We start from the raw sequence: 55,881 nt of genomic DNA, 5'->3' as shown, positions 1-55,881 counted from the left end.
CCATCCCGGACAACCCGCTCGGCCACACCCTCGTCCACCTCCTCGACACCGACCGCGGGCCCGTCCTCGTCGACACCGGCTGGGACGACCCGGATTCCTGGGACGCCCTGGCCGCCGGCCTCGTGGCCTGCGGCACGGCGGTCGAGGACCTGCTCGGCGTGCTCGTCACCCATCACCACCCCGACCACCACGGGCTCTCCGGGCGCGTACGCGAAGTCTCCGGCGCGTGGATCGCGATGCACGCCGCCGACGCCCATGTCGTACGCCGCACCCGCGAGCAGGTGCCCGCCCGCTGGCTCGACTACCTCACCGGGAAGCTCGCCGCGGCCGGGGCGCCGGACGAGCACCTCGCCCCGCTGCGCGCCGCCCGCTCCTCCGGCCGGATGCGCACACTGCCCGGCCTGAACGCCGCCCTGCCCGACCGCGAGATCGTCCCCGGCGAACTCCTCGACCTCGCCGGCCGCCGCCTGCGCGCGATCTGGACGCCGGGCCACACCCCCGGCCACGTCTGTCTGCACCTCGACGAGGAGCACCCGACCGGCAGGCCCGGCCGCGGCCGGCTCTTCTCCGGCGACCACCTGCTGCCCGGCATCACTCCGCACATCGGCCTGTACGAGGACCCGGACGACGCCGACGCCGGCGCGGGCGACCCGCTCGGCGACTACCTGGACTCCCTGGAGCGGATCGGCCGGCTCGGCGCGGCCGAGGTGCTGCCCGCGCACCAGCACGCCTTCACCGAGTCCCGGGCCCGCGTCGACGAGCTGCTCGCCCACCACGAGGCCCGCCTGCGCGACCTGCGCGCACTCCTCTCCGGGCCGCTCACGCCCTGGCAGATCGCCGAGCGGATGGAGTGGAACCGGCCCTGGGAGCAGATCCCGCACGGCTCCCGCACCATCGCCGTCTCCGAGGCCGAGGCCCATCTGCGGCGCCTGGTGAAGCTGGGCCTCGCGGAGGCCGTGCCGGGCAGCGAGCCGGTGACGTACCAGGCCGTATGAGGGCGCCGGAGCCGTCCCGGCGGGCGGTGCCTGGCCCGTCGACCGCAGGTGACCGACCGGTACAGTGGGCGGGTCATCACATGCCCGTACGGGGGGAAGCCGGTGGAAATCCGGCGCTGACCCGCAGCCGTGAACCGACCCCGCGTCGGCGAGCCGGAATGCTCCGCCCGGGTGTGCGCTCCCGTCGCCGCACGGCGATCCGTCGAGGTATACGGAGCCGGAGCTCGGTCCCCGCGCGGGCCCGCGCCCCTGCTCCCCGCAGGAGAGGCTCCCGCCCCGTCATGAACATTCGCCGCAGCGCGGCCGCCGCCGCTGCCACCGCAATGCTCCTCGCGGCCGCCGTGCCCGCCGCCCACGCCGCCGAGACGCCCTCGCCGGACTCCTCGGCGGGGCTGCCCTCCGGCCTCTACGGCGACAAGGACCCGAAGTACGACGGCGTCTTCCGGCAGTCGTACGCGCTGCTCGCACAGCACACCGTCGGCGTGCAGCCCGCGCAGAAGGCCGTGGACTGGCTGACCGGCCAGCAGTGCGACAGCGGCGGCTTCGCCGCCTACCGCGCCGACCCGAGCGAGGCCTGCGCCGCGAAGACGCCGGTCGACTCCAACTCCACGGCCGCCGCCGTGCAGGCGCTCAGCGCGCTCGGCGGGCAGGACGCCACCGTCAAGAAGGCCGTCGACTGGCTGAAGTCCGTGCAGAACCAGGACGGCGGCTGGGGCTACAACCCGGGCCTGCCCAGCGACGCCAACTCCACCGGCATCGTCGTCGGCGCGCTCGTCGCCGCCGGGGAGAAGCCGGCCGACGTCAAGTCGCAGCAGGGCAAGTCCGCGCACGACGCGCTGCCGAAGCTCGCGCTGCCCTGCGGCAAGGGCGAGGACGGCGCGTTCGGGCTCGCCGACATGAAGACCGGCAAGCTCGCCGCCAACGCCGACGCCACCGCCGCGGGCGTCCTCGGCTCCCTCGACAAGGGCCTCGTCGTGAAGCCCGCCGCCAAGTCGGCCGAGCCCGCGAAGTGCGCCGAGCCGAAGGACGTGGCGCAGGCGGCGAAGAACGGCGCCGCGTACCTGGCGGCCGAGCTCGCCGCGAACGACCACCTCACGTCCGCGCTGCCCGGCGCGGAGGACCAGCCGGACTACGGCAACACGGCCGACGCCGTCGTCGCCCTGTCCGCGGCCGGTCTTCAGGACCAGGCGAAGCAGTCCACCGAGTGGCTGCGCAAGCACTCCGCGAAGTGGGCCAAGGACAACGGCCCCGCCGCGTACGCCCAGTTGATCTTCGCCGCGCACGCGAGCGGCGCGAACCCGAAGGACTTCGGCGCGACCGACCTGGTCCGCTCCCTCAACGCCACCGGCCCCGCCCCGCAGGAGGAGGACGCGGCCGCCGAGAAGAAGAAGGACGACGACAGCGGCCTCAACCCGCTGTGGATCGTGGGCGTCTTCTTCATCGCGAGCGTCGGGTTCGGGTTCCTGCTGAGCGGGCGCAACAAGAAGAATCAGCTGTGAGCGTCCGCCGCCGGGCGGGCTGGGTCATGGTCGTCGCTCTGCTTCTGGCAGGGGCCTCCCCCGCCCACGCCGCCACCGGATACCGGTACTGGTCCTTCTGGTACCAGGAGAACGGCAGTTGGCAGTACGCGACGCAGGGCCCGTCGTCCGCCGAGCCCGCCGACGGGGACGTCGAGGGCTTCCGGTTCTCCGTGAGCGCCGACTCGAAGGACGCCGAAAAGCCGCGCGGGACTGCCGAGTTCGCGGAGATCTGCGCGGACACCCCGGCGCAGGACGACGCCAAGCGGGTCGCGCTCGTCCTCGACTTCGGCACCGCTGCGGACGCCCCGAAGGGCGAGACCCCGCCGAAGGCGCGCACCGCCTGTGCGCGGATCCCCGAGGACGGCACGTCGGCGGAGGCCCTCGCGGCCGTCGCTAAGCCGCTGCGGTACGGCAGTGACGCGCTGCTCTGCGCCATCGCCGGGTACCCGGCGGCCGGCTGCGGCGAGCAGGTCACGGACGGCGGCGACCCGAAGCCCGAGCCGCTCGTCGCGCAGGACGACGGACCGTCCGTCGGCCTGCTCGCGGGCGGTGCCGCGGTACTGGTACTCGGCGGCGCAGCCCTGTGGCAGGCCCGCCGGCGCCGCGGCCCAGGCGTGTGATGCTCACGTCGAGCGTGCGTACCGGCCTGCGCGCCCCCGAGGCCGGCCGCAGCAACGCCCTGCACCCCGGGGCCTGGTGGGTGTGGGCGCTCGGCCTCGGCACGGCCGCGTCCCGGACCACCAACCCGCTGCTGCTCGGGCTGCTCGTGGCCGTCGCCGGGTACGTGGTGGCGGCCCGCCGCAGCGAGGCGCCCTGGGCGCGCAGTTACGGCGCGTTCGTGAAGCTCGGGCTCTTCGTGCTCGGCATGCGCCTGGTGTTCGCGGTCTTCCTGGGCTCGCCGATCCCGGGCTCGCACACCCTGTTCACGCTCCCCGACGTCGACCTGCCCGAGTGGGCCGAGGGCGTCCGGATCGGCGGCCGGGTCACCGCCGAGACACTGGTCTTCGCCCTGTACGACGGCCTGAAGCTGGCCACGCTGCTGATCTGCGTGGGCGCCGCGAACGCGCTCGCCAACCCGGCGCGGCTGCTCAAGTCCCTTCCCGGCGCGCTGTACGAGGCGGGCGTCGCCGTCGTCGTGGCCCTGACGTTCGCCCCGCAGCTGATCGCCGACCTGCAGCGGCTGCGCGCCGCCCGCCGCCTCCGCGGCCGCCCCGACCGCGGCGTACGCGGGCTGCTCCAGGTCGGACTACCGGTCCTGGAGGGCGCGTTGGAGCGTTCGGTGGCGCTCGCGGCGGCGATGGACGCGCGCGGCTACGGCCGTACCGCCGCCGTACCGCCCCTCGTCCGGCACACCACGTCCGTGCTCACGCTCGGCGGTCTGCTCGGCGTGTGCGCGGGCACGTACGGACTGCTCGCAGCGGAGGGCGCGGGCTTCGGTCTGCCGGTGCTGCTCCTCGGGGTCGTCGCCGCGCTCGGCGGGCTCCGGCTCGGCGGCCGGCGCAGCGTGCGCACCCGCTACCGGCCGGACGTGTGGGGCGTGCGCGCCTGGCTGGTGTCCGGGTCCGGGGTCGCGGTGGCGGCCCTGATGATCTGGTTCGCCGCCACCGACCCGGCGGCGCTGCAGCCCGGCGTGGTCCCCCTGGTCGCGCCGACACTGCCGCTGTGGCCCGCGGCCTGCGTCCTGCTCGGCCTGCTCCCGGCGTTCGCGGCCCCGGCGCCGGCCCCCTCTTCGCGTACACCTCGGAAGGAAGCCGGATGATCCGTTTCGAGGACGTCTCCGTCACCTACGACGGGGCCGTCGAGCCGACCGTCGCCGGAGTCGATCTCACCGTGCCCGAGGGCGAGTTGGTGCTGCTCGTCGGCCCGTCGGGGGTCGGCAAGTCGACGCTGCTCGGCACGGTCAGCGGGCTCGTGCCGCACTTCACGGGCGGCACGTTGCACGGCCGCGTCACCGTCGACGGCCGGGACACCCGTACGCACAAGCCGCGTGAACTGGCCGACGTGGTGGGCACGGTGGGCCAGGACCCGCTCTCGCACTTCGTCACGGACACCGTCGAGGACGAACTCGCCTACGGCATGGAGTCGTTGGGCCTCGCCCCGGACGTGATGCGGCGCCGCGTCGAGGAGACCCTGGACCTGCTCGGCCTCGCCGACCTGCGCGACCGGCCGATCGCCACGCTCTCCGGCGGCCAGCAGCAGCGCGTCGCCATCGGCTCGGTCCTCACCCCGCACCCACGCGTCCTGGTCCTGGACGAGCCGACCTCGGCCCTCGACCCGGCGGCCGCCGAGGAGGTCCTCGCGGTGCTCCAGCGCCTGGTGCACGACCTGGGCACGACGGTCCTGATGGCCGAACACCGCCTGGAACGGGTCGTGCAGTACGCGGACCAGGTCCTCCTGCTCCCCGCTCCGGGAGCCGCCCCCGTCCTCGGCACCCCGGCGGACATCATGGCCCTCTCCCCGGTCCACCCCCCGGTGGTGGGCCTCGGCCGCCTGGCGGGCTGGGAACCGCTGCCTCTTACGGTTCGCGATGCGCGGCGCAGGTCGGGGGCACTGAGGGGGCAACTCTCCGATTCCGCCCCACCGTTGTGGGCAGCTGGTCCGCCAGGGGCGGAACGGGTGGGCACAACCCCGGTCGCCGGGCACGCTTCGCAACGGGCCTCCAGGTGGCCAACCTGGCTGAGCAAACGCCGACCCGCACCGAGTCCGACCGAACAAACCCCCGCCGAAACGGAAAACCTCGCCGTACGCCGAGCCCACGTACAAGCCCTCCACAAGGTGGACCTGAAGCTCACCCCCGGCGAAACCCTCGCCCTCATGGGCCGCAACGGCGCCGGAAAGTCCACCCTCCTCAACACCCTCGTAGGCATGCTCGAACCGTCCGCGGGCTCGGTGCGGGTAGGCGGGGCCACCCCGCACAGAACGGCCCCGCAGGACCTCATCCGCCACGTAGGCCTCGTACCGCAGGAACCCCGCGACCTCCTGTACGCCGACACCGTCGCCGCCGAGTGCGCCGCCGCCGACCAGGACGCGGGCGCCGCACCCGGCGCGTGCCGGGCCCTGGTCGGCGAGCTGCTCCCCGGCATCGCGGACGACACGCACCCCCGCGACCTCTCCGAGGGCCAGCGCCTCACGCTCGCCCTGGCCGTCGTCCTGACCGCGAAGCCCCCGCTGCTGCTGCTCGACGAGCCGACGCGCGGCCTCGACTACGCGGCCAAGGCCCGCCTCGTCGCACACCTCCGGGGCCTCGCCGAGGCGGGGCACGCCATCGTCCTCGCCACGCACGACGTGGAGCTCGCGGCCGAACTCGCCCACCGCGTGGTGATCCTGGCCGACGGCGAGGTCGTCGCGGACGGCCCGACCGCCGACGTCGTCGTGTCCTCGCCCTCGTTCGCCCCGCAGGTCACGAAGATCCTCGCGCCGCAGAAGTGGCTGACGGTCACGCAGGTCGAGGCGGCCCTCGCGGAGACCGAGGGCGCGAAGTGAGCACTCCCGTGAGCCGGACCGCCCGCGCCGTCCGGCTCGGCCCCAAGTCGGTGTGCGTCCTCGCCCTGGTGAGCGCGATCGGCGTCGCCGCCTTCGGCTGGCCGCTGCTCGCCGACGGCGCCTCGGGCGTGACCGCGCACGCACAGGACGCACCGTGGCTGTTCGCCGCGCTCCTTCCGCTGCTCGTGGGCGTGGTCGCCGCGAGCATCGCGGAGTCGGGGCTCGGCGCGAAGGCCGTCGCGATGCTCGGCGTGCTCGCCGCCGTGGGCGCGGCGCTGCGCCCGCTCGGCGCGGGCACGGCGGGCCTGGAGCCGATGTTCTTCCTGATGGTCCTCGCGGGCCGGGTGCTCGGGCCGGGCTTCGGTTTCGTGCTCGGCTCGGTCACGATGTTCGCGTCCGCGCTCCTGACCGGCGGCGTCGGCCCCTGGATGCCGTTCCAGATGCTGACGATGGGCTGGGTGTCGATGGGCGCCGGTCTGCTGCCGTCCCCCGGACTGCTGCGCGGCCGCGCCGAGTTGGCGCTGCTCGCGCTCTACGGGGCGCTGGCGTCGTTCGGCTACGGGCTCGTGATGAACCTGTACGGCTGGACCATCGTGCCGGGCCTCGCCTCCGGCATCTCCTTCCAGCCGGGCGATCCGCTGCACGAGAACCTGGTCCGCTATCTCGCGTACTGCCTGGCCACCTCGCTCGGCTGGGACCTGGGCCGGGCCGTGATGACGGTCGCGCTGACCCTCGCGATCGGCTCGACGGTCCTCAAGGCGCTGCGCCGGGCGACTCGGAGGGCCGCTTTCGAGACACCGGTCACTTTCACGGGCCCGGACGGCGAGGCGCAGGTCACAACGGCCGAACCGCGTCCGTAGGCGAACCCTTCCGGTACGTAACGGAAACCGCTCGGCGAGGGTGAGCCCCCGCACAGGACCTTGGTCCCCTACTAGCCACCCCCGTAGGCGCGACCCCGGCTCCGGACGACTACTGACCTGCGCTGACGGCCCGGCCACAGAGCCAGGAACATCGGGGCATTTCACCCACATGCGATCAGCTCTAGTAAAAGGGGGGCATTGCGGCGACGTAACAGCCCTGCTTCTCTGGATCACGTCGCAGGGCGCCACGACCGCATCCGGTCGCGGCGCCTGTGCATTGCCCCCGCCGCTCCCCTGTGCGGCACCGGCATGCCTCGCGGCTCCCATGTCCCCGTTGGAAGGCTCTCCGTGACCGTCTCCGCTCTGCGCCGCATCGCCACTCCGAAGAAGACCCTCGCCGGTGCCGCCGTGGCACTCACCGCCGCCGGCCTGGCCCTCTCCTCGACCCCGGCCCACGCCGCCGCTCCCGCGGCCGCCCCGGCCGTCGTGGCTCCTGCTGCCGCCGGGTCGCCCCAGGAGATCGCGAAGAAGATGATCCCGGACCCGGCCCAGTACGCCGCGTTCAGCAAGATCGTCTCGCACGAGAGCGGCTGGGACGCCACCGCGACCAACTCCTCGTCCGGCGCGTACGGCCTGGTCCAGGCCCTGCCCGGCTCGAAGATGGCCTCCGCGGGCTCCGACTGGAAGACCAACCCGGCCACCCAGATCGAGTGGGGCCTGGACTACATGAACGACCGCTACGGCAGCCCGGTCGAGGCCTGGAACTTCTGGCAGGCCAACGGCTGGTACTGAGCCGCTAGCCGCTCATAGGCAGTGATGAGGCCGCACCCCGGCGAGGGGTGCGGCCTCCTGCTTTTCCCTCCGGGCTCACCCTCGGTGGCCGCCGGAGGGGCTGCTTTTAGGGGCGCGGGGAACTGCGCACCCTTAGGGGCGCGGGGCCGTGACATTGGCGGCTGCGCCGCGTGGGCGCGACCAGCCACGACGGAGCAGCACCCGACCGACGACCAAGGAAAGCCCCTCCGGCGCCTGAGGAGCGGGGGACCGGGGGCGGAGCCCCCTGGGGGTCACCGGGTCGACGGTGCGGCTCAGAGCCGCTGAAGAATCGTCGCCGTAGCCAACGCCCCACCCGCACACATGGTCACCAGGGCGAACTCCTTGTCCCTGCGCTCCAGTTCATGCAGGGCCGTAGTAATGAGCCGCGCCCCGGTCGCGCCGACCGGATGCCCGAGAGCGATCGCGCCGCCGTTGACGTTGACCTTCTCCAGGTCCTGCCCGAAGACCTGCGCCCAGCTCAACACCACCGAAGCAAACGCCTCGTTGATCTCGACCAGGTCGATGTCCTTCAGGGACATACCGGCCTTGCCGAGCACCGCGCGCGTCGCGTCGATCGGGCCGTCGAGGTGGAAGTGCGGGTCCGAGCCGACCAGGGCCTGCGCCACGATCCGCGCCCGCGGCTTCAGCTTCAGGGCGCGCGCCATCCGCTTGGACGACCACATGATCGCCGCCGCGCCGTCGGAGATCTGCGAGGCGTTGCCCGCCGTGTGCACGGCCGTCGGCATCACCGACTTGAGCCCGGCGAGCCCCTCCATCGCGGTGTCCCGCAGCCCCTCGTCGCGGTCGACGAGCCGCCACATGCCCTGCCCCGCGGCCTGTTCCTCCTCCGTCGTCGGCACCTGCACGGCGAAGGTCTCGCGTTTGAAGCGCTCCTCCGCCCAGGCGGTCGCCGCCCGTTCCTGCGAGATCAGGCCGAGCGAGTCGACGTTCTCCCGCGTCAACCCCCTTTTGCGGGCGATGCGTTCGGCGGCCTCGAACTGGTTCGGCAGGTCCACGTTCCACTCGTCGGGGAACGGCTTGCCGGGGCCGTGCTTGGACGCGGCCCCCAACGGCACCCGCGACATGGCCTCCACACCGCAGCTGATCCCGACGTCCATCACCCCGGACGAGATCATGTTCGCGACCATGTGGCTGGCCTGCTGCGACGACCCGCACTGACAGTTGACCGTCGTCGCGGCCGTCTCGTACGGCAGGCCCATGGTGAGCCACGCCGTGCGCGTCGGGTTGGCGGACTGCTCCCCCGCCTGCGTGACGGCGCCGCCGACGATCTGCTCGACACAGTCGGGCTGGATGCCGGTGCGGGCGAGGAGTTCGCGGTACGTCTCGCCGAGCAGATAGGCCGGATGAAGGTTGGCGAGCGCTCCTCCGCGCTTGCCGATGGGGGTGCGTACGGCTTCGACGATGACGGGTTCCGCGGCCATGAGCCAGTCCTCTCCTCGCACAACTCGCCCGTCCCAGGGGCGATCCCGGCACCCCGCCATGCTCGGACAGACAGAACTAGTACGCGTTCTAGTTCTGAGTGCAGTCTTATGAGTGCCCCCCGCCCACCGCAAGGGTCTTGCATCGACCGCATCCACAACGGATGCCGCCGGAGGCCTTGCCACTTGTAGAACCGGTTATTACCTTTCCCAGAGCTTCTGATGGTCCGTCAGACGTTCGCCACCCGCTCGTCGTACGACACTGGAGTTGCCGATGCCCTGCCCCGCGCTGCCCGACGGGTTCGACGCGACCGACCCCGACCTCCTGCAGAGCCGCATCCCGCACCCCGAGTTCGCCGAGCTGCGGCAGACCGCGCCGGTGTGGTGGTGCCCGCAGCCGCGCGGCATCACGGGCTTCGACGACGAGGGCTACTGGGCCGTGACGCGGCACGCCGACGTCAAGTACGTGTCGACGCACCCCGAGTTGTTCTCGTCGAACACCAACACCGCCGTCATCCGGTTCAACGAGCACATCGACCGGGGCCAGATAGACGCCCAGAAACTGATCATGCTCAACATGGACCCGCCCGAGCACACCCGGGTCCGCCAGATCGTGCAGCGCGGCTTCACCCCGCGCTCCGTGCGCACCCTCTCCGACGCGCTGCGGGTACGCGCCCGCGCCATCGCCGACGAGGCCAAGGCGAGCCTGGACGCGGACGGCTCCTTCGACTTCGTCACCCGCGTCGCCGTGGAACTCCCGCTGCAGGCCATCGCCGAACTCATCGGCGTCCCCCAGGAGGACCGGGCCCGCATCTTCGACTGGTCGAACAAGATGATCGCGTACGACGACCCCGAGTACGCCATCACCGAAGAGGTCGGCGCCGAGGCCGCCATGGAACTCATCGGCTACGCGATGAACATGGCCGCCGACCGCAAGCAGTGCCCCGCCAAGGACATCGTGTCGCAGCTGGTCGCCGCCGAGGACCAGGGAAATCTGCAGGCCGACGAGTTCGGCTTCTTCGTCCTCCTGCTCGCCGTCGCCGGCAACGAGACCACCCGCAACGCCATCAGCCACGGCATGCACGCCTTCCTCACCCACCCCGAACAGTGGGAGCTCTACAAACGGGAGCGGCCCTCGACCGCCGCCGAGGAGATCGTCCGCTGGGCCACCCCCGTCACCGCGTTCCAGCGGACCGCCACCCAGGACACCGAGATCGGCGGCGTGCCCGTCAAGGCGGGCGACCGCGTCGGGCTCTTCTACTCGTCCGCCAACAACGACACCGAGGTCTTCGACCACCCCGAGCGGTTCGACATCACCCGCGACCCCAACCCGCACCTCGGCTTCGGCGGCGGCGGACCGCACTTCTGCCTCGGCAAGTCCCTCGCCATCCAGGAGATCGACCTGATCTTCAACGCCCTCGCGGACGTCCTCCCCGATCTCCGCCTGGCCGGCGACCCGCGCCGCCTGCGCGCCTCGTGGCTCAACGGGATCAAGGAGCTCCAGGTGACCGCCGGTTGAGATCCCAAGGACCGGGCGGGACCGCCTGAGGTCCACCTGAGGCCGCCCCAGCTGTGCCTCAAGCCACAGGAGTTACCGCCCGGTTCCCTTCTCTTCGCGCGACAAAGGTCACAAGACGGTCGAGCCGCAGGGCCCTCGCCGGGCCGCCACAGCACTGGTGAGACGGGGTTTTCGCAGGTCAAGCAACGAACCGGCCACGGTACGTAACGCGGCGACTGCCCCTATCGTCGGAACACATGTCTTCAGCCACTCTCAGTCCGGCCGCGACCGATTCCGCTTCCGCGAGCCCCTCCGAGGTCACCGTCACCGACCCCGCGATGGTCAAGCGCGCGGTGAAGGCCGCAGCACTCGGCAACGCCATGGAGTGGTTCGACTTCGGCGTCTACAGCTACATCGCCGTCACCCTCGGCAAGGTCTTCTTCCCGTCCGGCAACCCCACGGCACAACTCCTCTCCACCTTCGGCGCGTTCGCCGCCGCCTTCCTCGTACGCCCCCTCGGCGGCCTTGTCTTCGGCCCGCTCGGCGACCGCATCGGCCGCCAGAAGGTGCTCGCCCTCACCATGATCATGATGGCGGCGGGCACGTTCGCCATCGGCCTGATCCCGTCGCACGCCTCCATCGGCCTGTGGGCCCCGGCGCTGCTGCTCCTCGCGCGCCTGGTGCAGGGCTTCTCCACCGGCGGTGAGTACGCGGGCGCCTCCACGTTCATCGCCGAGTACGCGCCCGACAAGAAGCGCGGATTCCTCGGCAGCTGGCTGGAGTTCGGCACCCTCGCCGGCTACATCGGCGGCGCCGGTCTCGTCACCCTGATGACCGCGCTGCTCTCCACCGACGACCTGCTCTCCTGGGGCTGGCGCATCCCGTTCATGATCGCCGGTCCGATGGGCCTCATCGGGCTGTATCTGCGGATGCGCCTGGAAGAGACGCCGGCCTTCGCCGCCGAGCTGGACAAGGCGGAGGAAGCCCGCCCGAAGGTGAAGCTGCGCGAGATGGTCACCGGGCAGTGGCGTGCGCTGCTGCTCTGCGTCGGCCTGGTCCTGGTCTTCAACGTCACGGACTACATGCTCCTTTCGTACATGCCGAGCTACCTGACCAGCGAGCTCAACTACGACTCCACGCACGGGCTGCTCGTCGTCCTCGGCGTGATGGCGCTGATGATGGTGGTCCAGCCGTTCGCCGGCCGGCTCACCGACCGCGTCGGCCGCCGCCCCGTCATCGCCTTCGGCTGCGCCGGCTTCCTGCTCCTGTCCGTGCCCGCGCTGCTGCTCATCCGGCAGGGCTCGCTCCTCGCGATCGCCCTCGGCATGGGCGCGCTCGGCCTGCTCCTGGTCTGCTTCACGGCCACGATGCCGTCGGCCCTGCCCGCGCTCTTCCCGACCCGGGTGCGCTACGGCTCCCTGTCCATCGGGTTCAACGTCTCCGTCTCGATCTTCGGCGGTACGACCCCGCTGGTCGTGACCGCCCTGATCGGCGCCACCGGCGACGTGATGATGCCCGCCTACTACATGATGGCCGCGGCCGTCGTCGGCGGTGTCGCCGTCTGGTTCATGACGGAGAGCGCCCGCCGCCCGCTGCCGGGCTCACCGCCCGCCGTGGAGACCGAGGCGGAGGCCCGGACCCTCATGACGGCCGCGGCTTAACGGCAGCAGCTCAGCAGTACGGCTCACGGATCGGGCTCGGGCCCCGGCGTGCGGCGGCTCAGCCGTCGGCCGCCGGGGCCTCGGCCTGCCAGGCGGTGAACAGCGGGACCGTACCGCTGCCGTCGAGGACGACTATGCCGAACGGCCGGTCGTACTCGATGATCTCGATCTTCTCCGGCGGGCGGTAGGCGCTGCCGTACCGCATCGCCACCACCGTCGCCGCGGCCGCCTCCACGCCCTGCTCGGCGACCTTGACGACCGTCTCCTGCACGACCTGCGAGACGGCGAGCCGCTCCGGTGAGAGGGCGGAGAAGTCGGCGGAGTCCTGGAAGGCCTGCCGCACGCCGAGGGCCTGCAGATGCCGCACGGCCTCGACGGTGCTGCGCAGCGACAGCTTCGGCAGGGCGATCCGGACCGTGTCCGCGTCGATCCGGCGGCGCCGCTCGACGGGCGCCCAGGCCAGCGGCAGGACCTCCGCGGGCTCCGCGCCCGGCGCGCCGAGGACGAACCTCACCTTGGCCGAAGCCCCGGGCCCCGGCGACGCGCAGGCCAGCTCCACCACGCGTGCCTCGCCGCCGCCCGTACCCGTCACGTCGTAGGCGGAGCCCGGCTGCACCGGGCCGTGCATCGTGGCGACCTCGTACTGTCGCCCCGATGCGTCGGTGAACGGCTTCGGCCGCGTCGCCGAGGCCTGGAACGGGACATCCCAACGCGCCTTGAGCGCGAGGGCGTTGACGAGGACGAGCTGCACCTCCTCGGTGAGCTGCACCGGGAGCCGGGGGACGAGCCCGCCGGTCGCGCGGTCCACCCACGCGTCGATCGCGCCCGGGTCCATCGGCCCGAAGCCGACGTCCGGCAGGGCCTCGCGGAAGGCGCGGTAGACCGGCAGCCTGCTCCACACGCCCGTGGCCACCGCGAGGGCGTCCGTGCCGGCGAGCGCCCGGCTGCCCTCGGTCACCGCAGCGGCCGCCTCCTCGCCCGCGACGCCGAGCAGGGCGCGCAACTCGGCCGCCGTGTCACCCCTCGCCCCCGCCGCGACCGACGCGAGCGCCAGCCACAGGCCTGTGGGCGAGCACGCGAAGTCCGCTTCCCCTCGGCCCAGGTGCGGCAGCCAGCGCTCGGCGAGGCGGCGCACCTCCGCACCCGGCAGCACCTTCTCGATCTGCTCAGCCATGAGTCATCCCCCGTTCGCCGTCGACGACTTGTGCGACCAAGTATGCGAGCGACCACTGACAATCACCGTCGGCCCGGCCGGAGTTGGGTCGCAGCGCCCTACGCCTCGTGGTGGAACCCCACGTTCACGCTGCGCGGGCTCGTCCGGTCCTCGATGATCACTTCGCCGGACCCGCCCGCGGGCAGCGGCTCGGTCCCGCCGTACGGCAGGTCGAGCGTGCCGCCGTCGGTGACGAGGCGGACCCGCGAGGACGGGTCCGGGTGCGAGCCCTTCAGCCACGTCACGCCCCACGCCAGGTCCGGGCCGCAGCGGAACTCCAAGTGGGCGCGGGACACGAACAGCCAGTCCTCGGGCGGTACGAGCCGGCAGACGGCGCCGTCGCGGCCGACCCGCAGCACAGCGCCCGGAGCGCTGTCCTCGTCGGCCATGAGCATGCCGGCCGTCGCGCCGGTGTCCTCCGCCGAGACCGAGGCCATGGTGAGTTCGAGCACGTACGCTCCTTCAAGTCGCGGTGTCCGCCCGGGAGTCGGGAGGCTCGTCCGGTCAGGCGCGGTGAGGCGCGCCGCCGCATGATAGGTCGCGGCCGGGCCCCGCGTACGTGACTCGGCGCACACACGCGCGTGCGCGCGCCCGAACCCCGTGCGGCAGGATGGGCCCATGAGCATCGTGAAGATCAACGCCCTGACCGTGCCGCAGGAGCAGCGCGAGGTCCTGGAGAAGCGCTTCGCCTCCCGCGCGGGCACCGTCGAGAGCGCCGACGGCTTCGAGTGGTTCGAGCTCCTGAAGCCGCTGGAGGGCACCGACCAGTACCTCGTGTACACGCGCTGGCGCGACGAGGCCGCGTTCCAGGCCTGGATGGAGGGCCCGATGAAGGCCGCCCACCAGGGTGGCGGCGGCGAGGGCGGCGAGCGCCCGAAGCCCGCGGCGACCGGCTCCACGGTGTGGACGTTCGAGGTCGTCCAGCAGGCCCCGCCGAAGAAGGCCTGAACAGACGGGTTCCGGGGCGCTCCCTGCACCCCGGAACCCGTGCCCCGGAAACCCGTTGCACGCGCGCGGGCCGCCGGTCGAGCATCGGGCCATGACTTCCTGGACCGTCCGGCCCGAGCCGTACGACTCCGCCACCGCGGCGGCGCTCTGGCGCGCGTACTACACCGAGGTGAGCGACCGCTGGTACGTGCGCGAGACCGGGCGCCGCACCCCGCCCGACGCGTTGGAGCGCGGCGTCGCCTCCGAGACCGGCGCCGACCTCGCGCCGCCGAGCGGCACGCTCCTCGTCGGCTGGTACGGCGAGGTCCCGGCCGCCAGCGCCGGGCTGCGCCTCCTCGGCTCCGGCAGGGCCGAGCTGACCCGGGTGTACGTGGACGGCTCGCTGCGCGGCAGCGGCGGCGGCTCGGCCCTGATGGCGGCCGTCGAGCGGACCGCGCGTGAGTCCGGCGCGCGCGAGCTGGTGCTCGACACCCGCCTCGACCTGGTGGAGGCCCGCGCCCTGTACGCCCGGCACGGCTTCCGGGAGATCCCGGCGTACAGCGAGGGCCCGTACAGCGAGATCTGGTACGGCAAGAAGCTCTGAGCCCGCCTCGCGCAGCACTCGCCGCTCAAATCCCGTACTGCGCAGGCGAATCCAGCACTACGCGCGCGTGCGGCCGCCGTCCCGCGCGAAGAGCCGGGCCGGAACCGGTGCGTTCACCGCCCCGCCCGCTGCCGCTCGGCGCCCCTCATCGCCCCGTCGTGCGGGCGCTCGCTGTCGGAGCCGCACAGTTCCGCGTTGAGCTCCTCGATGAGGACGGCCAGGTCGGTGGGGCGGTCCCGGCCCCACCAGTCGCCGAGCAGCTCGGCCAGGGACGCCTCGCGGGCCTTGGCGAGACGGCCCGCGACCTCGCGCCCGGAGTCGGTCAGGACCAGGGCGACGCCTTCCCGGCGGGCCAGGCGCCGCTCCTCCACCTGCCGGGCGGCGGCCTGCACCACGGGCAGCGGTACGACGCTGTGCTCGGCGAGCCTGGCCGGCTCCACGAACCCGTGCCGCTGGATGCGCAGGAGCAGCCAGCTCGCCGCCGGGAGCAGGTCGTACCCGGCACGCGCGGTGATCTTCTCGTAGACCTCCTTGCGGCCCTCGCGGGTGCCGAGGACCGAGAGGGCGCGCGCCACCTCGTCGTGCGAGGACCGCTCGACGGGGTTGCTGGCCAGGGTCTCGGTGATCTCCGGCGCGGTGACCGAGCCGCGCAGCCGGTCCTCCTTGAGCAGCCAGGAGAGGCAGAACGCGACGAGGGCGACCGGCGCGGCGTACAGGAAGACGTCGGTGATCGCCGACGAGTAGGCGTTCAGGGCCAACGGGCGGACGTCGGGCGGCAGTTGCTGCATCACGCGCGGGTCGGCCTCCAGCGCCCCGGCCGTTCCGGGCGGCACGTTCTGGCCCGCGAAGGCGGTGGTGAGCTTGGACTGGAGGCGGTTCGCGAAGATCGTGCCGAAGATCGCGACGCCGAAGGAGGCGCCGATGGAGCGGAAGAAGGTGGCGCCCGAGGTGGCGACGCCCAGGTCCTCGTACGAGACAGCGTTCTGCACGATCAGGACGAGGACCTGCATGACCAGGCCGAGGCCGAGGCCGAAGACGAAGAAGTAGGCGCTCATCTCGAAGGTCGAGCTGGTCTCCTTGAGCTGGTGCAGGAGCAGCAGGCCGAGCGCGGTGACGGCGGTGCCGAGGACCGGGAAGACCTTCCAGCGCCCGGTGCGGCTGACGATCTGGCCGGAGGCCGTGGACGAGAGCAGCAGGCCGAGCACCATCGGCAGCATGTGGACGCCCGACATGGTCGGCGAGACCCCGTGCACGACCTGCAGGAACGTCGGCAGGTAGGTCATCGCGCCGAACATCGCGAAGCCGACGACGAAGCTGATCACGGCGGAGAGCGTGAACGTGCGGATCCGGAACAGCTTCAGCGGAAGCACCGGCTCCGCCGCCCTGCGCTCGGCCGCGACGAACGCGACGAGCAGCACTGCGGCGAGCACCGCGAGACCGATGATCTGCGCCGAGCCCCAGGCCCAGGTGGTACCGCCGAGGGAGGCGACGAGGACCAGGCAGGTGGCGGCGGAGGCGATCAGGAACGTGCCCAGGTAGTCGATGACGTGCGGCTGCGAGCGCACCGGGATGTGCAGTGCGGCGGCGATCACGAGGAGCGCGACGACGCCGATGGGCAGGTTGACGTAGAACACCCAGCGCCAGGAGAGGTGGTCGACGAAGAGCCCGCCGAGCAGCGGTCCGAGCACGCTCGTCGCGCCGAAGACGGCCCCGAACAGGCCCTGGTACTTGCCGCGTTCGCGCGGCGGGACGAGGTCGCCGACGATTGCCATGGACAGCACCATCAGTCCGCCGCCGCCGAGGCCCTGCAGGGCGCGGAAGCCGATGAGCTGCGGCATGTTCTGCGCCATGCCGCACAGCGCGGAGCCGATCAGGAAGATCACGATCGCGGTCTGGAAGAGCTTCTTCCGCCCGAACTGGTCGCCGAGCTTGCCCCAGAGCGGGGTGGCGGCGGTCGAGGCCAGCATGTACGCGGTGACGACCCAGGACAGGTGCTTCATGCCGCCGAGTTCGCTGACGATGGTCGGCAGCGCGGTGGACACGATGGTCTGGTCGAGCGCGGCGAGCAGCATGCCGAGCAGCAGCGCACCGATGGACACGAGCACGCTCCCCTGGCCCTGCTTGCCGGGTGCCGCCGGGAGGGCGCCGCCCCCTTGGTCCGTCGTCGTCATCGACGCCTCCTCAGGCCGCCCTGAGGCAGGCCGCCGCCGGGGGCGAGCCCCCGTCCGGGCCCCGCCGCACCCTCCCATCGTGGTCGGTTCGGCCGGTTATGGCCTGTCGAGTGGCCGGAACGCCATGGGCCGCACGGCCGGAGCCCTGCATAATCGCCCCCGGCTCCCCAAGCACGGGGGCTCCAGGGGAGGGGACCCTACGGTGAGCGCTCGCACCTGCCCGCAGTGCGGTACGCCGCGGACCGCGGACGGCGGCCCGGCCTGCGGCTGCACTCAACGCGCGGCCGACGCGCTGCGCGAGGCCCGCAGCGCGGACGCGGCCGCCGCCGAGGACTTCGACCTGCTGCGGCTGCGGCCCTACGTGTCCCTGCCGGACGCGCCGGACGCTCCGGGCACCGCCGAGGACGCCCCTGCGGACCCGTCGTACGCGCCCCGCCCCTCGCCCCACCCCGCACCGCGCCCCGCGCCCGTACCCCGCCCGGCGGACGAGACCCTGGTGCGAGAGGCCGCAGCGGGCGAGGTCCCGGCGACCGTGCAGCGGCGCCGCCCCCGCCGTGCCGCGCTGCTCGCCGCCGGGGGCGCGGCCGTGGCCGTGGTGCTCGTGACGGCCGTGGCGACGGGCCTGTTCTCCGGCGAGCCCGACCAGGAGCACGCGCTCCCCGACCACCCCGTCACGACCCCGGCCACGCCCCGTACGACGACAGAGGCTCCAGCGCTTACGGGCACCCCGTCCGATGCGCCGAAGGCCGCGGCCACCGCCTCGCGGTCCGCGGCACAGCGGCCGACGCGCTCGGGGACGCCCACGCGGACCGCGCCCGTCACGTCGGCCCCGCCCACCGTCACCGCGAGCGGCTCGATCGGCACGCCCAGGTCGCCCGCGCCGCCGGTCCTGCGGGCGGGCGACGAGGGCCCGGAGGTGCGCGAGCTGCAGGACCGGCTCAGGCAGCGGTACGTCTACGCGGGCCCGGAGCACGGGAGTTACGACGCGCTCGTCGAGGAGGCGGTGGCGCGCTACCAGTACGCGGAGGGGGTCGAGGGCGACCCGCAGGGCGTGTACGGCCCGGCTACGCGCAGGGCGCTGGAGGCGGAGACGGAGGAGCCACCGGAACCGACGGAGTCGACGGATTCAGAGACAGGGACTCCCCGCTGACGGACCGGGATCACGGACCGGGGATCGGGGTTCCCTTCCCGCGTACGGCCCCGGATCGGGCTCGGCTTCAGGCCGCGTACACGCTGACCCGCAGCGCCCCCGACCCGTCCTCGGCCGACTCCACCGCGATCTGGCGCAGGTCCATGACGTGCGCGTCGGGGCCGTAGGCGGCGGCGCGCGGGCCGACGCCGACGACGCGCATGCCGGCCGCGCGGCCTGCGGCGATTCCGGCCTCGGAGTCCTCGAAGACGAGGCAGTCGGCGGGGTCGACGCCCAGTTCGGCGGCGCCCTTCAGGAAGCCCTCGGGGTCCGGCTTGCTCGCGCCCACGGACTCGGCGGTGACCTGGACCAGGGGCATGCCGAGTCCGGCCGCGCCCATGCGGGCCTCGGCGAGCGCGCTGTCGGCCGAGGTGACCAGGGCGTGCGGCAGGGCGGCGAGGGAGGCCATGAACGCGGGGGCGCCGCCGATCGGGACGACGCCTTCGACGTCGGCGGTCTCCGCGGCGAGCATCTCGCGGTTCTCCGCGTGGTTCTCGGCCATCGGGCGGTCGGGCAGGAGCACGGCCATGGAGGCGTAGCCCTGGCGGCCGTGGACGACCTTGATGACCTCGTCGAAGTCCAGGCCGTGCCGCTCGGACCAGCGCCGCCAGCAGCGCTCCACCACGGCGTCGGAGTTGACCAGCGTGCCGTCCATGTCGAGCAGCAGCGCGCGGGCGGTCAGAACGGCGGTGGGGGTGGCGGGCATCAGCATGCTCCTGAGCGGGGCGATGGAAGCCCCTAAGGCTAGGAAGCCCCAAAGGGGAGGAAAGAGATCCAAAGGGCCCCGCCCGCCGGTCAGGGAGAACAGGCGGGAACCACTTTGTTCCTACACGATACAAAACGAGGGACGCAGTACGCCACCGGCCTGCCTGATTCCGGCCCGCACCCACCTCTCACCCGCCTCCGCAACCCTGCCGAGGCTGGCGTCGGCGCAGGTCAGGGCGCTACGGCCTCGTACAGACTGATTCCGGCGAGGACCAGCATCACGATCGCGGCGACCTTGGTGACGAGCTGCAACGGTACGCGTTTCATCAGCGCCTGGCCGCCGAGGATGCTGAGCCCCGCCACCGTCCAGAGCGCGAGCACCGCGCCGAGGCCGACCGAGAGCGGATCGTCGTAGCGGGCGGCGAGGTTGGCCGTCATGATCTGCGTGAGATCGCCGAACTCGGCGACCAGGACGATCATGAAGCCGGCGCGCGAGACCTTCCAGAAGCCCTGGTTCTCGGGCTGCCTGAGGCGCTGCTCGTCCTCGTCCTTCTTCATCAGGAGGATCAGCGCGCCGCCGAGGAAGAGCACGCCGGTGAGCGCCTGGACGATCCGGTTGGGCAGCAGCGTGAGGACGCTGCCGGCCGCGATGGCGAGCGCGACGTGCACCAGGAACGCGGCGGCGACCCCGGCGAAGACGTACGAGGCGCGGTAGCGGGTGCCGAGGACGAGCCCGGCGAGCGCCGTCTTGTCGGGGAGTTCGGCGAGGAGGACGACGCCGAACACGAGCGCCGTGACGCTGAAGCTGATCAAGGTTCCTCAATCGGTCGGGCACGAAGGTCTCGCCCACGGCCGTCACGCCGGGCCGTTCCCCTTGCGCCCCTCCAGCCTACGGGACCCCTCCCCTCCCGGCCTCGGCTCCGAGCCCGTCCGTCATCCGATGAAACGTCCCGTGATGCCCCAACTCCCGTACGGGCACGCCTCGGTGACGATCCGGCGGAACTCTTGATGTGTGCGCGCCATTGACGGGACCCTGTCACTCGGCGCTCACCCCACGGCAACCCCGGAGCGCTGCCATGGATTGGCCCGAACCGGCCAACATCCCCCCACCTCAAGGGAGTTCGCATGTCAGGTGTCTACGCGCGTCGACGCACCGCCGCGCACCGCAGCCCTCTCCTCAGCCCCCGCCGGATCGCCGTGCTCGCCTCGGCCGCGGGCCTCGTCACGGCCACCGCGCTGCTGACCGGCACGCCCGCGCAGGCCGCCCCGCCCACCCCGGTCGACGCGGCCACGGCCCGTACGTACCTGGGCGAGCTGACCGAGGAGGCCGAGGGGTCGTCGGACGGCTACAGCCGGGAGAAGTTCCCGCACTGGAGCACCCAGGAGGGCGCCTGCAACACCCGCGAGGTCGTCCTGAAGCGCGACGGCGAGAACGTCGAGCAGGACTCCAGCTGCGCGGCCACGTCCGGGAGTTGGTTCTCCGAGTACGACGGCGAGACCTGGACCGCCGCGTCCGACGTCGACATCGACCATGTCGTCCCGCTCTCCGAGGCCTGGAAGTCCGGCGCGAGCTCCTGGACCACGGACGCGCGCGAGGGCTTCGCCAACGACCTGACCCGGCCGCAGCTGATCGCCGTCACCGACAACGTCAACCAGTCCAAGGGCGACCAGGACCCCGCGGAGTGGCTGCCGCCCACGTCCTCGTACCACTGCATGTACGCCCGGATGTGGGTGGACGTGAAGCACCACTACGACATGACCGTGGACTCCGCCGAGAAGCAGGCCCTGGAGGGCATCCTCAACGGCTGCTGAAACGGCCACCGAAACGGCCGCGGACCCGCCTGCTCGAACGGTTGCTGAGCTGCAACAGGCGGAACCTCGCCACTCCCCTCCGTCGTTCCGTACCGTACGGGGCGACGGAGGAGAGTGATCACACATGGCCGAGCTGCGCCTGGGGCCGCTGCTGCGGTACGTGGACGGGTCGACGGCGACCGTCTGGGTCGAGTCGGACCGCCCGAGCACGGCCGAGGTGCGCTGTGCCGACGGCGCGAAGGGCTCGACGCACACGTTCCGGATCGCCGGGCACCACTACGCGCTGATCCCGGTCGAGGGCCTCGCCCCCGGCACGGAGACCGCGTACGAGGTGCTGCTCGACGGCCACCGCGTCTGGCCCCTGGAGGACTCGCCCTTCCCGCCGTCCACGATCCGCACGCCTGCCGAGGCCGACGGCTCGGCGGAGGTCCGGGTCTCCTTCGGCTCCTGCCGCTGGGCGATCTCCCCGACCGGCGAGAAGGACCCGATGGGCCCGGACGCCCTGGACACCCTCGCCGTGCGCCTCGCCGCCGACCCGCGGACGCCGCGCCCCGACGTCCTGGTACTGCTCGGCGACCAGGTGTACGCGGACATGGTGTCCCCGGCGACCAAGCAGTGGCTCGCCGAGCGCCGCGACCTGAGCGACCCTCCCCCAAGCTCTCAACTTCGTTCGAGCAGGGCGGTACCCCCACGCGAGGAGGTCGCGGACTACGAGGAGTACGCCCACCTCTACGACGAGTCCTGGCTCGACCCCGAGGTGCGCTGGCTGCTCTCCACCGTGCCCAGCTGCATGATCTTCGACGACCACGACGTGATCGACGACTGGAACACCAGCGCCGCCTGGCTCACCGAGATGCGGGCCACCCCGTGGTGGAACGAGCGCGTCCTCAGCGGCCTGATGTCGTACTGGGTCTACCAGCACCTCGGCAACCTCCCGCCGGCCGAGCTCGCCGCCGACCCGGTGTACGCCGCGGTGCGCGCGAGCGCCGACGGCACGGACGCGCTGCGCGCCTTCGCCGCCCGCGCGGACGCCGACCCCGCGAGCGCCCGCTGGAGCTACCGGCGCGACTTCGGCCGCGTACGCCTGCTGATGGTGGACACCAGGGCCGCGCGGGTCCTCGACGAGTCGCACCGCGCGATGCTCGACGCGGACGAGGCCCGCTGGCTGCGCGAACAGGCCCTGGACGCCCCCGGCTCCTACGACCACCTCCTCATCGGCACCTCGCTGCCCTGGCTCCTGCCGCATCTCGTGCACGACGCGGAGGGCTGGAACGCCGCCCTCGCACGCGGCGAACGCGGCCCGCGCTGGGCGAGGTTCGCGGAGGACCTGCGCCGCCGCAGCGACCTGGAGCACTGGCCGGCGTTCCCGGAGTCGTTCGCCCAGCTGACCGACCTGATCGCCGAGGCGGGCAGCGGCCCCGACGCCCCGGCCTCGGTCTGCGTCCTCTCCGGCGACGTGCACCACGCGTACGTGGCGGAGCCGACCTGGCCGCGCGGCGAGGGGCCACAGCCGGACGTGCGGGTCCTGCAGCTGACCTGCTCGCCGATGCACAACTCCATCCACCCGGCGATACGGCTCGGCTTCCGCTTCGGCTGGAGCCGCGCCGGGCGCGCCCTCGGCCGCCGCTTCGCCCGGCACGGCCGCACGGCCCCCGCGAAGGTCGACTGGCGCAGGACCGGCGGCCCGTGGTTCGGCAACCACCTCATGACGCTGACGCTGCGCGGGCGTTCGGGAGAGCTGGCCCTCGACCGCGCCCGCGCGACCGGGGGCGGCACCGCCGCCCGGCTCGAACGGGTCCAGGACTCGGTCATCTCGACGTAACCGCCCCGACCGTCTGGGCACGCCCGCCCGGGGCCATCTCGACCTGAGGGGGCTGGGGTTGGCTGTCCGGGGTTCGGGTCCTGGGGTTCTGGTTCCGGGGTTCTGGTTCCGGGGTTCGGGTTCCGGGGTTCGGGTTCCGGGTTCGGGTCCTGGGGGTTGGCCGGCTCGCAGCGCGCCCTCGCGTCCGCGTTCGCGGCCCGTGATGCTGCCGTGCCCAGGTGTGACGTGAGGGGCGTGATCCGGCCCACAACAGCGGGGGTTGGCTCGTCCAGGGGTTCGACTGAGCCGGATCCAGCGGCATGATGAGCCGGACCATCCGCTTCCAGCACACCGGTCACGCCGGTGACACCGGCAACGGTGAGCGCAGGAGCCTCATATCGACCGTCCGCCCCGGGGGTTGCACCATTGTCCGCGACTGCACATCTCTCCGTCGCCGTGGTCGGCGCGGGGCCGCGTGGCACCAGCGTCCTGGAACGGCTGTGCGCGTCGGCCCCGGAACTCCTGCCTCCGGGCGCCCGGCTCACGGTGCACATGGTGGATCCGGCGCCGCCCGGCGCGGGTCTGGTGTGGCGGACCGCGCAGTCCGACGAGCTCCTGATGAACACCGTCGCCTCCCAGGTCACCCTCTTCACCGACGCGAGCGTCAGCTGCGAGGGCCCGATACGCCGGGGGCCGAGCCTGCACGAGTGGGCGTCCGCTCACCCCGAGGCGCTCGACGGGCCGCCGCTCGGCCCTGACGCCTACCCGACCCGCGCCCAGTACGGCCGCTACCTGGAGTGGGTCTTCGCCGAGATGCTGCGCCGGGCCCCCGAGCAGGTCCGGGTCGAGGTCCACCGGGCCCGCGCGGTCCGCCTGACGGACGAGGGCGACCCCGCCGACGGCCCGCTCCTCCCCCGCCAGCGGCACGACTCGGGCCCGCCGCCCCGCCCCGCCGGACAGCGCCTCGCCCTGTCCGACGGCACCGAACTCACCGGCCTGCACGCCGTCGTCCTCGCCCAGGGCCACCTCCCGGCGGTCGGCGGCCCGGAGCAGCGGCGGCTCGCGGACCACGCCGACCGGCACGGCCTGCGCTACGTCGAGCCCGCCAACCCGGCCGACCTGGACCTGTCGTCCGTCGCGCCCGGCGCCCCGGTGCTGCTGCGCGGGCTCGGCCTCAACTTCTTCGACCACATGGCGCTGCTGACCTCGGGCCGCGGCGGCCGCTTCGTGCCCGGCCCGGACGGCCTCGGCTATCTGCCCTCGGGCCGGGAGCCGCGGCTCTACGCGGGCTCGCGGCGCGGGGTTCCGTACCAGGCGCGCGGCGACAACGAGAAGGGCGCGTACGGGCGGCACGAACCGCTGGTACTCACCGGCACCGTGATCGAGGGCTTCCGCAAGCGCGCCGCCGACGGCGATCCGCCGGACTTCCTGAGCGAGATCTGGCCACTGGTCGCGAAGGAGGTCGAGACCGTCTTCTACGAGGCGCGGCTGCGCGCCGACGGCCGGCCCGCCGAGCCCTTCCGCGAGCGCTTCCTCAGCGCGTCGCACGGCTCCGACCAGGAGGCGGACGTACTCGAAGCGTTCGGCTTCGCGGCCGCCGACCGCTGGTCCTGGGCGCGCATCGCCAGGCCGTACGAGGGGATGGAGTTCGCGGGTCCCGACGCCTTCCGCGGCTGGCTCCTCGGGCTGCTGCGCGAGGACGCCGCGCAGGCCGCGCTCGGCAATGTGTCCGGTCCGGTCAAGGCGGCGCTCGACGTGCTGCGGGACCTGCGCAACGAGCTGCGCCTGGTCGTGGACCACCGGGGCATCGGCGGCCGCTCGCGGCGCGAGCACCTGGACCGCTGGTACACGCCCCTGAACGCGTTCCTGTCGATCGGGCCGCCGCGCCGCCGGATCGAGGAGATGACCGCGCTGATCGAAGCGGGCGTGCTCACCGTGATCGGCCCGCGTATGGAGGTGCGCGCCGAGGCGGACGGGTTCACGGCGCACTCCCCCGACGTGCCGGATTCCACAGTGCGCGCGGCCACGCTGGTCGAGGCACGCCTCCCGGAAGCGGATCTTCGGCGTACGGGCGACGTGCTGCTCGCGGAGCTGCTCGCGGCGGGCGGCTGCCGGCCGCACGTCGTCGACGGGTACGAGACCGGCGGCCTGGACGTGACGCCCCGCCCGTACCGGGTGGTGGACCGCGAAGGCAGGCCGCACGCACGGCGGTTCGCGGTGGGCGTGCCGACGGAGGGCGTGCACTGGGTGACGGCGGCGGGAGCGCGGCCGGGCGTCGACTCGGTGACCCTCTCGGACGCGGACGCGGTGGCCCGCGCGGTACTGGGAACCGCGTCTCCATACGCAGGACGGCTAAATGTTGAACTTGCAAGCATTGATTAGGTCTGCCTAACCTGTGGCCTCCGATCGGTTGCCGTCCCCGACCGACGAAGGAGTCCCCCCATATGAACTACCGCCTCAACAGCGCACAGCCGTACGCCCTGGGGCTTTTCCGCATCGTGACCGGCCTGCTCTTCACCTGCCACGGCGTCTCGAAGCTGTTCGGCGTCCTCGGTGGCGAGACGACCGACCCGATCAGCTGGCCCGGTGGTATCGCCTCGCTGATCGAGCTCGTCTGCGGCGTCCTGGTGATGATCGGCCTCGGCACCCGCGCGGCCTCGTTCCTCGCCTCCGGCTCCATGGCCTACGCCTACTTCTCGGTGCACCAGTCCATGGGGCTGTGGCCGATCGAGAACAGCGGTGAGAGCGCGGCCATGTACTGCTGGGCCTTCCTGCTCCTCACCTTCACCGGCTCCGGGGCCTTCGGTCTCGACCGGCTCATCGGCCGCGGCGACTCCACCGCCGCCGCCGACAAGTCCGACCGGACCGAGGCCGACCTCACGCCCGCGTAGGCGCGAACGGCACGCTGAAGCACGCCAACCGGTCTCCTGCGCCGCCCTGTTCGCGGTGCAGGACGACCGAGGCGGCCTCTCCGGGGCGGAAGTTCCACCCGTGCCGGGAGGCCGCCACCCCCTCGCCCTTCCCGTCGGTGGTGAAGTCCAGCCACACCTCGTTGCTCGGGTTCACATACGCCGGGTCCTTCGACGGCTGCACCGGATCCACCCGGTTCTGGTAGTGGCCGCCCGCGTCGTCCGGCTGCGTACCGCACGGCTTCTGGTGCACATGCACGCCGTACGCCCGATTCGCCTTGAGGCCGTCGACCTGCAGCGTCACGACGTTGCCCGAATCCCCCGCCGCCTGCGTCACCTTGATGTGCGCACCCGCCGGCACCAGGTCCAGGTCGTACGTCTTCGCATCGGACACGACGAACGCGCTCGGCGGCGCGAAGTCCGCCTCCGCGCGCACCACCTGGACGTCGCCCGGAACCGGGCCGCCCCCCGTCATCAGCATTGCTGCCGCGCTCACCGCGGCGACCATCCCTGCCGGCATCGCCCTGTCCTCACCCTCGCCTTGTGTGCCGTCCGCGCCTCTCGGCCCCGCACGTCTCGTCCGTACGGGAATCCGGCACCTCTCGTTCGTACGGGAACCCGGCTCCGGGTGTCGCACCGGAAGCGGCACGCGGGTGAACGCTCGCCGAGGCGTGCGAACCGTGCGCCCGCGACGGGAGGGACACCCGCCGGAATCCTCCCGAACTGCCAGGCGTACGCTGTACAGCTGTCTGACCTGCCGCCCCTGCCGCTCCCCGCGACACCGCGGCGCTGTGTGCAAGGAATCCGGGGAGTCAGGGAGTTCGGGTGCTGGAGAGTGTGGGGGCGCTGACCGGCAGCCCCTGGATCTACGCCGTCGTCGCGGCCTCCATCGTCTTCGACGTCTTCCTCCCGCTGCTGCCCAGCGGGCTCCTGGTGATCATGGCCGCCACCGCCGCGGCCGCCGGCTCCGGCGCGACGGACGCCGCCGCCGACCGCATGGCGCACCAGGTTCCGGACCTGTTGGTGCTCGGCGCCTGCGCGGCCCTGGCCTCGGTGCTCGGCGACCTCGCCGCGTACCGCGTCGCCTGGCGCGGCGGTGAGCGTCTGGACCGGGCCATCGCACGCTCGCGCCGCCTCAGCAGCGCGCAGGAACGGCTCGGCGCGGCGCTCGCCAAGGGCGGCGGCGCGCTCGTCGTCATCGCGCGCTTCGCGCCCGCCGGGCGCTCCGTGGTCTCGCTCGGCGCAGGCGCCACGCATCGCGCGATCCGCGAGTTCCTGCCCTGGTCCCTTGTGGCCGGGGTCGCCTGGGCCGCGTACAGCGTCGGGCTCGGCTACTTCGGCGGGCACTGGCTCGGCGCGGGCTGGCTCGCCACGGGCGTCTCGCTGCTTGCGCTGTTCGCGGCGGGGACGGGCGCGGCGTATCTGGTGCGCCGGCCGCGCACGCCCTGAACCCGGCAGGGCGGGGCCGGGCCTATCTGTGGCCGCGCACGACCAGGTCGTCCAGGAGCTCCTGGGTCGCGCGGGCCACCGCGTCCACAGCGCGGTCGAACACCTCGCGGTTGTGGGCCGCGGGCGCACGGAAGCCGGAGACCTTGCGGACGTACTGCAAGGCGGCGGCGCGCACCTCGTCCTCGGTGGCCTCCTCGGGGATGGCCGGCGGGCGGAGGGTCTTGATGCTTCGGCACATACGAACAGTCTGCAGCACCGGGGATCAATACAGGAACACACGTTCGGGTGAGTTCGGGGCGGCGAACCTCGCCTCCGTAATTCGAACAGGCGTAGCATTGCGGTCGTGGCTGAGACCTTTGAATTCCCCGAAGACCTCCTCGCAGGTCAGGAGGAGCTGCATCAGGTCCGGGCCGAGCTTCTGGCTCTGCTCAAGCGGCTCCCCTGGTCGGTCACGCCCCTCGACGGCTTCAGCGACATAGCCGGTTGGCGCAAGGTGGAGCGTCCCGCCTCCCCGGGCTGGAGCGCCGACGAGCAGGCGGAGGTGGAGAAACTCCGGCAGCGGGAGCGGGAGTTGGCGGTGTTCGTGACCTGCCATCGGTACTGGGCGGCGTTCACGGGGCCCGAGCTCGTGGACGGCCGGATGCACCTCAAGCACATACAGGACGAGCCGGGCGAGGCCGCGGCGGCGGGCGCGGGAGCCTGAGCGTTCAGTCGCCCGCGGGGCTCTTGGGCAGCTGTTCCATGGTGTCGAGCGCCTCGGTGATCCAGCCGATCCAGAACGTCTCAAGCTCGATACCGCCGCGCAGCACGAGATGCCGCATGCGGTCCTGCGCCCCGTCCCGCCCGGCCGGGAAGTCCCGCTCCTCGATCTGCTCGTACTCCGCCAACTGCTCCTGGTGCAGGGCGAGATGGCGGCGCAGCTCGGCCTGCAGTCCCTGCGGGCCGACCACGGCGGCGGCGCGCATGCGCAGCAGCAGCGCGGAGCGGATCGGCTTCGGGTCCTCCTCCTTGCCCACCCATGCGGTGAGCTCGGCCCGGCCCGCGGGCAGCACCTCGTACGCCTTGCGCTGCCCACGGGTCGGCTGCGGTGAGGGCAGGGCCCGGATCAGTCCGGCGTCCTCCAGCTTGCCGAGCTCCCGGTAGATCTGCTGATGCGTCGCGGACCAGAAGTACCCGATGGACTTGTCGAAACGACGGGTCAGTTCGAGGCCTGACGAGGGCTTCTCCAGAAGGGCGGTGAGGATGGCGTGCGGCAGGGACATGGTTTGCATCCTATGGACGGGCCGGGCGACGAAATCCAGCCCGTCCTGGGGGCACCTCCCAGCGGTAGCTGGGGGAGATCGAGGACGAGCCCGCAGGGCGACCGAGGGTGCCGCAGTCGACGGTGCGGGCCGTCCTACCCAAGCCGAGCCGCCCCCCTACAGCGCCGCCGCCAACTCCGTCCCCTGCTTGATGGCCCGCTTCGCGTCCAGTTCGGCGGCCACGTCGGCGCCGCCGATGACGTGCACGGACTGCCCGGCGGCGAGCAGCGCGTCGTACAGCTCGCGGCGCGGCTCCTGGCCGGCGCAGAGGACGACGGTGTCCACGTCGAGGACCTGCGTGGCGCCGTCGACGCCGATGTGCAGGCCCGCGTCGTCGATCCGCTCGTAGGAGACTCCGGCGACCATCGTGACGCCGCGGTGGCGCAGTTCGGTGCGGTGGATCCAGCCGGTGGTCTTGCCGAGCCCGGCGCCGACCTTGCTGGCCTTGCGCTGCAGCAGGTGCACCTGGCGCGGCGGCGCGGGCCGCTGGGGCGCGCGCAGGCCGCCGCGGTCGCGGTAGTCCATGTCGACGCCCCACTGCGCGAAGTACGTCGCCGGGTTCAGGCTGGCCTCGTCGCCGCCGTCGGTGAGGAACTCGGCGACGTCGAAGCCGATGCCGCCCGCCCCGACGATCGCGACCTTCTCGCCGACCGCGGCCCCGTCCCGCAGGACGTCCAGATAGCTGAGGACGCGCGGGTGGTCGACGCCCGGGATCTCGGGGGTGCGCGGGCTGACGCCGGTGGCGATCACGACCTCGTCGTACGTGGTGCCGTACGCGCCGGAGGTCAGCTCCTCGGCGGTGACGCGGGTGTTCAACCGGACGTCCACGCCCCGGAGTTCGAGCTGGGTGCGGAAGTAGCGGATCGTCTCGTCGAACTCCTCCTTGCCCGGGACCTTGCGGGCCAGGTTGAGCTGGCCGCCGATCTGGTCCGCGGCGTCGAAGAGGGTGACCTCGTGGCCGCGCTCGGCGGCGGACACGGCGAAGGCGAGCCCGGCGGGGCCCGCGCCGACGACGGCGATGCGCTTGCGGCGCGGGATCTCGGTGATCGGTTCGAGGACCAGCTCGGTTTCGTGGCAGGCCCGCGGGTTCACCAGGCAGGAGGTGATCTGCAGGCTGAAGGTGTGGTCCAGGCAGGCCTGGTTGCAGCCGATGCAGGTGTTGATGGCCTCGGCGCGGTCCTCGCGGGCCTTCGCCACGAACTCCGGGTCGGCGAGGAACGGCCGGGCGAGCGAGACCAGGTCGGCGTGCCCGTCGGCGAGCAACTGCTCGGCGACTTCAGGGGTGTTGATGCGGTTGCTGGTGACCAGGGGCACGGACACGGCGCCCATGACCTTCTTCGTCACCCAGGCGTACGCACCGCGCGGCACCGAGGTCGCGATGGTCGGGATGCGCGCCTCGTGCCAGCCGATGCCGGTGTTGATGAGGGTGGCGCCCGCGGCCTCGATCTCCTTGGCGAGGGCGACGACCTCGTCGAACGTCGAGCCGCCCGGCACCAGGTCGAGCATGGAGAGCCGGTAGATCAGGATGAAGTCCGGCCCGACCCGTTCCCTGGTCCGCCGCACGATCTCGACGGGGAACCGGATCCGGTTCTCGTACGAGCCGCCCCAGCGGTCGGTGCGGCGGTTGGTCGCGGCGACGATGAACTCGTTGAGGAGATAGCCCTCCGAGCCCATGATCTCGACGCCGTCGTACCCGGCCTCCTTGGCGAGCTCCGCGGCCCGCACGAAGTCCTCGACGGTCTGCTCGACCTCGTCCTCGGTCAGCTCGTTCGGCACGAAGGGGCTGATCGGCGCCTGGAGCGGGCTCGGCGCGACCAGGTCCTCGTGGTAGGCGTACCGCCCGAAGTGCAGGATCTGCATGGCGATCCGGCCGCCCGCCTCGTGCACGGCCTCGGTGACGACGGCGTGCTGCGCGACCTCCTCGGCCGTGGTCAGCTTGGCGCCGCCCGCCCACGGCCGGCCCGCCTCGTTCGGGGCGATCCCGCCGGTCACGATGAGCCCGGCGCCGCCGCGCGCCCGCTCCGCGTAGAAGGCCGCCATCCGCTCGAAGCCGCGCTCGGCCTCTTCGAGCCCGACGTGCATCGAGCCCATGATCACGCGGTTGGGCAGGGTGGTGAACCCGAGGTCGAGGGGCCGCAGCAGGTGCGGGTACGGGCTGGGACTCGGGCTCATCGGGGGCCTCCTGGTGGGGTGCGGACGTCGCTGTTGTAACCCACCGGGAGATGGTTCTGCAACAAGTTGCAAAAGAGTGTGGCGCACCCGTCAGCGACCGTACGGCTCAGCACTCCGTAGGGGTCGCACTCCGTAGGGGTCGCACTCCGTACGGGTCGGCATGCCGTACCGGTCGGCACTCAGTAGTCGACGTCGATCGACGCCACGACGCGACGCAGCTCACGCCCACGCCGCCGGGACATGGCGAGCATCAGCCCCTCGAGGAACTCACGCGCCAGATACGGGTCGCCGCAGCACTCCCAGATCCCGCAGCCGCCGTGATTGTCGACCCAGAGACGGTGGTCGGCCGCGCGCACGAACCTCGCCCAGAGAAGCAGACACGTCTCGGCACCCCCCGGCCACAGATAGTTCCGGGACCGCTCCAGCCTGACGACCTCCGCCAGCGCCGCGGGGGACAACTCCGTGATCACCGATCGGGTCACGTGGGGAGCATGCGCATGCGGCCGCTGCTCGACCCGAACCCGCCCTGGCCGCTTACGCGGCATGGCCCTTTCTGCAGAACGCCATGCCCCGACCCTTCCACGCCAACGCCCCACCTCTCCACCGGTTTTGGCACCGAACGAGCCGCGACGCTCTGCAGCCGGCGCCCGTCCCGCGGTCATGTCCGGTCAGGCCGCGTGGTGTTCAAGCAGGTTCCTGAGCCTCTGCTCGTTCCTCGGCATCTCCTTGCGGATGTGCGGGCGGACGACCAGCGGGACGAGCAGTTTGCCCACGCCGTGGCCCTCGAAGTCGACGTCCAGCGTCAGGCGCGAGCGCCTTCCGTCGTCGAGGGGCTCGATCGTGCCCTGGACCTCGCCTCTGACGGGGCCGTCGATGCCGTGGAGATGCCAGCTCCTCGGCGGATCGAACTCGGTGACCTCCATGGTCATGGGGATCTCTCGGCGGCCGATCCTCCGGGTCACCCTGACCTTCGTGCCCACGCCCATCGCGGCGTCGCCGACTTCGTGTGCGGATACCGCGCTCTCCTGCCATTCGGGCAGGTGGGACGGGGTGGTGACGTAGGAGTACACCTCCTCGGGACGGCAATCGATGTCGATCGTTTCCTTGATCGCAGACATTTCGTCCCCCTTCGAAGGGGTCTCCCTTAAATGGTCCCACCGGCGCACCCCCATCGGCGCCCGCCCGCGCACACCCACCCGCGCACAGAAGAAGCCCCGCACCATGCACGGTGCGGGGCTTCTCCTGTTCATACCCGGTGGGCGCGGACGGTTTCGAACCGCCGACATTCGCCTTGTAAGGGCGACGCTCTACCCCTGAGCTACGCGCCCGGGACGAATGGACACCTTACCCTGCCGAGTGCCCTGCCCCGCAAACCCGTACGAGGGGCGGCGAGCGGCCGGGGGTTGTCCCCACCACGGGCCCGGTGGCTTGCCGGATCCCGGCGGGACGTGCGGATTCGTACGGTCTGGGGGGACCGCGGCGAAGGCCCGGCAGAGCCCCTGAGGGAGACCGACATGAGCGTCCGTACCGTACGAGTCCGCCGCACCCGCACGGCCGCCGCGCTCGGGGTCGCGCTCGCCGCCGTCGTCCTGGTCGGCGGGTGCGCGAGCGCCGCGGACGACGACGAGCCGGAGACCCGGTCCTTCCCGCTGCAGGGGCGGACGTTGACCGTCGACTCGGACGACTCCGCACTCGACGTGGTGGCCGCCGACGTGGAAGAGGTGCGGGTCACCCGGTGGTTCGACGGCAGCACCGTGCTCGGCGAGGACCCCGCGGTCACCTGGCGGATGGACGGCGACACCCTGCAACTCCAGGTCGACTGCGACGGGTTCGTCAGCGACTGCGCCGCCCGGCACCGGATCGAGGTGCCGCGCGCGGCGGCCGTGCACGTGGTCAGCAAGGACGGGCGGGTGACGGCGAGCGGATTCCGTACGGCCCTGCGGATCAGGTCCGACGACGGGCGGGTGACCGTCGAGGACTCCTCCGGGCCGCTCGAACTGGTCAGCGCGGACGGGGCGGTCGAGGCGCTCGGCGTGACCTCAGGGCGGATCGACGCCCGCAGCGAGGACGGCCGGGTGCGGCTCGACCTCGGCAGGGCCCCGGACCGGGTGGAGGCGTACAGCAAGGGCGGGGCGGTCTCGGTGGACCTGCCGGACGGCGCGTACCGGGTGAACGCCACCTCCGCCGACGGCTCCGTGGACGTGGGCGAGGGCGTGGAGCGGGACGAGCGCGGCGCTCGTGTGGTCGACGTACACAGCGAAGACGGCAGCGTCAGCGTGAACTGAACGGCCCGTGTGTTCGTCCTCTTCGGGTGGGAGAATGGCTCCCCCCGGCTCGGCCACGACCTGGCCGGAGATGTTCCAGGCCGGGCGGACGACAGCACGGGAGTGAGAAGTGACGGCGACACCACCGCAGCCGTACGCGCAGCAGGTCGCCCCTCGCCTCTCCCCGCGCCCGAAACCACGTACGGCACAGCGCCCGAAACCGCGTACGGAACAACAGCTCACGCAACCGCGCCGGGCGGGAGCGCTGCGGGACGTGGTCGGGCTCGCGTTGCTGCCGGTGCCGCTGCTCCTCGCCATGGCGCCCGCGGCGTTCGCGGGCGGCGGGACGCGGCGCTGGTTCGGCGGCCGGGGCGACAGTGCGCGCGCCGAGGCGCAGGCCGCCAAGGACGCGGCGGCCGAGGCGTTCTACGAACTCGACACCGCCCAGCGGGATCTGCGGATCTCCATCGAGACCATCACGGCCGTCGACAGCTCCCCCGCGGCCCAGCGCGTCGCCGCCGACTTCGAGGCGCTCGGCCGCCGGATCGACGAGGTCAGCCACCGCTACATCACCGCGGTCGACGCGCACGACCTGGACCGGGACGACCTGGAGGCCTCCGTCGCGAGCCGGGCCAGGGCCGAACTGACCGGCGCCAAGGACGAGTTGGTGCGCGTCAAGCAGGAGCTCGACCGGTTCGGGCAGAGCCTCGGCGCGCTCCTCGACAAGGCCGAGACGCAGCTGGCCCGCCTCGCCCCCGCGGTCGAACGGGCCCGGCAGGCGCTGCTCGCCGCGAGCACCGCACTCGACGCGGTCCGCGGCTCGGGCCTGCGCGCCGACGACCTGGCGGCCCGGCTCGCCGCGCTCGGCCCGGAGCTGACCAAGCTGAACCAGGGCGCGGGCCGGCACGGCGTGCCCGAGACGCTGCAGCGCGCCGACCGGGTGCTGCGGGACGCCGAGGCCGTACGGGTCGAGGCGGAGCGGTTGCCCGAGCGGGCCGCAGAGACGGACCGGCGGCTCGTGTCGCTGCGTACCCGGGCACAGGCGCTGACCACCCGGTCCGCGCAGGTCGAGCCGGTCCTGAGCGAGCTGCGGCGCAGGTTCACCGCGGCGTGCTGGCAGGACCTGCAGCCGGTGCCGGAGCAGGCGGCGGACGCGGTCCGGCAGGCCGAGGCGAAGCTGGCCGAGGCCCGTAAGGCGCGCGCGGAGCAGCGCTGGCCGGACGCGACGGCCCTGTTGAGCACGGTGCGGGCGCTGCTGAACACCACGGACGAGGCGGTCTCCGCGGCGGGCGACCGGCTGCGGCGGCTGAACGCGGTGGCGAAGGACCCGCAGCAGGAGATCGAGCGCACGCGCTTCGCGATCAGGGACGCCCAGCGCCTGGCGATGACCGGCCGCAGCACCCCCGACCCGCGGCACGCCCGCCCGCTCGACGCCGCGGTCGGCCGCCTGGACCGCGCCGTCGCCACGCTGGAGGAGGGCCGCCACCCCGACTACTGGCACTTCCTCACGGAGGCGGAAGCCGTACGGAACACGGTGGCCGGCGTGGTCGCCCAGATCCGGCAGGAGCGGGGCGCGGGGGCGTAGGGGCCGTAGGGGCGTAGGGGCATAAGAGAGCGGGTTCCGCTCGGTGTGGCGGGCAGGGCGGCCGAGGCGGATGCTGGGAGGAGGCGGGCATCGATTCATGCCCGCGACCGCAAGTCTCCGGACGGAGCGGAGCCTCCGTCCGGGGTGAGGGCCTCCGTGCACTCCAGGGAGGCGGATATGGCCACGCACACAATGCTCCCCACCAGGCGACGGATCTCGCTGAACGAGCACCTTCCCGTCGACCACCGTCTCAGCAAGGTCTACCGCGTCGGCGCGGGCCTCATGGGGCTCGTCCTGCTCGCGTTCGGCATCCTCGGCCTGATCGACGAGGTCGGATTCTTCGACACCCGGGGCGACACGGTCGCCGGGCTCAACACCAACGGCACGCTGAGCGTGCTCTCGATCTGCGTGGGGCTGCTGCTCTTCGCGGGCATGGTGATCGGCGGAAACTTCGCCTCGACGCTCAACATGGTGCTGGGCGTCCTGTTCATCCTCAGCGGCTTCGCGAACCTCGCGCTCCTGGACTCGGACCTCAATTTCCTCGCGTTCCGGATCCAGAACGTCCTGTTCAGCTTCGTGGTCGGCATTCTGCTGATGGTCTTCGGCATGTACGGGCGTGTGGGCAGTGCGCTGCCGCACGACAACCCGTACTGGCGGGCCCGCCATCCCGGCCAGGCCGAACGTGAGGAACGCGTGCTCAGCCAGGCACAGTTGAGCGCGCGGAACGAAAAGGAGTAGCTCGGCCGGACAAGCCAGGGGCGTGTGCGCGGTGTGGGGCCTGGGAGCCGGTTCTCACCGGGCACACGCCCCGTTAACCTGAGCCCATGCCTCGCTACGACTTCCGCTGCCGGACCTGCGGCGACACCTTCGAGCTCAGCCGTCCCATGGCCGAGTCCTCCGACCCGGCCGCCTGCCCCGCCGGGCACGACGACACCGTGAAGCTCCTGTCGACGGTCGCCGTCGGCGGAACGGCAGGCTCCGGCCCCGCGCCCGCCCCGGCCTCCGGCGGCGGTGGAGGCGGCTGCTGCGGAGGCGGCTGCTGCGGCTGACTTCAGGCTTCCCCCCGCCCCCGGCCGCTTCAGGTCCGCTTCAGGAAGCGGTCCCTAGCCTGGCCGCATGATCGACAGCACCGCACCGGGGTGGATCACCGGTCTCATGGACACCCTCGGGGCGCCCGGGGCCGGACTCCTCGTAGCGCTGGAGAACCTCTTCCCGCCGCTGCCGAGCGAGGTGATCCTGCCGCTCGCCGGCTTCGCGTCGAGCACGGGGCAGATGAACCTCGTGGCCGCCCTGGTGTGGACGACCCTCGGCTCCGTGCTCGGCGCGCTCGCGCTGTACGGCGTCGGGGCGGGGCTCGGCCGGGACCGTACGATCGCGGTCGCCCGGCGGCTGCCGCTCGTCAAGGCGTCCGACATCGAGCGGACCGAGCGGTGGTTCGCGCGGCACGGCACCAAGGCCGTGTTCCTCGGCCGGATGATCCCGGTGTTCCGCAGCCTGATCTCCGTGCCCGCGGGCGTGGAGCGCATGCCGCTGCCGACGTTCCTGTGGCTCACCACACTCGGCAGCGCGATCTGGAACACCCTGTTCGTCCTCGCCGGCTACCTGCTCGGCGAGAACTGGACGCAGGTGGCGGCGTACGTCTCCACGTACTCGACGGTCGTGCTCGGCGCCGCCGCCGCGGCCGTGGTGCTCTTCCTCACCACCAGGATCGTCAGGCGGACCGGCCAGGACCGGCGGTGTAGAGGAACTCCCGCAGAATCCGCTCCCCGGCCTGGATCCCCCGCTCCGGAAGAACGGTGAGCCCAGGACCGACCAGGCCGGACTCCGCCAGCTCCCCGTGGGCCGGGCGCCAGGCCCGGTCCGCGGCGAGCAGCAGGTCGGCGTCCAGGAGCGAGTCGCCCGCGGCGAGGGTGAGGTCGGCGCCGGTGCGGCGGGCGACCTCGCGCATGGCGGCGCTCTTCGTCAGCGGCTTCGGCACCGCGTAGATCTTCCGGCCCTGCAGGGAGACGGTCCAGCCGCGCTCCTCCGCCCAGCCGGACAGCTCCTTGACCCAGCCCTCGGGCAGCAGCGACCGCTCGACCACCAGATACGCGAAGAGGTCCTCGGCGACCCGCTCCTTCAGCAGCCACGACTCGTCGGCGGCGGCCACCAGGTGGGCGCGGACCTCGTCGAGCGAGGCGCACTCCTCGGCCAGGCGCGCGGCGACCTGCCGCTGCCAGTCCCGGTCGGAGACGCCGTCGACGAGGAGATGGCCGCCGTTGGCGCAGATCGCGAACCGCGGGGTGCGGCCCGGCAGGTTGATGCGCTGGTACTGGGCGCGCGTCCGCGTCGTCGTCGGCACGAAGACGGTGGCCCGGGACAGCTCGGCGAGGAGCCCGGCGGCGTCCTCCGTCACGTACGACAGCGGCTTGCCCTCGTACAGCTCGACGCAGAGCAGGCGCGGGGCCTCCGCGTCGGGCATCGGCAGTTGCAGGGCCGCCGCGGAGTAGATGAGCGTGCGGTCGAGGTCGCTGGCGACGAGTGTGGTGCTCACTTGCCGGTCACCGCCTTGCCGTCGGCACCGGTCGCGCCCCGCGTGTACTGGGGGTGGATCAACCCGACGCAGCTGTACGGGAGTCCGTCCACCTCCTCGACGTCGACGCCGCGCTGCTCGGCGAGCAGGCGGACGTGGTCGAGGTCGGCGCCCGCGCCGCGCTGGGCGAGGATCTTCCACGGGACGCGGCGGAGCAGCACCCGGGTGGTCTCGCCGACGCCCGGCTTGACCAGGTTCACATCGTTGATGCCGTACTCGACGCTGATCCGCTCGACGGCGGCCCAGCCCTCCCAGGTCGGCGCCCGGTCGGCCGAGAGCACCTCCTTGACCTGGGCGTCCACGGCGTCGCCGACCTCGTCGAAGCGCGCGGCGACGGTGTCGAGGAAGTGCCCGGACACGTCCGTCCCGGCCAGCTCGCGGTAGAACTTCGCGCCGTGGAAGTCGTCCGGGCCGACCAGGTCGGCGCGGAGCACGGTGCGCGATATGAGCCCGGAGACCGTGGAGTTGAGGCAGGCCGAGGGGATCAGGAAGTCCTCGCGGGTGCCATAGGTCCGTACGCAGGAGCCCGGGTCGGCGAGCACCGCGATCTCCGGGTCGAAGCCCTTGGCCCCGCCCGCGTCCTCGAAGTCCCGTACGGCCTGGGCGAGTTCGCGGGTGATGGCGCCCTTGCCGGTCCAGCCGTCGACGAAGACGACGTCGGCCGGGTCGTGGTGGGCGGCGAGCCAGCGCAGCGCGTTGGCGTCGATGCCGCGGCCGCGCACGATCGACACCGCGTAGTGTGGCAGGTCGAGGCCGTGCCGGTGCTGCGCCCAGCGCCGCATCAGCACGCCGACGGGCGTGCCGGCGCGGGCCAGCGACACCAGGACGGGCCGCTGCGAGCGCTCGGCGAGGACGGTCTCGGTGACGACGCCGACGGCCTGCGCGATCCGCGCGGCCGAGGTCTCCAGGGCGGCCTTGAACAGCTCCTGGTACTGCTCGCTCGGCTGGTACTCGACCGGCAGCGACTCGGCGTAGTGCGCGCCGCCGCTCTGGATGGCCTCCTCGCGCTCCTCGGTCGGCGCTTCGAGCTCGACCTCGGACAGGTCCTGGAGCAGCCAGCCGACCTCGTCCGGTGCGTACGAGGAGAAGGCGGGGCCGCGCAGGGGTTCGGGCAGCATGCTGGGGTCTTCCTGCCGTTCGGGTTCCGCGGTGCGGGCGGCACCGGGGACGTGGGACGGGACGACCGCGAGCAGGACGTGCTCGGCGTGCCGGGCGAGCTGCGCCAACAGGCCGTCGGGGGCGTGCAGTTCGGGGGTGTCGGCGGCGGAGTCGACGACGGCGACGACGGTGTCGAAGCCGCCGCCCGCCACGTTGTACGCGTACCGGTCGCCGGGCCCGTCCGCCGGGTCGTCGTGGGCCGGGAAGACCAGGCGGCTGCGGATCGCGTAGCCGGGGTCGTCCACGGCGAGGACGGGCGAGCGGGTGGTCGTGGAGTAGCGGACCTCCGCGTCCACGTGCTCCTCCAGGCCGACGGCGAGCCGCAGCGGCGCGTACATCAGCTCCTCGAAGCCGAGGACGAGGACGCGGCGGGCGCCCTCGGGCAGCGCCCCGGCGAGCTGCTCGACCAGGCCGGGCGCGGCCGCCTCCAGCTCGTCCCGGTGCGCCGTGGTGAAGCCGTGCCGTCCGCCGTCGGGCAGCCCGGCGGGCCAGTCGAGGCCGACGCGGACGGGCCGGCGGGCGTCCCGCTGCACCGGAACTCCGGCGGCGACCTGCTCGTGCTGGGCGACCAGGGCCTGCCCGCGCTCCAGGACGCCCTCGGGAAGGCGTACGGTCCCCGAGGCCAGGGCGATCAGGTCCACCCGGGCGTCGATCTCGCGGGCGAACTCGGCGAGCCTGCCCTGGTCGGCGGGCGAGCGCATGTCGACCAGGGCGACGATCACGTACCGCCCGCGCGGGTAGCGCTCGTGCAGGTCGCGGATGGTGTTGAGGACCGTGTTGCCGGTGGAGAACTCGTCGTCGACGAGGACCAACGGGCCGTCGCCCGCGAGGAGTTCGGGGTCCTCGGGAAGCAGCAGGTGCGAGGTGGCGTGCGAGTGCGACTCCTCGAAGCCGCCGGCCCGCGCGACGCCCGGCACCGGCCGCCGGGTGGAGTGCAGATACGGGGCGAGGGCCAGGCCGTCCGCGACGGAGTGGCCGAGCCCGGTGGCCGTCTCCGCGTACCCGAGGACGAGCGAGCGCCGGGCCTCCTCGTCGCCGAGCAGCTCGCGCACCCGCACGCCGAGGTCGTACCCGGAGCGCCAGACCAGGGCGGGCGACTGCGGCACATGCTTGCCGAGGACGTGGGAGACGAGCAGGTGGGCCCGTTTCGGGTTGCGGCGCAGGGCGAGCCCGAGGAGCCCTCGCAGCCGCTCGTCGCCGTCCAGTTCGACCCCGAGCCGCTCGGCGACCCAATCACCCGACCACACCACGCTGTTCGTATCCCTCTTGTCGCTTGCGTACGTCACGTTCTTTCCAGCTCTCCCGCCCGACTTCAGGGCGTACCGGGTCAGTTGCCGCCCGGCAGTCCCGCGGTGAGCAGTTCCACGAAGCCGACGTCCTCGTTGGCCACGCCGAAGGCCTTGGCGCGCTGCAGGGTCCGCTCGGCCCAGGCGCGGTGCGGCTTCACCTCGTTCATCTTGTTCGTGTAGGCGGAGCGCAGGACTCCGCCGCCACCGCGCTCGGGGCGCAGGATGTCCTGGGCGTCGCTGAACTCCTCGTGGCTGACCACGGAGAGGGCGTGCACGGGCAGGACGTGCGAGGGGTGGATGCAGGTCTTGCCGAGCAGTCCGTTGGCCCGGTCGAGGCCGATCTCGCGGAGCAGCCCGTCCATGTCGTGCTCGATGAGCGCGGTGCGCAGCTCCTCGGCGCGCCCCAGGAAGGGGCTGTTGCGCAGCTGCGGCTTGAACATCCGCTCCTGGGCCCTGAAGTACTCCCACACGGGCCCGGTGACGGTGAAGCCGGTGCCGTCGGCCCGGCCGAGGACGTTGACGACGTCGGCGATGACGGAGGCGACGATCTGCACGTCGTACGCGGTCATGTCGGGCTGGCGGCGCAGCCCGTACGCGGAGCAGAAGTCGGTGACGCCGAGGCGCAGCGCGAGGACCCGCTCGCGGTACTTGTCGACGGTGCGGGCGATGCCGGCGAGGGTGTCGGCGCGGCTCTCCAGGTGGAGCAGCTCGGGCGACTCCAGGACGGGCATCGCGAAGAGGCGGCGTCCGCTGGCGGCCTCGGCGGCGGTGAGCGCCTCCAGGAAGGGCACGCCGCGCTCCTCGGTGAACTTCGGCAGGACGAAGCCGGAGAGGATGCGGACGGCGGGGCCGAGGCGGCGGACGAGGTCGGATATCTGCTCGGCATGCCGGACGCGGACGAAGAGCAGCGGCAGCTCCCCGTCCTGAGCGGGGTCCCCGGCCGCGAGCGCGGACAGCTGCGCGACGAGGTTCTCCTCGGCGGCGACGACGTCCGCGTCGTCGATGGAGTCCTCCAGGCACAGCACCATGGACGCCACCCCGCGCTGCGTCTGCTTGGCGACGTCGTCGGCGAGGTGGGGGCGGGTCGCCGGCGAGTACAGCGTGGCGCCGAGGGCGACCGACAGGAGCGCGGCCGGAGAGTCCGAGGTGAAGGCGCAGGGCTCCCTATGGAACAAACGCTTCCGGATCTCAGGCGCGATGTGCCCGAAATGACGCATGAGACTCCCCGTTTTAGACAAGCGGCCGACAACTTGCGGCCGGTAATAGTACGTAAACGAGCATGTCAGGGGTTCCCTCCTCGCATGAAATCCAGGTAACCCCCGCATGACGCACGCGAGCGGACCCACCCCCGCCGACGCCCCGCGCAGGCCCCCCGCGTTGTCCCCACCTGGGCCGGGAAGGCAGGATGACCGCATGACGCACGCGATGCTGAAGGGGTCGAACGTCCCGCTGGAGGCCACGGCCGTACGCGCCGTGCTGCTCTGGACCCCGGGTCCCGCCGGGTCGGGCGCCCCTGACATCGACGTCTCGGCCATGCTGCTCTCCCCCGAGGGCCGGGTCCGCTCCGACGAGGACTTCGTCTTCTACAACCAGCCCCGGCACCCCTCGGGCAAGGTCTGGCGGCTCGGCAAGAAGCGCGTCGCCGACGGACTGAGCGATTCCGTCCAGGCCGACCTCGCCGGACTGCCCGCCGAAGTCGACCGCATCCTGATCGTGGCATCGGCGGACGGCGTCCCGTTCGAGCACGTACGCGGACTGCGCATCTCGCTGTACGACGCGGCGACGCCCCAAGAGGGCGATCCGTACGCGTACTTCGACGTGAAGCCCGAGACGGGCGCCGAGACCGCGCTCATCTGCGGCGAGCTCTACCGCCGCGGGGACGCCTGGAAGTTCCGCGCGCTCGGCGAGGGCTACTCGAACGGTCTGGTCGGCCTGGCCACGGACTTCGGGATCTCCGTGGACGAGTCGGAGGCCGAGCCCGAGGCGGACCCGGCGGCTTCGGAGGCGGCGACTTCGGAGGTGGCGGCTTCGGAGGCGGCCACCCAGCAGACCGCGGTCCCGCCCACCGCCGCGCCGCCCGCGCCCACGCAGGCCCCGGCGCCCGGGTACGGCTACCCGCAGCCGCCCACGCAGCCCCCGGCCGCGGCCCCGCCCGGGTACGGCTACCCGCAGCCCGTCTCCGCGCCGCCGACCGTCGCACCGCAGGGCGGGTACGGCTACCCGCAGCCGGTCGCCGCGGGCCCCGACCCGCACTTCACGCTGCCGCCGCAGGGCCCGCAGTTCCTCAACCGCTGAGGCCGGGCGGGGAGAAGCAGAGGGCCGACGCTAGCGGTCGGCCTTCGCCTTGTAGCCCCGCCCCCACTGCAGGCCCCAGCCGTAGAGCCGGTCCAGCTCGGCCTGGAAGCCGTAGACGAACTTCACCTCGCGGCGCACCACGAGCTCGCCCTTGACGTTCTCCACGGTGATCACCGCGCAGGACCGCGCCTGCGGGGCGTGCTCGTCGAGCTCGATCTCGATCCGCGGGCCGTTGCTCGGATAGAGGGTCACCTTCGCGTGCGTGCGGTCGAAGGCCGGCGTCTGGTCGTAGATGTAGACGAAGAACAGCAGGCGCTTGATGGACTCGCGGTAGTCGAGGTTGACGTACAGCGTCTCGCCGGAGGCCGAGCCGAAGCGGTCGTCGCCGCTGAGCTTCACATACGGCGGCGCGTTCAGATCCCCGAAGAAGTTCCCGAGGGGCTGTACGACGCCCTTGGCGCCGTCGGTCATCTCGTAGAGGCAGCCCAGGTCCAGGTCCACATTGACCATGCCCTGGGTGTGGGCCTGCACCACATCGGGCTTGAACATCTTGAGCGGGTGCCGCAGCGAGCCGCGACCGCCCCGCTTCGACCGCCCCTCGATGTCCGAAGTGCGCATCCGCCAGGACAGGTTGACGCGCAGATTGCCGGTGGCCGCGCCCTGCTTGGTGAGGGACACCGAAGGGCGGCGCTTGGTCAGCTCGATGGAGGTGGTCGCCGCGTTCCCCGACTCGAACTGTCTGTCCCGACCTCGCCACAGCCCTTCCCAGAAGGACATCCCGCCCCCAACTCTCAAATCCACGTATACGACAGCGGGGCGGTCAGAGGCATGAGACCTCGTGACCGCCCCGCTCAGAGCGTTCCCTCAACTACCCGCGGATCACACCCCGGAGGAGAGCTCAGTCTTCTCGCCCGGGGTCGAGGCTTTTCCCTCTTCGGCCGCCGCAAGGCGCTTGTTGCGCCGCACCGACGACCAGAACGACCAGGCGATCAGGATGACGCCGATGGAGCCGGTGATGACCTCGGGGATCTCGTGCTGGATGGTGACGAGCAGGATCAGCGAGAGGGCGCCGATCGCGTAGTGCGCGCCGTGCTCCAGGTAGACGTAGTCGTCGAGGGTGCCCTCGCGGACCAGGTAGACCGTCAGCGAACGGACGTACATGGCGCCGATGCCGAGGCCGAGCGCCATCAGCACGATGTCGTTGGTGACCGCGAAGGCGCCGATGACGCCGTCGAAGGAGAACGAGGCGTCCAGGACCTCGAGGTAGAGGAACATGAAGAACGCGGCCTTGCCGGCGAGGACGACGGCCGACTTGGGCTTGCCCTCGCGCGCGGCGCGCTCCTCCTCCTCGTGCTCACGCTCCTCCTCTTCCTCCAGCTTGTTCTCGAAGAAGCCGGAGAGACCGCCGACGATGAGGTACGTGATCAGACCGGCGACGCCGGAGATCAGCACCGTCTGCGCCTTGTCGACGTGCGCGCCGCCGTGCTGGTGGGCCTGGGTCGCGAAGGTCATCGACGTGACGAGCAGGACGATCAGGGCGATGCAGACCGACAGCATGTCGACCTTGCCGAGCTTGGCGAGCGGGCGCTCCAGCCAGGCGAGCCACTTGATGTCGCGGTCCTCGAAGATGAAGTCGAGGAAGATCATCAGCAGGAACATGCCACCGAACGCGGCGATCGACGGGTGAGCGTCGGTCACCAGCTGCTGGTACATGTCCTTGTCCGTCATCGCCAGGTCGACGGCCTCAAGGGGGCCGATCTTGGCGCTGATGGCGACGATGACGACGGGGAAGACCAGTCGCATGCCGAAGACGGCGATCAGAATGCCGACCGTGAGGAAGATCTTCTGCCAGAAGGCATTCATCTTCTTCAGGATGCCGGCGTTGACCACCGCGTTGTCGAAGGACAGCGAGATCTCGAGGATGGACAGGATCGCCACGATCCCGAACGCCTGCCACCCCCCGATGAGAACCGCTGCGACCAGGCCGAGCGCGGTGACCGCGAACGACCAGCCGAAGGTTTTCAGTACCACTGGCTACCCAATCGTTGTGTACGGGGCGTACCCGCGCCCGCGACGAGTACGGGGCTCCCCCGAGCCGTGCGCGGCTTTACGAAACATTGACCCCGAAGTCTAGAGCGATGCCTCGAAGGCCCGACGCGTACCCCTGCCCAACCGCACGGAACTTCCATTCCGCGCCGTATCGGTACACCTCACCGAAGATCATCGCGGTCTCGGTCGAAGCGTCCTCGGAGAGGTCGTACCGCGCGAGCTCCTGACCGTCGGCCTGGTTCACGACGCGGATGAACGCGTTGCTGACCTGCCCGAACGTCTGACCGCGGTTGTCCGCCTCGTGGATCGAGACGGGAAAGACGATCTTGTCCACCTCGGCCGGGACCTTGGAGAGGTCCACGAGCAGGGACTCGTCGTCGCCGTCCCCCTCACCGGTGAGGTTGTCGCCGGTGTGCTCGACCGAGCCGTCGGGGCTGGTGAGCTGGTTGTAGAAGACGAACCACTCGTCACCGAGCACGCGCCCGGACTTGCAGAGCAGCGCGCTCGCGTCGAGGTCGAAGGGGGCTCCGGTGGTGGAACGCGCGTCCCAGCCGAGTCCGACCAGGACCTGCGTCAGATTCGGTGCGGCTTTGGAGAGGGAGACATTGCCTCCCTTGGCGAGCGTGACGCCCATGTTCGTGGTCCTCCCCTGTGGTGGTGCGGTTGTCCAGCGCGTCCGGCGCCGCACGGAGTGTGCGGCGCCGGGCTGGGTCGTGCGTGGCCGTGCGTCGGCTCAGACGTTCACACCGAAGTCCTGCGCGATGCCGCGCAGGCCCGAGGCGTAACCCTGGCCGATGGCACGGAACTTCCACTCCGCGCCGTGGCGGTACAGCTCGCCGAAGACCATCGCGGTCTCCGTCGAGGCGTCCTCGGAGAGGTCGTACCGCGCGATCTCGGCGCCGCCGGCCTGGTTCACGACGCGGATGAACGCGTTGCGGACCTGGCCGAAGGACTGCTGGCGGTTCTCGGCGTCGTAGATCGAGACCGGGAACACGATCTTGGCGACCTCGGCCGGGACGCCGGCGAGGTTGACCTTGATCTGCTCGTCGTCGCCCTCGCCCTCACCGGTGGTGTTGTCACCGGTGTGCTCGACCGAGCCGTCCGGGCTCTTGAGGTTGTTGAAGAAGACGAAGTTGGCGTCGCTGGCGACCTTGCCGTCCTCCTGCGTCAGGATGGCGCTGGCGTCGAGGTCGAAGTCCGTACCGGTGGTGGTGCGGATGTCCCAGCCGAGACCGATGGTGACATCGGTCAGGCCGGGGGCCTCCTTGGTCAGCGAGACGTTGCCGCCCTTGCTGAGGCTGACTCCCACGAGTCCTCCCAATAGGTGTCCAGGGGCAGCGCCCCCGTCGTGCGTTGGCATCAGATCAACGACTGGATCCTAGTGACCGGTTCCCGCATCAAACAGGCTATTCGCCCCAGGGTCACTTGGCCGTCGGGCTGTTTCAGAGGCTGTTCAGGGCCGTGACGTACTCGTTCAGGTCACGGGCGTCCGGCAGCGCGTTGACGACGGTCCAGCGGATCACGCCGTCCTTGTCGATGACGAAGGTGCCACGCACCGCGCAGCCCTTCTCCTCGTCGAAGACCTCGTACGCGCGCGAGGCCTCGCCGTGCGGCCAGAAGTCGGAGAGCAGCGGGTACTCGAGGCCCTCCTGCTCGGCGAAGACGCGCAGCGAGAAGGGCGAGTCGTTGGAGACGGCGAGCAGCTGCACGTCGTCGTTGACGAACTTGGGCAGCTCGTCCCGCAGAGCGCACAGTTCGCCGGTGCAGACACCGGTGAAGGCGAACGGGTAGAAGAGCAGCACGACGTTCTTCTCGCCGCGGAAGTCCGAGAGCCGCACGGTCTCGCCGTGCTGGTTCTTGAGCTCGAAGTCCGGGGCCTTGGTGCCGGTCGCGAGGCCAGCGAGTGCCATGAGGACGGATCCCTCCGTAGGGCTGTTCAGGTGGGTGCCACCCTAGCGAGCGGCGCGGTACACGCGTGAACCCCCGCCGACCGGTGGCCGACGGGGGTTCGAAAGCTGCGTGCAGAGGTTCAGCGCTTGCCGGACTTCGCCGCCTTGGGGGTGGCGAGCCGGCTGCCCGACCAGTCCTTGCCCACGCTGACGCTCTTGCTAGCGGTCAGGCCGGAGGTCGTGGCCGCGTCGCTGATCTCGCTCGGCTCGACATATCCGTCGCGGCCGGTCTTCGGGGTCAGCAGCAGAAGCAGGCCGCCTTCCTCGATGTACCCGATGGCATCCACGAGGGTGTCCGTCAGGTCCCCGTCGTCGTCGCGGAACCAGAGCACCACGGCGTCGGCCACATCGTCGTACTCCTCGTCGACGAGTTCGCCATCGTCGCCGATGGTCTGTTCAATGGCCTCGCGGAGCTCCATGTCGACGTCATCGTCGTAGCCGATCTCCTGGACCACCTGCCCGGACTGGAAGCCCAGCCTCTCGGCCAGGCTCGTCTCCGCGTGGTCCGCGGTCGCGCTCACGGATTGCCTCCTGATCATGTTTGGAAGTTGTTCTCGGCCGCACGCATACGTGGGCCACTGGCCGTAGTCCACACGTGCGGGGCGGATCGCGCAAGTACCCGGCCGTCGAGACCGCCGAAACGGTGACGTTCCTGGCGGTGCCGCCGCCGCGCTTTGCGCGCTTCGCCGGGTATCCGTTGTTCACCCCAGGCCATTCTGGCCTGTTTTGCCAGTCCTGTGGTAATCGCGGGCCCGGCGACCGCCTCTGGTTACCTAACGGTACAGATGACGTTTGCGCGACCGAGGTGGACGATGGGGGACGACAATCGACGGTGCACGTCAACTCTCCCAAGCTCTCATCGCCTTTTCAGCTCTCTCATCCTCAAGCTCTCTTCAGCTCCAGACACCGAGCAAGACCGACAGCGAAGGAACAGCGTGGCTTCCGGATCCGATCGCAACCCGATCATCATTGGCGGCCTGCCCAGCCAGGTCCCGGACTTCGATCCCGAAGAGACTCAGGAGTGGCTCGACTCGCTGGACGCGGCGGTCGACGAACGCGGCCGCGAGCGTGCCCGCTACCTGATGCTCCGGCTCATCGAGCGGGCCCGTGAGAAGCGCGTCGCGGTCCCCGAGATGCGCAGCACGGACTACGTGAACACGATCGCCACCAAGGACGAGCCCTTCTTCCCCGGCAACGAGGAGATCGAGCGCAAGGTCCTGAACGCGACGCGCTGGAACGCGGCCGTGATGGTCTCGCGCGCGCAGCGACCCGGCACCGGCGTCGGCGGCCACATCGCGACGTTCGCGTCCTCGGCCTCGCTGTACGACGTGGGCTTCAACCACTTCTTCCGCGGCAAGGACGAGGGCGACGGCGGCGACCAGATCTTCTTCCAGGGGCACGCCTCGCCGGGCATCTACGCCCGCGCGTTCCTCCTGGACCGGCTCAGCGAGGAGCAGCTGGACGGCTTCCGGCAGGAGAAGTCCAAGGCGCCCAACGGCCTTTCCTCGTACCCGCATCCGCGGCTCATGCCGGACTTCTGGGAGTTCCCGACCGTGTCGATGGGCCTCGGCCCGCTCGGCGCGATCTTCCAGGCGCGGATGAACCGGTACATGGAGGCGCGCGAGATCGCCGACACCTCCAAGTCGCACGTGTGGGCGTTCCTCGGCGACGGCGAGATGGACGAGCCCGAGTCGCTCGGCCAGCTGTCCATCGCCGCCCGTGAGGGCCTGGACAACCTGACCTTCGTCGTCAACTGCAACCTGCAGCGGCTCGACGGTCCGGTGCGCGGCAACGGCAAGATCATCCAGGAGCTGGAGTCGCAGTTCCGGGGCGCCGGATGGAACGTCATCAAGCTGGTGTGGGACCGGAGTTGGGACCCGCTGCTTGCGCAGGACCGGGACGGCATCCTGGTCAACAAGCTCAACACCACGCCCGACGGCCAGTTCCAGACGTACGCCACCGAGACCGGTGCGTACATCCGGGATCACTTCTTCGGCGGGGACCACCGGCTGCGGGCCATGGTCGAGAACATGACCGACGACCAGATCCTGCACCTGGGCCGCGGCGGTCACGACCACAAGAAGATCTTCGCGGCGATGTCGGCGGCCAAGGCGCACAAGGGCCAGCCGACGGTGATCCTGGCGCAGACGGTCAAGGGCTGGACGCTCGGCCCGAACTTCGAGGGCCGCAACGCCACGCACCAGATGAAGAAGCTGACGGTCGACGACCTCAAGGGCTTCCGCGACCGGCTGCACCTGCCGATCACCGACAAGCAGCTGGAGGACGGCGTTCCGCCCTACTACCACCCGGGCCGGAACTCCGAGGAGATCCAGTACATGCACGACCGCCGCAAGGGTCTGGGCGGTTACGTCCCGACCCGGGTCGTGCGCGCCAAGCCGCTGCAGCTGCCGGAGGACAAGGCGTACGCGGCTGCGAAGAAGGGCTCGGGGCAGCAGTCGATCGCCACCACCATGGCGTTCGTCCGCATCCTGAAGGACCTCATGCGGGACAAGGAGATCGGCAAGCGTTTCGTGCTGATCGCGCCGGACGAGTACCGCACGTTCGGCATGGACGCGTTCTTCCCGAGCGCGAAGATCTACAACCCGCTCGGCCAGCAGTACGAGTCGGTCGACCGCGAGCTGCTGCTCGCGTACAAGGAGTCGCCGACCGGGCAGATGCTGCACGACGGCATCTCCGAGGCGGGCTGCACGGCCTCCCTGATCGCCGCGGGCTCGGCCTACGCGACGCACGGCGAGCCGCTCATCCCGGTGTACGTCTTCTACTCGATGTTCGGCTTCCAGCGCACCGGCGACCAGTTCTGGCAGATGGCCGACCAGCTGGCCCGCGGCTTCGTCCTCGGCGCCACCGCGGGACGCACGACGCTGACCGGCGAGGGCCTCCAACACGCGGACGGGCACTCGCAGTTGCTCGCCTCGACCAACCCGGGCTGCATCGCGTACGACCCGGCGTTCGGCTTCGAGATCGCGCACATCGTGAAGGACGGCCTGCGCCGGATGTACGGGCCGGAGGCCGAGGACGTCTTCTACTACCTGACGGTCTACAACGAGCCGATCCAGCACCCGGCCGAGCCGGCGGACGTGGACGTCGACGGCATCCTCAAGGGCATCCACCTCTTCAAGCGCGGCGAGTCCGGCGCGATCCCGGCGCAGATCATGGCGTCCGGCGTCGCCGTGCCGTGGGCGATCGAGGCGCAGAAGATCCTCGCCGAGGAGTGGAACGTCAAGGCCGACGTCTGGTCCGCGACGTCCTGGAACGAGCTGCGGCGCGAGGCCGTCGAGGTGGAGCGGCACAACCTGCTGCACCCGGAGGAGGACCAGCGCACGCCGTACGTGACGCAGAAGCTGGGCGGCGCCGAGGGGCCGTTCGTGGCTGTCTCGGACTGGATGCGTTCGGTGCCGGACCAGATCTCGCGCTGGGTGCCGGGGCGGTACACCTCGCTCGGCGCGGACGGCTTCGGCTTCGCGGACACGCGCGGCGCGGCCCGCCGCTACTTCCACATCGACGCGCAGTCGATCGTGCTCGCCGTGCTGACCGAGCTGGCCCAGGACGGCAAGGTGGACCGCTCGGTCCTGAAGCAGGCGGTCGACCGCTACCAGCTGCTCGACGTGACGGCGGCCGACCCGGGCGCCGCGGGCGGCGACGCGTAGGCGCGTACGGACGCTCCGTGAGGGCGGCGGGACCGGGCGGTCCCGCCGCCCTTGTACGTTTATGCGTTTCTTACGATGCGGACATGAAGGAACAGCCCGCCCGTATCCGCTGGGAGAACCTCACGCAGCGGCCCCTGCTCGCCCTCGCGGTGCTCTTCGCCGGGGCCTACGCGGTGCCGATCGTGCTGCCGGACGCGGCTCCGACGGTGAAGCAGGCGTGCACGGCCGTCGAGTGGACGGTGTGGGGCGCCTTCGCCGTGGACTATCTCGTACGGCTCGTACTCGCCGAGGAGAAGCGGGAGTTCGTGCGCCGGCACTGGCTGGACCTGTGCGCGGTGCTCCTGCCGCTGCTTCGGCCGCTGCAGCTCCTTCGGGTCGTGGCCACGCTGCTCCTCATCGGGCGGCGGGCCCGGATGGCCACGCAGATCAAGCTGACCACCTATGTGGCGGGGGCGGTGACGGGGCTGCTGATGTTCGGCTCCCTCGCCGTGCTTGCCGTGGAGCGGGAGTCCCCTGACGGCAACATCAAGACGCTCGGGGACGCGCTGTGGTGGTCGTTCACGACGATGACCACCGTCGGGTACGGCGACCACTCGCCGACCACGGGCCTCGGCCGGGTCCTCGCCGTCGGCCTGATGCTGTCCGGCATCGCGCTGCTCGGTGTGGTGACGGCGAACATCGCGGCCTGGTTCATCGCGCGCTTCGACTCGGACGACGCCGAGGAGCGGCGCCGGACCGCGGCCATCGAGGCGCTGACGGACGAGGTCAAGGCGCTGCGGGCGCAGGTGGCGGCGCTCTCGGCGGACGCGGCCGATGGCACGGGCGGGGACGCGAGCGGGGGCACAGGCGGGGACGCCGAGCCCGCCCCCGCCCCCGCCTCCTCCGTCAGTGCTCCCAGATCTTGAACGCCCGTACGCGGTAAGGCGATCGGGGCGCGTACGTGCCGTCGCCCGGGTACGTCTGGAACTCGCCGGTCTCCGCGCAGTGGGCGGACTGGTAGACGGTCACGGGACGTCCGGTGCGGTTGGCGAGGGACTGGGCCGAGGCCCCCTCGGGGAGGGCGACGCAGCTCTCCATGTCGGTGCCGGACAGCTCGTGGACCTGCCGCTTCCCCTTGAACTCGGCCTCCTTCCACAGGCACAGCTCGCCGGGCCCGCAGTCGGCGAGCGTGGGCGGGGCAGCGTTCGTGGTCGGGTGGGCGGCGCTCGTGGTCGGGTGGGCGGCGCTCGCCCCGGGTGCGGTGAGCAGCGCGAGGGCGAGCAGTGAGGTGGTCAGGGCGGGCAGGGTGATGGCAGTGCGCATGGTGTGGAACCCCCGTGTCGTACGAATCGGTCGTACGCAATCTGACCCGCAACTGCCGCCCGCCGGAAGGGGGTTGGGGCCGGGGCCACCCTGATAGGGGAAAGTCCCGCCGAAGGGCTCTTCGGCGGGACTTTCCGATGCGAGGGGCGCGCACGAGGGGCGCACTCCCCCGCTCGCGCGCGTCAGATGTGGACGGCCCCGCCGCCCGCCTCCGCGTTGGCCCCGCGCTTGGTGAAGACGGCCACGAGCGCGGCGACGGCGGCGACGACGCCGGCCGTGACGAAGGCCAGGTGCATGCCGGACAGGAACGTGTCCTGCACGACGCCGCCGATCTGCTCGATGACCGGCTGCGGCGTGTGCGCCTTCTCCAGGGCCTCGGTCGGCAGGAACCCGACCTCGGCCGCCGCGTCGAGCCCCGGAGCGGGCTCGCCGGGCAGCCCGGCCTCCGTCCACTTCTCCGGCAGTACGGACGAGGTCTTGCTGGACATGACCGCGCCGAGGACGGCCGTGCCGAGCGCGCCGCCGACCTGCATGCCCGCCTGCTGCAGTCCGCCCGCGACGCCGGAGAGCTCCAGCGGGGCGTTGCCGACGATGACCTCGGTCGCGCCGACCATCACCGGGGCGAGGCCAAGGCCGAGGAAGGCGAACCACAGGGACATCGTCCACGTACCGGTCTCGGCGGACAGGGTGGTCATGCCGAACATCGCGGCGGCCGTGAAGACCATGCCGCCGACCAGCGGCACGCGCGGGCCGAACTTGGTGATGAGGGCGCCCGCGACCGGCGAGGACACGATCATCATGGCCGTCAGCGGCAGCAGGTGCAGACCGCTCTCGACCGGGGTCATACGGTGCACGCCCTGCAGGTAGAACGTCACGAAGAACAGGCCGCCCATGAAGGCGAAGGCCATGAGGACCATGAGCACGGTGCCCGCGGAGAGCGGTATGGAGCGGAACATCCCGAGCGGGACGAGCGGCTCCTTGACCTTGGTCTCCCAGACGGCGAAGACGACGAAGCAGAGCACGGCCGCGCCCAGGAAGATCCAGGTCTTCGCGCCGCCCCAGCCCCAGGACTCGCCGGCCTTGATGATGGCCCAGATCAGGAAGAACATCGCGCCGGAGAGCAGCACGATGCCCGGGACGTCGAAGGAGCGCGGCGCGTTCTCGGCCCGGTGGTCCTTCAGGACCCACAGGCCGAAGGCGAGCGCGAGCACGCCGACCGGCACGTTGATGTAGAACACCGACTGCCAGCTGACGTTCTCCACGAGGAAGCCGCCGAGGATCGGGCCGCCCGCGGTGGAGGCGCCGATGACCATGCCCCAGATGCCGATGGCCATGTTGAGCTTCTCGGCCGGGAAGGTCGCGCGCAGCAGACCGAGCGCCGCCGGCATGAGCAGCGCGCCGAAGAGGCCCTGCAGCACGCGGAAGACGACCACGTACGTGACGCTCTCGGACAGGCCGATCGCACCGGAGGCCGCGGCGAAGCCGACGACGCCGATGAGGAAGGTCTGCCGGTGGCCGAATCGGTCACCGAGCTTGCCCGCCGTGATCAGGGCGACGGCGAGCGCCAGGAGATAGCCGTTGGTGATCCACTGGACGTCCGCGAGGGAGGCGTTCAGGTCCTTCTGGATGGCCGGGTTGGCAATGGCCACGATGGTGCCGTCCAGGGCCACCATCATCACGCCGATCGCGACGGCGAACAGCGTCAGCCAGGGGTGGCCGCGCAGGCCCTTGGCCGGGGCCGGAGCGGGAGCGCCCCCCGGCTGCTCCGGCGCCTTATCCGCCTTGTCGACGGTGGTCTGACTAGTCATGCGTTCGAGGCTAATGACAGTCGCTGACAGTTGACAAACGGAATCACTAGTCGGTAACTGTCACGTTGCTCACAGGTATCGTGAGCTGCCCGGACCGGCCGCCCGAACCGGCCGCGCAGACCGGTGGAAAGAGGCCCCTGATTGACCCCGCCCAACCCCGAGCCGAAGCCTGACGCGCCCCGGCCGACGGGCCTGCGTGAGCGCAAGAAGCGCCGCACCCGCGACGCCCTGGTGCGCGCCGCCCTCGAACTCTTCACGTCCCAGGGGTACGAGCAGACGACCGTCGACGAGATCGTGGACGCCGTCGACGTCTCGCAGCGCACCTTCTTCCGGTACTTCGCCGGCAAGGAGGAGGCCGTCTTCGCCGTACAGGAGATGGTGGAGCGGCAGTTCGCCGAGCGGGTGCGCGCCCGGCCCGCGCACGAGCCGCCGCTGCAGGCGCTGCGCGCGGCCGTCCTGGACGCCTGGAACGCGGTCGGCGAGAGCATCGAGGAGATCGTTCCGGTCGAACTCCACATGCGCACCTACCAGTTGATCGAGTCGACGCCCGCGCTCCTCGCCGTGGAGATGCGCCGCTCCGTCGAGATGGAGGAGGAGGTCGCGCGGATCATCGCCGAGCGCGAGGGCCTCGACGTGGACGCCGACCCGCGCCCGCGCGTGGCCGTCGCCGCGTTCGGCGGGGTGATGCGGATGACCGGGCGGCGCTGGGGCGCGGGCCAGGACCTCACCGTCGAGTCGATGCGCGTGGTCACCGCCGCCCACCTCGACGAACTGGCGCCGGCGCTCGCGGGGGACTGGCGCACGACCTGAGGCACGCGCGCGTACAGGCGCTTTCCGCGCACGAGCGCCTCCGCGCACGGGATGGCGTTTCTGCGTACGAGCGTCTCCGCACGCGGGCGTCTGCGCGGACGGGCGCCTGTGCGTACGGCGCTTCCGCGCGGCGTGGGCGGACAGAGCGTGCGAGCGCCTCAGCAGAGGGTGAACTCCCGTACCTCACAAGCGAGTACGGAGCGTAGCGCCCGGTACCCCATGCGCCCGTATTGTCCAAATCACACCCCACGAAACGTGATCTGCCCCACCCTCCTCCCGGTCTGAGCTGCAGTTCTCCTAGGGTGTTCCGCAGTGACTTCCTTCGACTCGTCCCCCACTCTGAACGTCTGGCGCGCGCTCCTCGCTCTCGCGGTCGTCTTCGTCATGCTGGCGACCACCGGCTGGAGTGCCGTGCGTCACGACCGGGGCGCGTCGACCCCGCTCGAACTCGCGCTCTCCGCCTGGCAGCGCGGCGGCATAGACGGCCACAAGCTGCCCGACCCCAAGGTGCCGGCGTCCCGGAAAGCGCACTTCTTCGACACCCTCACCGGTGCCCAGCAGCTGCGCCTCGCCCGGAGTTACCCGCTCGCCGTCGGCAACATGGCCGGAGTGCCCGTGCGGCTGCGGTACGCGGCCAACCGCGTCGCCCTCGACCAGGCGCGCGACGTCGAGCGCCGGCGCATGCACGACGAGCGCCTCTCCGAGTCGGGCCGCCACGAGGCGGGCCGCCGCATGCACCGCTTCGACTCGCTGCTGCGGCCCGGCCGGCAGATCCTCGCCTTCGACCCGATGGGCCCCGGCCGCGTCGCGGAGGTGCTCGGCGACCTGAACCGCGCCGAGCGGGTCTCGGTCGTCGTGCCCGGCGTCGACACCAACCTGCTGACGTACCAGAAGACGAACGGCCGCTACAGCGCCCCGCGCGGCATGGCGAGCGCGCTCTACCACGAGCAGCGCGAGCGCAGCCCGAAGACCCGCAGCGCGGTCATCGCCTGGGCCGACTACACGGCCCCGGCCGGGCTCGGCGTGGACGCGGCCACCGCCAAGCGCGCCGAGGACGGCTCGGTCCGCCTGAACTCCATGGTGCGTACGCTGCCCGGTTCGTCGAAGGTCGCCCTGTACTGCCACAGCTACGGCTCGGTGGTGTGCGGGGTCGCCGCGAGCGAGCTGCCGCCGCGGGTCAGCGACATAGCGGTCGCCGGCAGCCCCGGCATGCGCGCCGGAAGCGTCGAGGGGCTGCACACCGACGCCCGCGTGTGGGCCATGCGGGACTCCGACGACTGGATCCAGGACATCCCGCACATGGAGGTCGGCGGCCTCGGCCACGGCGCCGACCCGGTCTCCGAGAGCTTCGGCGCGCGCGTCGTCTCCGCGGAGGGCGCCATCGGCCATACGGGCTACTTTCAGCCGGGCACCGAGAGCCTCCGCAACTTCGCCCGGATCGGCGTCGGCCAGTACGACTCGGTGAGCTGTGCGGACGGCGGCGAAGCGTGCCGGAACGCCCCTTCCGGTTCCGCTTCGGCCTGACGCGCGTAGAGATCCGCTCACCTGGCCGTGCGCGGGAGCGCTTTGCGGCATCGCCAAGGAGCCGTGGACGACGGCCAGTTCGACCCGCGGCCCGCCGGCGACGGGTGGGCTTCAGGCCGGACGGCGCATACGATGAGCCGCATGGGTGACGTACTGGCCGGATTTCATGCCGCCTGGGAGTTCGACTCGGACTCCGTGCTCATCCGCTTCGAACGGGGGATCAGGACGCCGAAGCTGTTCCAGGCGCTCGGTGAACGACGTATTCCCCACGAGGCGTTGGCGGCGGTGACCCTGACCCCGGGAAAGCGCGGGACGGTGGTGCTGCATGCCGTTCCGAGACCCGGCGCGGATCCGCTGATGGCGGCCGCCGCCGGGCAGTTGAAGGACAGCAGCGACCCCTATCGCCTGGTGCTGCCCGCCGAGCGCGAGACCCTCGCCGAGTACTACGCGGACGAGCTCCGCGCGCTGATCGGCCCCGCGTCCGACGCCGAGGAGTTCCTCGTGCCCGCGCCGGAGGGCCCGCTGCAGTTCAAGGCGTACGACGGCAAGGCGTCCTTCGACGGCAGGACCGTGTCGTACCGCTGGTTCTGGACGGGCGCGTCCTCGGCGAAGTGGAAGGCGGGCGACCAGAGTTTCGCGGTCGGCGACCTCGCCGACGTCGAGTGGCGCTCCCCCGAGGTGTTCGACGGCCATCTGCGGCTGCTGCACCGCGCGCCGGGCGGTACGCAGCCGGTGCAGCAGCCCGCGCAGGCGGACCAGGATCCGGCGGCGGTCGTGTTCGGCCTCGGGTACGGGCCCGTGCACGAGTCGCTGCCGTTCGCGGCTGCGGTGCTCGCTGCGGTGCGCAACAGCAGCGGGCCGGCTTGTGACGACGCTCCGCGGCCCGCGGCCGCCCGCCGCGATCCGGCGGATATCGCGGACCGGATCCGGCACCTCGGGGAGTTGCATCAGGCGGGGTTGCTGACGGATTCCGAATTCACGTCCAAGAAGGCGGAGTTGCTGGCCGAGCTGTAGTTCTTCCCCACCCCGCCCCTTCCCGAAAGACTGCCGTCGGCTGCGGGGGCTCCGCCCCCGGACCCCCGCTCC

The 55,881-nt window shown here is 71.8% G+C and carries 52 protein-coding genes, 1 tRNA gene and 1 riboswitch (1 of these 54 only partly in view); of the genes, 29 read left to right on the top strand and 24 right to left on the bottom strand.

Annotated features, from left to right (window positions below; translation table 11 throughout):
• The 7 genes from QIS96_RS19020 to QIS96_RS18990 form a co-directional block, all read left to right on the top strand.
• Positions 1-995, top strand: partial view of an MBL fold metallo-hydrolase gene (locus QIS96_RS19020; protein ID WP_282543842.1) — the 3' portion only. 49 nt of this gene lie to the left of the window's left edge; 995 of the gene's 1,044 nt are visible here — the last part of the coding sequence; the start codon falls outside the window, past its left edge; it ends in the stop codon at positions 993-995.
• 94 nt (positions 996-1,089) lie between these two features.
• A riboswitch (cobalamin riboswitch) is annotated at positions 1,090-1,157 on the top strand.
• Between the two features lie 119 nt (positions 1,158-1,276).
• On the top strand, positions 1,277-2,494 hold the full coding sequence (locus tag QIS96_RS19015; RefSeq protein WP_282543841.1) for a prenyltransferase/squalene oxidase repeat-containing protein: 1,218 nt from the start codon (positions 1,277-1,279) through the stop codon (positions 2,492-2,494).
• Complete coding sequence (locus QIS96_RS19010) at positions 2,491-3,135, top strand: SCO2322 family protein (protein WP_408907212.1); 645 nt, start codon at positions 2,491-2,493, stop codon at positions 3,133-3,135. The genes QIS96_RS19015 and QIS96_RS19010 overlap by 4 nt, the downstream gene beginning before the upstream one ends.
• Positions 3,135-4,274 (top strand): CbiQ family ECF transporter T component, encoded by a 1,140-nt coding sequence (locus tag QIS96_RS19005; RefSeq protein WP_282543840.1) that lies wholly within the window; start codon positions 3,135-3,137, stop codon positions 4,272-4,274. The genes QIS96_RS19010 and QIS96_RS19005 overlap by 1 nt, the downstream gene beginning before the upstream one ends.
• A complete protein-coding gene (locus QIS96_RS19000; protein ID WP_282543839.1) occupies positions 4,271-5,998 on the top strand; it encodes an ABC transporter ATP-binding protein in 1,728 nt (575 codons plus the stop codon). The genes QIS96_RS19005 and QIS96_RS19000 overlap by 4 nt, the downstream gene beginning before the upstream one ends.
• An 8-nt stretch (positions 5,999-6,006) precedes the next feature.
• Positions 6,007-6,858, top strand: a complete 852-nt coding sequence (locus tag QIS96_RS18995; RefSeq protein ID WP_349017396.1) for an ECF transporter S component — start codon at positions 6,007-6,009, stop codon at positions 6,856-6,858.
• A gap of 348 nt (positions 6,859-7,206) precedes the next feature.
• Positions 7,207-7,650: an aggregation-promoting factor C-terminal-like domain-containing protein gene (locus QIS96_RS18990; protein ID WP_282543837.1), complete on the top strand. Its 444-nt coding sequence runs from the start codon at positions 7,207-7,209 to the stop codon at positions 7,648-7,650.
• A 293-nt stretch (positions 7,651-7,943) separates the two neighbouring features.
• Here QIS96_RS18990 and QIS96_RS18985 read toward each other — a convergent pair whose 3' ends face one another.
• Positions 7,944-9,113, bottom strand: a complete 1,170-nt coding sequence (locus tag QIS96_RS18985; RefSeq protein ID WP_282543836.1) for a steroid 3-ketoacyl-CoA thiolase — start codon at positions 9,111-9,113, stop codon at positions 7,944-7,946.
• Between the two features lie 271 nt (positions 9,114-9,384).
• Here QIS96_RS18985 and QIS96_RS18980 point away from each other — a divergent pair, with 271 nt between their 5' ends.
• Both QIS96_RS18980 and proP read left to right on the top strand, forming a co-directional pair.
• Positions 9,385-10,629, top strand: coding sequence for a cytochrome P450 (locus QIS96_RS18980; RefSeq protein ID WP_282543835.1), 1,245 nt, complete (start codon positions 9,385-9,387; stop codon positions 10,627-10,629).
• Between the two features lie 236 nt (positions 10,630-10,865).
• On the top strand, positions 10,866-12,269 hold the full coding sequence (gene proP, locus QIS96_RS18975) for a glycine betaine/L-proline transporter ProP (protein WP_282543834.1): 1,404 nt from the start codon (positions 10,866-10,868) through the stop codon (positions 12,267-12,269).
• Positions 12,270-12,327: 58 nt separating this feature from the next.
• On the opposite strand, the gene QIS96_RS18970 is transcribed toward proP, so the two are convergent.
• Together QIS96_RS18970 and QIS96_RS18965 are read right to left on the bottom strand one after the other, a co-directional pair.
• Entirely contained in the window at positions 12,328-13,443 is a 1,116-nt protein-coding gene (locus tag QIS96_RS18970) for a serpin family protein (RefSeq protein WP_282543833.1), read from the bottom strand.
• A 98-nt stretch (positions 13,444-13,541) separates the two neighbouring features.
• Positions 13,542-13,934 carry a hypothetical protein gene (locus QIS96_RS18965; protein WP_282543832.1) on the bottom strand — a complete coding sequence of 131 codons (393 nt, stop codon included), beginning with the start codon at positions 13,932-13,934 and terminating at the stop codon, positions 13,542-13,544.
• A gap of 166 nt (positions 13,935-14,100) precedes the next feature.
• On the opposite strand from QIS96_RS18965, the gene QIS96_RS18960 reads away from it, so the two are divergent.
• Complete coding sequence (locus tag QIS96_RS18960; protein ID WP_282543831.1) at positions 14,101-14,430, top strand: antibiotic biosynthesis monooxygenase family protein; 330 nt, start codon at positions 14,101-14,103, stop codon at positions 14,428-14,430.
• A gap of 91 nt (positions 14,431-14,521) precedes the next feature.
• Positions 14,522-15,013 (top strand): GNAT family N-acetyltransferase, encoded by a 492-nt coding sequence (locus QIS96_RS18955; RefSeq protein WP_282543830.1) that lies wholly within the window; start codon positions 14,522-14,524, stop codon positions 15,011-15,013.
• Positions 15,014-15,126: 113 nt separating this feature from the next.
• Here QIS96_RS18955 and QIS96_RS18950 read toward each other — a convergent pair whose 3' ends face one another.
• Positions 15,127-17,184, bottom strand: coding sequence for an MDR family MFS transporter (locus QIS96_RS18950; RefSeq protein ID WP_282543829.1), 2,058 nt, complete (start codon positions 17,182-17,184; stop codon positions 15,127-15,129).
• A gap of 202 nt (positions 17,185-17,386) precedes the next feature.
• On the opposite strand from QIS96_RS18950, the gene QIS96_RS18945 reads away from it, so the two are divergent.
• Positions 17,387-18,334: a peptidoglycan-binding domain-containing protein gene (locus QIS96_RS18945; RefSeq protein ID WP_282543828.1), complete on the top strand. Its 948-nt coding sequence runs from the start codon at positions 17,387-17,389 to the stop codon at positions 18,332-18,334.
• 67 nt (positions 18,335-18,401) lie between these two features.
• Here QIS96_RS18945 and QIS96_RS18940 read toward each other — a convergent pair whose 3' ends face one another.
• Both QIS96_RS18940 and QIS96_RS18935 read right to left on the bottom strand, forming a co-directional pair.
• Positions 18,402-19,079, bottom strand: coding sequence for an HAD-IA family hydrolase (locus QIS96_RS18940; RefSeq protein WP_282543827.1), 678 nt, complete (start codon positions 19,077-19,079; stop codon positions 18,402-18,404).
• A gap of 230 nt (positions 19,080-19,309) precedes the next feature.
• A complete protein-coding gene (locus tag QIS96_RS18935; RefSeq protein WP_282543826.1) occupies positions 19,310-19,891 on the bottom strand; it encodes a TMEM165/GDT1 family protein in 582 nt (193 codons plus the stop codon).
• 312 nt (positions 19,892-20,203) lie between these two features.
• Here QIS96_RS18935 and QIS96_RS18930 point away from each other — a divergent pair, with 312 nt between their 5' ends.
• The 4 genes from QIS96_RS18930 to QIS96_RS18915 all read left to right on the top strand — a co-directional run bounded on the left by QIS96_RS18930 (position 20,204) and on the right by QIS96_RS18915 (position 25,582).
• Positions 20,204-20,890 carry an HNH endonuclease family protein gene (locus QIS96_RS18930; protein WP_282543825.1) on the top strand — a complete coding sequence of 229 codons (687 nt, stop codon included), beginning with the start codon at positions 20,204-20,206 and terminating at the stop codon, positions 20,888-20,890.
• Between the two features lie 124 nt (positions 20,891-21,014).
• A complete protein-coding gene (locus QIS96_RS18925) occupies positions 21,015-22,712 on the top strand; it encodes an alkaline phosphatase D family protein (protein ID WP_282543824.1) in 1,698 nt (565 codons plus the stop codon).
• Between the two features lie 405 nt (positions 22,713-23,117).
• Positions 23,118-25,073, top strand: a complete 1,956-nt coding sequence (locus QIS96_RS18920) for an FAD/NAD(P)-binding protein (RefSeq protein ID WP_282543823.1) — start codon at positions 23,118-23,120, stop codon at positions 25,071-25,073.
• Between the two features lie 62 nt (positions 25,074-25,135).
• The gene (locus QIS96_RS18915) at positions 25,136-25,582 is read left to right on the top strand and encodes a DoxX family protein (RefSeq protein WP_282543822.1); all 447 of its coding nucleotides are present in this window, start codon (positions 25,136-25,138) and stop codon (positions 25,580-25,582) included.
• On the opposite strand, the gene QIS96_RS18910 is transcribed toward QIS96_RS18915, so the two are convergent.
• Complete coding sequence (locus QIS96_RS18910; protein ID WP_282543821.1) at positions 25,569-26,120, bottom strand: superoxide dismutase family protein; 552 nt, start codon at positions 26,118-26,120, stop codon at positions 25,569-25,571. The genes QIS96_RS18915 and QIS96_RS18910 overlap by 14 nt on opposite strands.
• A gap of 305 nt (positions 26,121-26,425) precedes the next feature.
• Between QIS96_RS18910 and QIS96_RS18905 the strand changes: the two genes are divergently transcribed.
• Complete coding sequence (locus tag QIS96_RS18905) at positions 26,426-27,049, top strand: DedA family protein (protein ID WP_282543820.1); 624 nt, start codon at positions 26,426-26,428, stop codon at positions 27,047-27,049.
• 22 nt (positions 27,050-27,071) lie between these two features.
• Here QIS96_RS18905 and QIS96_RS18900 read toward each other — a convergent pair whose 3' ends face one another.
• Positions 27,072-27,287, bottom strand: a complete 216-nt coding sequence (locus QIS96_RS18900; RefSeq protein WP_282543819.1) for a DUF2277 domain-containing protein — start codon at positions 27,285-27,287, stop codon at positions 27,072-27,074.
• Positions 27,288-27,392: 105 nt separating this feature from the next.
• On the opposite strand from QIS96_RS18900, the gene QIS96_RS18895 reads away from it, so the two are divergent.
• Entirely contained in the window at positions 27,393-27,752 is a 360-nt protein-coding gene (locus QIS96_RS18895) for a hypothetical protein (RefSeq protein ID WP_282543818.1), read from the top strand.
• Positions 27,753-27,756: 4 nt separating this feature from the next.
• On the opposite strand, the gene QIS96_RS18890 is transcribed toward QIS96_RS18895, so the two are convergent.
• From QIS96_RS18890 to QIS96_RS18870, 5 genes are all read right to left on the bottom strand, one after another.
• The gene (locus QIS96_RS18890) at positions 27,757-28,311 is read right to left on the bottom strand and encodes a PadR family transcriptional regulator (RefSeq protein WP_282543817.1); all 555 of its coding nucleotides are present in this window, start codon (positions 28,309-28,311) and stop codon (positions 27,757-27,759) included.
• A gap of 156 nt (positions 28,312-28,467) precedes the next feature.
• Positions 28,468-30,522 (bottom strand): NADPH-dependent 2,4-dienoyl-CoA reductase, encoded by a 2,055-nt coding sequence (locus QIS96_RS18885; protein WP_282543816.1) that lies wholly within the window; start codon positions 30,520-30,522, stop codon positions 28,468-28,470.
• A gap of 179 nt (positions 30,523-30,701) precedes the next feature.
• Positions 30,702-31,004 carry a hypothetical protein gene (locus QIS96_RS18880; RefSeq protein ID WP_282543815.1) on the bottom strand — a complete coding sequence of 101 codons (303 nt, stop codon included), beginning with the start codon at positions 31,002-31,004 and terminating at the stop codon, positions 30,702-30,704.
• A gap of 186 nt (positions 31,005-31,190) precedes the next feature.
• Complete coding sequence (locus tag QIS96_RS18875; protein WP_282543814.1) at positions 31,191-31,640, bottom strand: SRPBCC family protein; 450 nt, start codon at positions 31,638-31,640, stop codon at positions 31,191-31,193.
• A 138-nt stretch (positions 31,641-31,778) separates the two neighbouring features.
• A tRNA-Val gene (locus tag QIS96_RS18870) sits at positions 31,779-31,850 on the bottom strand.
• Between the two features lie 186 nt (positions 31,851-32,036).
• Here QIS96_RS18870 and QIS96_RS18865 point away from each other — a divergent pair.
• The 5 genes from QIS96_RS18865 to QIS96_RS18845 all read left to right on the top strand — a co-directional run bounded on the left by QIS96_RS18865 (position 32,037) and on the right by QIS96_RS18845 (position 36,171).
• Complete coding sequence (locus QIS96_RS18865; protein ID WP_282543813.1) at positions 32,037-32,807, top strand: DUF4097 family beta strand repeat-containing protein; 771 nt, start codon at positions 32,037-32,039, stop codon at positions 32,805-32,807.
• A 109-nt stretch (positions 32,808-32,916) separates the two neighbouring features.
• A complete protein-coding gene (locus QIS96_RS18860) occupies positions 32,917-34,371 on the top strand; it encodes a coiled-coil domain-containing protein (RefSeq protein ID WP_408907211.1) in 1,455 nt (484 codons plus the stop codon).
• A gap of 177 nt (positions 34,372-34,548) precedes the next feature.
• Entirely contained in the window at positions 34,549-35,109 is a 561-nt protein-coding gene (locus QIS96_RS18855; protein ID WP_282543812.1) for a DUF4383 domain-containing protein, read from the top strand.
• Between the two features lie 86 nt (positions 35,110-35,195).
• Positions 35,196-35,420, top strand: coding sequence for an FmdB family zinc ribbon protein (locus QIS96_RS18850; protein ID WP_282543811.1), 225 nt, complete (start codon positions 35,196-35,198; stop codon positions 35,418-35,420).
• A 67-nt stretch (positions 35,421-35,487) separates the two neighbouring features.
• Positions 35,488-36,171, top strand: coding sequence for a DedA family protein (locus QIS96_RS18845; protein ID WP_282543810.1), 684 nt, complete (start codon positions 35,488-35,490; stop codon positions 36,169-36,171).
• Here QIS96_RS18845 and QIS96_RS18840 read toward each other — a convergent pair.
• From QIS96_RS18840 to QIS96_RS18830, 3 genes are read right to left on the bottom strand one after another with little or no spacing between them, the layout of a single operon-like run.
• Positions 36,083-36,904, bottom strand: coding sequence for an HAD family hydrolase (locus tag QIS96_RS18840; protein WP_282543809.1), 822 nt, complete (start codon positions 36,902-36,904; stop codon positions 36,083-36,085). The genes QIS96_RS18845 and QIS96_RS18840 overlap by 89 nt on opposite strands.
• On the bottom strand, positions 36,901-39,387 hold the full coding sequence (locus QIS96_RS18835; RefSeq protein WP_282543808.1) for a phosphoribosyltransferase: 2,487 nt from the start codon (positions 39,385-39,387) through the stop codon (positions 36,901-36,903). The genes QIS96_RS18840 and QIS96_RS18835 overlap by 4 nt, the downstream gene beginning before the upstream one ends.
• Positions 39,388-39,428: 41 nt before the next feature.
• On the bottom strand, positions 39,429-40,607 hold the full coding sequence (locus QIS96_RS18830) for an HpcH/HpaI aldolase/citrate lyase family protein (protein WP_282543807.1): 1,179 nt from the start codon (positions 40,605-40,607) through the stop codon (positions 39,429-39,431).
• Between the two features lie 196 nt (positions 40,608-40,803).
• On the opposite strand from QIS96_RS18830, the gene QIS96_RS18825 reads away from it, so the two are divergent.
• Positions 40,804-41,685, top strand: coding sequence for a TerD family protein (locus QIS96_RS18825; RefSeq protein WP_282543806.1), 882 nt, complete (start codon positions 40,804-40,806; stop codon positions 41,683-41,685).
• A gap of 30 nt (positions 41,686-41,715) precedes the next feature.
• Here QIS96_RS18825 and QIS96_RS18820 read toward each other — a convergent pair whose 3' ends face one another.
• The 6 genes from QIS96_RS18820 to QIS96_RS18795 all read right to left on the bottom strand — a co-directional run bounded on the left by QIS96_RS18820 (position 41,716) and on the right by QIS96_RS18795 (position 46,204).
• Positions 41,716-42,462: a TerD family protein gene (locus QIS96_RS18820; RefSeq protein WP_282543805.1), complete on the bottom strand. Its 747-nt coding sequence runs from the start codon at positions 42,460-42,462 to the stop codon at positions 41,716-41,718.
• Positions 42,463-42,564: 102 nt separating this feature from the next.
• Positions 42,565-43,716 (bottom strand): DUF475 domain-containing protein, encoded by a 1,152-nt coding sequence (locus tag QIS96_RS18815; protein WP_282543804.1) that lies wholly within the window; start codon positions 43,714-43,716, stop codon positions 42,565-42,567.
• 76 nt (positions 43,717-43,792) lie between these two features.
• On the bottom strand, positions 43,793-44,368 hold the full coding sequence (locus QIS96_RS18810; protein ID WP_282543803.1) for a TerD family protein: 576 nt from the start codon (positions 44,366-44,368) through the stop codon (positions 43,793-43,795).
• A 99-nt stretch (positions 44,369-44,467) separates the two neighbouring features.
• A complete protein-coding gene (locus tag QIS96_RS18805; protein WP_282543802.1) occupies positions 44,468-45,043 on the bottom strand; it encodes a TerD family protein in 576 nt (191 codons plus the stop codon).
• Between the two features lie 133 nt (positions 45,044-45,176).
• Complete coding sequence (locus QIS96_RS18800; RefSeq protein WP_282543801.1) at positions 45,177-45,644, bottom strand: peroxiredoxin; 468 nt, start codon at positions 45,642-45,644, stop codon at positions 45,177-45,179.
• Positions 45,645-45,763: 119 nt separating this feature from the next.
• Positions 45,764-46,204 (bottom strand): DUF3052 domain-containing protein, encoded by a 441-nt coding sequence (locus QIS96_RS18795; protein ID WP_282543800.1) that lies wholly within the window; start codon positions 46,202-46,204, stop codon positions 45,764-45,766.
• Between the two features lie 414 nt (positions 46,205-46,618).
• Here QIS96_RS18795 and aceE point away from each other — a divergent pair, with 414 nt between their 5' ends.
• A complete protein-coding gene (gene aceE / locus QIS96_RS18790) occupies positions 46,619-49,351 on the top strand; it encodes a pyruvate dehydrogenase (acetyl-transferring), homodimeric type (protein ID WP_282543799.1) in 2,733 nt (910 codons plus the stop codon).
• An 83-nt stretch (positions 49,352-49,434) separates the two neighbouring features.
• On the top strand, positions 49,435-50,256 hold the full coding sequence (locus QIS96_RS18785) for a potassium channel family protein (protein ID WP_282543798.1): 822 nt from the start codon (positions 49,435-49,437) through the stop codon (positions 50,254-50,256).
• Here the strand turns inward: QIS96_RS18785 and QIS96_RS18780 are convergent.
• Positions 50,237-50,653 (bottom strand): peptidase inhibitor family I36 protein, encoded by a 417-nt coding sequence (locus tag QIS96_RS18780; RefSeq protein WP_282543797.1) that lies wholly within the window; start codon positions 50,651-50,653, stop codon positions 50,237-50,239. The genes QIS96_RS18785 and QIS96_RS18780 overlap by 20 nt on opposite strands.
• Before the next feature lie 182 nt (positions 50,654-50,835).
• Positions 50,836-52,461, bottom strand: coding sequence for an MFS transporter (locus tag QIS96_RS18775; protein WP_282543796.1), 1,626 nt, complete (start codon positions 52,459-52,461; stop codon positions 50,836-50,838).
• Between the two features lie 141 nt (positions 52,462-52,602).
• Between QIS96_RS18775 and QIS96_RS18770 the strand changes: the two genes are divergently transcribed.
• The 3 genes from QIS96_RS18770 to QIS96_RS18760 all read left to right on the top strand — a co-directional run bounded on the left by QIS96_RS18770 (position 52,603) and on the right by QIS96_RS18760 (position 55,809).
• Positions 52,603-53,271, top strand: a complete 669-nt coding sequence (locus tag QIS96_RS18770; RefSeq protein ID WP_282543795.1) for a TetR family transcriptional regulator — start codon at positions 52,603-52,605, stop codon at positions 53,269-53,271.
• Positions 53,272-53,583: 312 nt separating this feature from the next.
• Positions 53,584-54,795, top strand: a complete 1,212-nt coding sequence (locus QIS96_RS18765; protein WP_282543794.1) for an alpha/beta hydrolase — start codon at positions 53,584-53,586, stop codon at positions 54,793-54,795.
• A 132-nt stretch (positions 54,796-54,927) separates the two neighbouring features.
• Positions 54,928-55,809 carry a DUF4429 domain-containing protein gene (locus QIS96_RS18760; RefSeq protein ID WP_408907210.1) on the top strand — a complete coding sequence of 294 codons (882 nt, stop codon included), beginning with the start codon at positions 54,928-54,930 and terminating at the stop codon, positions 55,807-55,809.
• Positions 55,810-55,881: the final 72 nt, after the last annotated feature.

Source organism: Streptomyces cavernicola (assembly GCF_029968035.1).
Lineage (GTDB): Bacteria > Actinomycetota > Actinomycetes > Streptomycetales > Streptomycetaceae > Streptomyces > Streptomyces cavernicola.
This window is presented reverse-complemented; position numbering and strand designations above follow the sequence as displayed.

Excerpts from the sequence above, each read along its gene's own strand:
- QIS96_RS19015 (WP_282543841.1), top strand. The coding sequence starts at position 1,277 with ATGAACATTCGCCGCAGCGCGGCCGCCGCCGCTGCCACCGCAATGCTC.
- QIS96_RS19005 (WP_282543840.1), top strand. The coding sequence starts at position 3,135 with ATGCTCACGTCGAGCGTGCGTACCGGCCTGCGCGCCCCCGAGGCCGGC.
- QIS96_RS19000 (WP_282543839.1), top strand. The coding sequence starts at position 4,271 with ATGATCCGTTTCGAGGACGTCTCCGTCACCTACGACGGGGCCGTCGAG.
- QIS96_RS18985 (WP_282543836.1), bottom strand. The coding sequence starts at position 9,113 with ATGGCCGCGGAACCCGTCATCGTCGAAGCCGTACGCACCCCCATCGGC.
- QIS96_RS18980 (WP_282543835.1), top strand. The coding sequence starts at position 9,385 with ATGCCCTGCCCCGCGCTGCCCGACGGGTTCGACGCGACCGACCCCGAC.
- proP (WP_282543834.1), top strand. The coding sequence starts at position 10,866 with ATGTCTTCAGCCACTCTCAGTCCGGCCGCGACCGATTCCGCTTCCGCG.
- QIS96_RS18970 (WP_282543833.1), bottom strand. The coding sequence starts at position 13,443 with ATGGCTGAGCAGATCGAGAAGGTGCTGCCGGGTGCGGAGGTGCGCCGC.
- QIS96_RS18960 (WP_282543831.1), top strand. The coding sequence starts at position 14,101 with ATGAGCATCGTGAAGATCAACGCCCTGACCGTGCCGCAGGAGCAGCGC.
- QIS96_RS18955 (WP_282543830.1), top strand. The coding sequence starts at position 14,522 with ATGACTTCCTGGACCGTCCGGCCCGAGCCGTACGACTCCGCCACCGCG.
- QIS96_RS18950 (WP_282543829.1), bottom strand. The coding sequence starts at position 17,184 with ATGACGACGACGGACCAAGGGGGCGGCGCCCTCCCGGCGGCACCCGGC.
- QIS96_RS18940 (WP_282543827.1), bottom strand. The coding sequence starts at position 19,079 with ATGCCCGCCACCCCCACCGCCGTTCTGACCGCCCGCGCGCTGCTGCTC.
- QIS96_RS18930 (WP_282543825.1), top strand. The coding sequence starts at position 20,204 with ATGTCAGGTGTCTACGCGCGTCGACGCACCGCCGCGCACCGCAGCCCT.
- QIS96_RS18925 (WP_282543824.1), top strand. The coding sequence starts at position 21,015 with ATGGCCGAGCTGCGCCTGGGGCCGCTGCTGCGGTACGTGGACGGGTCG.
- QIS96_RS18915 (WP_282543822.1), top strand. The coding sequence starts at position 25,136 with ATGAACTACCGCCTCAACAGCGCACAGCCGTACGCCCTGGGGCTTTTC.
- QIS96_RS18910 (WP_282543821.1), bottom strand. The coding sequence starts at position 26,120 with ATGCCGGCAGGGATGGTCGCCGCGGTGAGCGCGGCAGCAATGCTGATG.
- QIS96_RS18900 (WP_282543819.1), bottom strand. The coding sequence starts at position 27,287 with ATGTGCCGAAGCATCAAGACCCTCCGCCCGCCGGCCATCCCCGAGGAG.
- QIS96_RS18890 (WP_282543817.1), bottom strand. The coding sequence starts at position 28,311 with ATGTCCCTGCCGCACGCCATCCTCACCGCCCTTCTGGAGAAGCCCTCG.
- QIS96_RS18885 (WP_282543816.1), bottom strand. The coding sequence starts at position 30,522 with ATGAGCCCGAGTCCCAGCCCGTACCCGCACCTGCTGCGGCCCCTCGAC.
- QIS96_RS18875 (WP_282543814.1), bottom strand. The coding sequence starts at position 31,640 with ATGTCTGCGATCAAGGAAACGATCGACATCGATTGCCGTCCCGAGGAG.
- QIS96_RS18865 (WP_282543813.1), top strand. The coding sequence starts at position 32,037 with ATGAGCGTCCGTACCGTACGAGTCCGCCGCACCCGCACGGCCGCCGCG.
- QIS96_RS18855 (WP_282543812.1), top strand. The coding sequence starts at position 34,549 with ATGGCCACGCACACAATGCTCCCCACCAGGCGACGGATCTCGCTGAAC.
- QIS96_RS18850 (WP_282543811.1), top strand. The coding sequence starts at position 35,196 with ATGCCTCGCTACGACTTCCGCTGCCGGACCTGCGGCGACACCTTCGAG.
- QIS96_RS18845 (WP_282543810.1), top strand. The coding sequence starts at position 35,488 with ATGATCGACAGCACCGCACCGGGGTGGATCACCGGTCTCATGGACACC.
- QIS96_RS18830 (WP_282543807.1), bottom strand. The coding sequence starts at position 40,607 with ATGCGTCATTTCGGGCACATCGCGCCTGAGATCCGGAAGCGTTTGTTC.
- QIS96_RS18825 (WP_282543806.1), top strand. The coding sequence starts at position 40,804 with ATGACGCACGCGATGCTGAAGGGGTCGAACGTCCCGCTGGAGGCCACG.
- QIS96_RS18820 (WP_282543805.1), bottom strand. The coding sequence starts at position 42,462 with ATGTCCTTCTGGGAAGGGCTGTGGCGAGGTCGGGACAGACAGTTCGAG.
- QIS96_RS18810 (WP_282543803.1), bottom strand. The coding sequence starts at position 44,368 with ATGGGCGTCACGCTCGCCAAGGGAGGCAATGTCTCCCTCTCCAAAGCC.
- QIS96_RS18800 (WP_282543801.1), bottom strand. The coding sequence starts at position 45,644 with ATGGCACTCGCTGGCCTCGCGACCGGCACCAAGGCCCCGGACTTCGAG.
- QIS96_RS18785 (WP_282543798.1), top strand. The coding sequence starts at position 49,435 with ATGAAGGAACAGCCCGCCCGTATCCGCTGGGAGAACCTCACGCAGCGG.
- QIS96_RS18780 (WP_282543797.1), bottom strand. The coding sequence starts at position 50,653 with ATGCGCACTGCCATCACCCTGCCCGCCCTGACCACCTCACTGCTCGCC.
- QIS96_RS18775 (WP_282543796.1), bottom strand. The coding sequence starts at position 52,461 with ATGACTAGTCAGACCACCGTCGACAAGGCGGATAAGGCGCCGGAGCAG.
- QIS96_RS18760 (WP_408907210.1), top strand. The coding sequence starts at position 54,928 with ATGAGCCGCATGGGTGACGTACTGGCCGGATTTCATGCCGCCTGGGAG.